The sequence below is a fragment of the Agromyces larvae genome, from assembly GCF_022811705.1.
GTDB classification, from domain to species: domain Bacteria; phylum Actinomycetota; class Actinomycetes; order Actinomycetales; family Microbacteriaceae; genus Agromyces; species Agromyces larvae.
In genome coordinates this window covers 170,739-227,842 of the sequence record NZ_CP094528.1, presented here as the reverse complement: position 1 = coordinate 227,842, position 57,104 = coordinate 170,739, and the positions used below count along the sequence as shown (strand labels likewise).

At 71.9% G+C, this 57,104-nt stretch carries 49 protein-coding genes and 1 tRNA gene (2 of these 50 cut by a window edge); 28 read left to right on the top strand and 22 right to left on the bottom strand.

Going from position 1 to position 57,104, the window contains the following annotated elements; all coding sequences use genetic code 11:
- The 8 genes from MTO99_RS00990 to MTO99_RS00955 all read left to right on the top strand — a co-directional run.
- Nucleotides 1–456: the 3' portion of a TetR/AcrR family transcriptional regulator gene (locus MTO99_RS00990; protein ID WP_243556191.1), read on the top strand. The gene continues 135 nt to the left of window position 1, outside the view; 456 of the gene's 591 nt are visible here — the last part of the coding sequence; the start codon falls outside the window, past its left edge; its stop codon occupies nucleotides 454–456.
- Nucleotides 457–547: 91 nt separating this feature from the next.
- Entirely contained in the window at nucleotides 548–1,513 is a 966-nt protein-coding gene (locus MTO99_RS00985) for an AraC-like ligand-binding domain-containing protein (RefSeq protein WP_243556189.1), read from the top strand.
- Between the two features lie 137 nt (nucleotides 1,514–1,650).
- Entirely contained in the window at nucleotides 1,651–3,060 is a 1,410-nt protein-coding gene (locus MTO99_RS00980) for an aldehyde dehydrogenase family protein (protein WP_243556187.1), read from the top strand.
- A gap of 6 nt (nucleotides 3,061–3,066) precedes the next feature.
- A complete protein-coding gene (locus MTO99_RS00975) occupies nucleotides 3,067–5,220 on the top strand; it encodes a primary-amine oxidase (protein ID WP_243556185.1) in 2,154 nt (717 codons plus the stop codon).
- A 146-nt stretch (nucleotides 5,221–5,366) separates the two neighbouring features.
- A complete protein-coding gene (locus tag MTO99_RS00970) occupies nucleotides 5,367–6,314 on the top strand; it encodes a hypothetical protein (protein ID WP_243556183.1) in 948 nt (315 codons plus the stop codon).
- Nucleotides 6,315–6,484: 170 nt separating this feature from the next.
- Nucleotides 6,485–7,435, top strand: coding sequence for an AraC-like ligand-binding domain-containing protein (locus tag MTO99_RS00965; RefSeq protein ID WP_243556181.1), 951 nt, complete (start codon nucleotides 6,485–6,487; stop codon nucleotides 7,433–7,435).
- A gap of 149 nt (nucleotides 7,436–7,584) precedes the next feature.
- On the top strand, nucleotides 7,585–8,076 hold the full coding sequence (locus MTO99_RS00960) for a cupin domain-containing protein (RefSeq protein WP_243556179.1): 492 nt from the start codon (nucleotides 7,585–7,587) through the stop codon (nucleotides 8,074–8,076).
- Nucleotides 8,073–8,441, top strand: coding sequence for a nuclear transport factor 2 family protein (locus MTO99_RS00955; protein WP_243556177.1), 369 nt, complete (start codon nucleotides 8,073–8,075; stop codon nucleotides 8,439–8,441). Before MTO99_RS00960 ends, MTO99_RS00955 begins: the two co-directional genes overlap by 4 nt.
- A 124-nt stretch (nucleotides 8,442–8,565) precedes the next feature.
- On the opposite strand, the gene MTO99_RS00950 is transcribed toward MTO99_RS00955, so the two are convergent.
- Both MTO99_RS00950 and MTO99_RS00945 read right to left on the bottom strand, forming a co-directional pair.
- Nucleotides 8,566–9,018, bottom strand: a complete 453-nt coding sequence (locus MTO99_RS00950; protein ID WP_243556175.1) for a cupin domain-containing protein — start codon at nucleotides 9,016–9,018, stop codon at nucleotides 8,566–8,568.
- Nucleotides 9,019–9,152: 134 nt separating this feature from the next.
- Nucleotides 9,153–10,127, bottom strand: a complete 975-nt coding sequence (locus MTO99_RS00945; protein WP_243556173.1) for a GNAT family N-acetyltransferase — start codon at nucleotides 10,125–10,127, stop codon at nucleotides 9,153–9,155.
- A 192-nt stretch (nucleotides 10,128–10,319) separates the two neighbouring features.
- Between MTO99_RS00945 and MTO99_RS00940 the strand changes: the two genes are divergently transcribed.
- On the top strand, nucleotides 10,320–10,721 hold the full coding sequence (locus MTO99_RS00940; RefSeq protein ID WP_243556172.1) for a nuclear transport factor 2 family protein: 402 nt from the start codon (nucleotides 10,320–10,322) through the stop codon (nucleotides 10,719–10,721).
- Nucleotides 10,718–11,920 carry a DmpA family aminopeptidase gene (locus MTO99_RS00935; protein WP_243556170.1) on the top strand — a complete coding sequence of 401 codons (1,203 nt, stop codon included), beginning with the start codon at nucleotides 10,718–10,720 and terminating at the stop codon, nucleotides 11,918–11,920. The genes MTO99_RS00940 and MTO99_RS00935 overlap by 4 nt, the downstream gene beginning before the upstream one ends.
- Before the next feature lie 4 nt (nucleotides 11,921–11,924).
- On the opposite strand, the gene MTO99_RS00930 is transcribed toward MTO99_RS00935, so the two are convergent.
- From MTO99_RS00930 to MTO99_RS00920, 3 genes are read right to left on the bottom strand one after another with little or no spacing between them, the layout of a single operon-like run.
- The gene (locus MTO99_RS00930) at nucleotides 11,925–13,505 is read right to left on the bottom strand and encodes an ABC transporter ATP-binding protein (protein WP_243556168.1); all 1,581 of its coding nucleotides are present in this window, start codon (nucleotides 13,503–13,505) and stop codon (nucleotides 11,925–11,927) included.
- Between the two features lie 2 nt (nucleotides 13,506–13,507).
- Nucleotides 13,508–14,386: an ABC transporter permease gene (locus MTO99_RS00925; RefSeq protein ID WP_243556166.1), complete on the bottom strand. Its 879-nt coding sequence runs from the start codon at nucleotides 14,384–14,386 to the stop codon at nucleotides 13,508–13,510.
- A gap of 8 nt (nucleotides 14,387–14,394) precedes the next feature.
- Nucleotides 14,395–15,408, bottom strand: a complete 1,014-nt coding sequence (locus tag MTO99_RS00920) for an ABC transporter permease (RefSeq protein WP_243556165.1) — start codon at nucleotides 15,406–15,408, stop codon at nucleotides 14,395–14,397.
- Nucleotides 15,409–15,643: 235 nt separating this feature from the next.
- On the opposite strand from MTO99_RS00920, the gene MTO99_RS00915 reads away from it, so the two are divergent.
- Together MTO99_RS00915 and MTO99_RS00910 are read left to right on the top strand one after the other, a co-directional pair.
- Entirely contained in the window at nucleotides 15,644–16,480 is an 837-nt protein-coding gene (locus MTO99_RS00915; protein ID WP_243556164.1) for a helix-turn-helix domain-containing protein, read from the top strand.
- Nucleotides 16,481–16,557: 77 nt separating this feature from the next.
- Nucleotides 16,558–17,013, top strand: a complete 456-nt coding sequence (locus MTO99_RS00910) for a hypothetical protein (RefSeq protein ID WP_243556163.1) — start codon at nucleotides 16,558–16,560, stop codon at nucleotides 17,011–17,013.
- Between the two features lie 101 nt (nucleotides 17,014–17,114).
- Here the strand turns inward: MTO99_RS00910 and MTO99_RS00905 are convergent, their stop codons facing one another.
- Nucleotides 17,115–18,653, bottom strand: coding sequence for an ABC transporter substrate-binding protein (locus MTO99_RS00905; protein WP_243556162.1), 1,539 nt, complete (start codon nucleotides 18,651–18,653; stop codon nucleotides 17,115–17,117).
- 269 nt (nucleotides 18,654–18,922) lie between these two features.
- Here MTO99_RS00905 and MTO99_RS00900 point away from each other — a divergent pair, with 269 nt between their 5' ends.
- Both MTO99_RS00900 and MTO99_RS00895 read left to right on the top strand, forming a co-directional pair.
- The gene (locus MTO99_RS00900; protein WP_243556161.1) at nucleotides 18,923–20,605 is read left to right on the top strand and encodes an amidohydrolase; all 1,683 of its coding nucleotides are present in this window, start codon (nucleotides 18,923–18,925) and stop codon (nucleotides 20,603–20,605) included.
- A gap of 90 nt (nucleotides 20,606–20,695) precedes the next feature.
- Complete coding sequence (locus MTO99_RS00895; RefSeq protein WP_243556160.1) at nucleotides 20,696–21,289, top strand: TetR/AcrR family transcriptional regulator; 594 nt, start codon at nucleotides 20,696–20,698, stop codon at nucleotides 21,287–21,289.
- A 193-nt stretch (nucleotides 21,290–21,482) separates the two neighbouring features.
- Here the strand turns inward: MTO99_RS00895 and MTO99_RS00890 are convergent, their stop codons facing one another.
- The gene (locus MTO99_RS00890) at nucleotides 21,483–22,466 is read right to left on the bottom strand and encodes an acetylserotonin O-methyltransferase (RefSeq protein WP_243556159.1); all 984 of its coding nucleotides are present in this window, start codon (nucleotides 22,464–22,466) and stop codon (nucleotides 21,483–21,485) included.
- Nucleotides 22,467–22,592: 126 nt separating this feature from the next.
- Here MTO99_RS00890 and MTO99_RS00885 point away from each other — a divergent pair, with 126 nt between their 5' ends.
- The gene (locus MTO99_RS00885) at nucleotides 22,593–23,342 is read left to right on the top strand and encodes an alpha/beta fold hydrolase (protein ID WP_243556157.1); all 750 of its coding nucleotides are present in this window, start codon (nucleotides 22,593–22,595) and stop codon (nucleotides 23,340–23,342) included.
- A 29-nt stretch (nucleotides 23,343–23,371) separates the two neighbouring features.
- Here MTO99_RS00885 and MTO99_RS00880 read toward each other — a convergent pair whose 3' ends face one another.
- Nucleotides 23,372–24,364 (bottom strand): aldo/keto reductase, encoded by a 993-nt coding sequence (locus MTO99_RS00880; protein WP_243556155.1) that lies wholly within the window; start codon nucleotides 24,362–24,364, stop codon nucleotides 23,372–23,374.
- Nucleotides 24,365–24,462: 98 nt separating this feature from the next.
- Between MTO99_RS00880 and MTO99_RS00875 the strand changes: the two genes are divergently transcribed.
- On the top strand, nucleotides 24,463–25,203 hold the full coding sequence (locus tag MTO99_RS00875) for an SDR family NAD(P)-dependent oxidoreductase (protein ID WP_243556153.1): 741 nt from the start codon (nucleotides 24,463–24,465) through the stop codon (nucleotides 25,201–25,203).
- A 66-nt stretch (nucleotides 25,204–25,269) separates the two neighbouring features.
- Here the strand turns inward: MTO99_RS00875 and MTO99_RS00870 are convergent, their stop codons facing one another.
- Entirely contained in the window at nucleotides 25,270–26,826 is a 1,557-nt protein-coding gene (locus tag MTO99_RS00870; protein WP_290428394.1) for an amidohydrolase, read from the bottom strand.
- 112 nt (nucleotides 26,827–26,938) lie between these two features.
- Between MTO99_RS00870 and MTO99_RS00865 the strand changes: the two genes are divergently transcribed.
- The 5 genes from MTO99_RS00865 (at nucleotide 26,939) to MTO99_RS00845 (ending at nucleotide 32,347) form a co-directional block, all read left to right on the top strand.
- A complete protein-coding gene (locus MTO99_RS00865) occupies nucleotides 26,939–28,048 on the top strand; it encodes a zinc-binding dehydrogenase (RefSeq protein WP_243558870.1) in 1,110 nt (369 codons plus the stop codon).
- A gap of 11 nt (nucleotides 28,049–28,059) precedes the next feature.
- Complete coding sequence (locus tag MTO99_RS00860) at nucleotides 28,060–29,025, top strand: aldo/keto reductase (protein ID WP_243556149.1); 966 nt, start codon at nucleotides 28,060–28,062, stop codon at nucleotides 29,023–29,025.
- Nucleotide 29,026: 1 nt separating this feature from the next.
- Entirely contained in the window at nucleotides 29,027–30,055 is a 1,029-nt protein-coding gene (locus tag MTO99_RS00855) for an alpha/beta hydrolase (RefSeq protein WP_243556147.1), read from the top strand.
- Nucleotides 30,052–31,056, top strand: a complete 1,005-nt coding sequence (locus MTO99_RS00850) for an alpha/beta hydrolase (protein ID WP_243556145.1) — start codon at nucleotides 30,052–30,054, stop codon at nucleotides 31,054–31,056. The genes MTO99_RS00855 and MTO99_RS00850 overlap by 4 nt, the downstream gene beginning before the upstream one ends.
- Nucleotides 31,057–31,132: 76 nt before the next feature.
- The gene (locus MTO99_RS00845) at nucleotides 31,133–32,347 is read left to right on the top strand and encodes a multidrug effflux MFS transporter (RefSeq protein WP_243556143.1); all 1,215 of its coding nucleotides are present in this window, start codon (nucleotides 31,133–31,135) and stop codon (nucleotides 32,345–32,347) included.
- A gap of 254 nt (nucleotides 32,348–32,601) precedes the next feature.
- Here the strand turns inward: MTO99_RS00845 and MTO99_RS00840 are convergent, their stop codons facing one another.
- The 4 genes from MTO99_RS00840 to MTO99_RS00825 form a co-directional block, all read right to left on the bottom strand.
- Entirely contained in the window at nucleotides 32,602–33,438 is an 837-nt protein-coding gene (locus tag MTO99_RS00840; RefSeq protein ID WP_243556141.1) for an ABC transporter ATP-binding protein, read from the bottom strand.
- Nucleotides 33,435–35,354, bottom strand: coding sequence for a dipeptide/oligopeptide/nickel ABC transporter permease/ATP-binding protein (locus MTO99_RS00835; protein WP_243556139.1), 1,920 nt, complete (start codon nucleotides 35,352–35,354; stop codon nucleotides 33,435–33,437). The genes MTO99_RS00840 and MTO99_RS00835 overlap by 4 nt, the downstream gene beginning before the upstream one ends.
- A complete protein-coding gene (locus MTO99_RS00830; protein WP_243556137.1) occupies nucleotides 35,351–36,292 on the bottom strand; it encodes an ABC transporter permease in 942 nt (313 codons plus the stop codon). Before MTO99_RS00830 ends, MTO99_RS00835 begins: the two co-directional genes overlap by 4 nt.
- Before the next feature lie 67 nt (nucleotides 36,293–36,359).
- Nucleotides 36,360–37,895, bottom strand: coding sequence for an ABC transporter substrate-binding protein (locus tag MTO99_RS00825; RefSeq protein WP_243556136.1), 1,536 nt, complete (start codon nucleotides 37,893–37,895; stop codon nucleotides 36,360–36,362).
- A gap of 351 nt (nucleotides 37,896–38,246) precedes the next feature.
- Between MTO99_RS00825 and MTO99_RS00820 the strand changes: the two genes are divergently transcribed.
- The 7 genes from MTO99_RS00820 (at nucleotide 38,247) to hpaD (ending at nucleotide 46,991) form a co-directional block, all read left to right on the top strand.
- Nucleotides 38,247–39,908, top strand: a complete 1,662-nt coding sequence (locus MTO99_RS00820) for a thiamine pyrophosphate-binding protein (RefSeq protein WP_243556134.1) — start codon at nucleotides 38,247–38,249, stop codon at nucleotides 39,906–39,908.
- A gap of 212 nt (nucleotides 39,909–40,120) precedes the next feature.
- On the top strand, nucleotides 40,121–40,906 hold the full coding sequence (gene hpaH / locus MTO99_RS00815) for a 2-oxo-hept-4-ene-1,7-dioate hydratase (RefSeq protein ID WP_243556132.1): 786 nt from the start codon (nucleotides 40,121–40,123) through the stop codon (nucleotides 40,904–40,906).
- Nucleotides 40,891–41,757, top strand: coding sequence for an aldolase/citrate lyase family protein (locus MTO99_RS00810; RefSeq protein WP_243556130.1), 867 nt, complete (start codon nucleotides 40,891–40,893; stop codon nucleotides 41,755–41,757). The genes hpaH and MTO99_RS00810 overlap by 16 nt, the downstream gene beginning before the upstream one ends.
- A gap of 28 nt (nucleotides 41,758–41,785) precedes the next feature.
- Nucleotides 41,786–43,519, top strand: a complete 1,734-nt coding sequence (locus MTO99_RS00805; RefSeq protein ID WP_243556128.1) for a fumarylacetoacetate hydrolase family protein — start codon at nucleotides 41,786–41,788, stop codon at nucleotides 43,517–43,519.
- Nucleotides 43,516–44,289, top strand: a complete 774-nt coding sequence (locus MTO99_RS00800) for a GntR family transcriptional regulator (protein WP_354002503.1) — start codon at nucleotides 43,516–43,518, stop codon at nucleotides 44,287–44,289. The genes MTO99_RS00805 and MTO99_RS00800 overlap by 4 nt, the downstream gene beginning before the upstream one ends.
- Entirely contained in the window at nucleotides 44,286–45,782 is a 1,497-nt protein-coding gene (gene hpaE, locus MTO99_RS00795) for a 5-carboxymethyl-2-hydroxymuconate semialdehyde dehydrogenase (RefSeq protein ID WP_243556126.1), read from the top strand. Before MTO99_RS00800 ends, hpaE begins: the two co-directional genes overlap by 4 nt.
- Nucleotides 45,783–45,848: 66 nt before the next feature.
- The gene (gene hpaD / locus MTO99_RS00790) at nucleotides 45,849–46,991 is read left to right on the top strand and encodes a 3,4-dihydroxyphenylacetate 2,3-dioxygenase (RefSeq protein ID WP_243556124.1); all 1,143 of its coding nucleotides are present in this window, start codon (nucleotides 45,849–45,851) and stop codon (nucleotides 46,989–46,991) included.
- A gap of 64 nt (nucleotides 46,992–47,055) precedes the next feature.
- Here the strand turns inward: hpaD and MTO99_RS00785 are convergent, their stop codons facing one another.
- The 9 genes from MTO99_RS00785 to topA form a co-directional block, all read right to left on the bottom strand.
- Nucleotides 47,056–47,577, bottom strand: a complete 522-nt coding sequence (locus MTO99_RS00785; protein WP_243556122.1) for a hypothetical protein — start codon at nucleotides 47,575–47,577, stop codon at nucleotides 47,056–47,058.
- Between the two features lie 57 nt (nucleotides 47,578–47,634).
- Complete coding sequence (locus MTO99_RS00780; protein ID WP_243556120.1) at nucleotides 47,635–48,231, bottom strand: isochorismatase family protein; 597 nt, start codon at nucleotides 48,229–48,231, stop codon at nucleotides 47,635–47,637.
- Between the two features lie 128 nt (nucleotides 48,232–48,359).
- Entirely contained in the window at nucleotides 48,360–49,979 is a 1,620-nt protein-coding gene (locus MTO99_RS00775; RefSeq protein ID WP_243556118.1) for a D-alanyl-D-alanine carboxypeptidase/D-alanyl-D-alanine-endopeptidase, read from the bottom strand.
- A 55-nt stretch (nucleotides 49,980–50,034) separates the two neighbouring features.
- The gene (locus tag MTO99_RS00770) at nucleotides 50,035–51,021 is read right to left on the bottom strand and encodes a Gfo/Idh/MocA family protein (protein WP_243556117.1); all 987 of its coding nucleotides are present in this window, start codon (nucleotides 51,019–51,021) and stop codon (nucleotides 50,035–50,037) included.
- Nucleotides 51,022–51,123: 102 nt separating this feature from the next.
- Nucleotides 51,124–51,199, bottom strand: a tRNA-Thr gene (locus tag MTO99_RS00765).
- Nucleotides 51,200–51,266: 67 nt separating this feature from the next.
- Nucleotides 51,267–52,805, bottom strand: a complete 1,539-nt coding sequence (locus tag MTO99_RS00760; protein ID WP_243556115.1) for an alpha/beta hydrolase — start codon at nucleotides 52,803–52,805, stop codon at nucleotides 51,267–51,269.
- Nucleotides 52,805–54,019 (bottom strand): DNA polymerase III subunit delta', encoded by a 1,215-nt coding sequence (locus MTO99_RS00755; RefSeq protein ID WP_243556113.1) that lies wholly within the window; start codon nucleotides 54,017–54,019, stop codon nucleotides 52,805–52,807. The genes MTO99_RS00760 and MTO99_RS00755 overlap by 1 nt, the downstream gene beginning before the upstream one ends.
- Before the next feature lie 52 nt (nucleotides 54,020–54,071).
- On the bottom strand, nucleotides 54,072–54,692 hold the full coding sequence (gene tmk, locus MTO99_RS00750; protein WP_243556111.1) for a dTMP kinase: 621 nt from the start codon (nucleotides 54,690–54,692) through the stop codon (nucleotides 54,072–54,074).
- On the bottom strand, nucleotides 54,689–57,104 hold the 3' portion of the coding sequence (gene topA, locus MTO99_RS00745; protein WP_243556109.1) for a type I DNA topoisomerase. Its footprint extends 404 nt past the window's final position; 2,416 of the gene's 2,820 nt are visible here — the last part of the coding sequence; the start codon falls outside the window, past its right edge — the gene reads right to left on this strand; it ends in the stop codon at nucleotides 54,689–54,691. The genes tmk and topA overlap by 4 nt, the downstream gene beginning before the upstream one ends.

The window sequence follows — 57,104 nt, the reverse complement described above, 5'->3', positions numbered from 1 at the left end:
CACCATTTCGGCTCGCGCGATCAGCTCATCGCGGAGGCGCTCGAGTACGCGGTCGCCGAGAGCCTCCGGGAGACGAGCATGACGGATGCCTCGGGGCGGGCGGCGACCGTCGCCGCCGACGGGTTCGCGTCGGGCATCGAATCGCTCGCCGAGCGCAGCACCGACATGCAGGCGTTCCAGTACGAGCTCCTGCTCGAGTCGCGGCGCCGGCCCGAGCTCCGCCCGCACGTCGAGCGGTACTACGAGACGTATCGGCGGGCGACGGCCGATCAGCTCGCCGCGCTCGGCATCGACGACGATGCGTTCATCGAGACGGTGTGGTTCGCGCTCGACGGGCTCGTCTTCCGCGATCTCGTGCTGGGTTCGGGGCCGGGGAGCGCACGCGTGCTGCGTCGCATCCGCGAGCTGGTGGCCGAGCGGGCGGCGCGCTCGTCGCGGTCGTCGACGACCGACTGAGCGCGACCGATCGTCCGAGCCGCGTTGACTATCCATCTGGATAGTCCTACGGTGGTCGGCAACCGTGCACCGACGCAGGGAGGTTCCGACGATGCATCCGACGCCGACGAGCCCGAGCACGAGCCCGAGCGCTCCGGCCTCGCTCGAACCGCTCGACTTCCCCGCGTTCCGCACCGCCGTGAGCGAATCGTTCGTGCCGCTCAAGGTCACGAGCGACCGGCCCGACCCGTTCTCGGGATCCATCCGCCACGCCGAGGCCGACGCGGTGCACTTCTCGATCGTCTCGGCGACCGAGCACGCCGTCGAACGCACCCCGCAGCTCATCGCCGCCGACCCCCGCCGCTACTACAAGCTCGGCCTCCAGCTCGCCGGCACCGGCCTGCTCGTGCAAGGCGGTCGCGAGACCCTGCTGCAGCCCGGCTCGATCGCGATCTACGAGACCGACCGACCGTACTCGCTCGCCTTCGACGGCGACTCCCGCACGCTCGTCGTGATGTTCCCCTCCCGGCTCGTCGACCTGCCGCAGCAGGCCGTCGCCGAACTCACCGCCACTCCGCTGGGCACGGCCGGCGGCATGGGCGGGCTCGTCGGCGCGTTCCTCGCGAACCTCGCCGACCGCTTCGACCTCGTGTCGGGGATCTCGGGCGAGCGCATCGGCCGCAACGCCGTCGACCTCGTCGTCACCATGCTCTCGAACGAGCTCGCCGCCGGGCGCGTCGAGGTGAACCCCCGGCAACGGCTGTTCGCCGAGATCACCCGGTTCATCGACGACCGGCTGCGCACGGGCGGCCTCGACCCCGTGTCGATCGCCGCCGCGCACTACATCTCCCCCCGCCACCTGCACGCGCTCTTCCACGAGAACGGCACGACCGTGTCGACGTGGGTGCGTCGCCGGCGGCTCGAGGAGTGCCGGGTGCGCCTGGCCGATCCCGCGTTCGCCGGACGGTCGATCTCGAGCATCGCCGCCGACTGGGGTTTCGCCGACGGCGCGCACTTCAGCCGCGTCTTCCGCGCCGAGTTCGGCCGCTCCCCGAGCGACGTGCGCGCCCGGCACTGAGCGACGAACGCGCGCCGCACCGACCGACCCGCCGCACGAGCCGAAGGCCCGCACGAACGGTCAACGTCCGTGCCGACGCAGACAAGACGACCCCCGTCGCGCCCGCGGAGACTGGGCGCACGACCCCAGGAGGAGACATGCACACGTACGAGAGCCTGCTCGCAGCCGTCACCACGACGTCGGGTGAGACCCGCGAGGTGCTCGACCCCGCCACCGGCGAGCGCATCGGCTCGGTACGCGTGGACGGCACCGCCGAACTCGACCGCGCCGTCGAGCGCGCGCGTGCCGCGCAGCCCGAGTGGGCGGCGCTCACCGACGACGAACGCGTCGCCGTGCTCGGCCGGGTCGCCGACGCCATCGAGGCGTCGAGCGACGCGCTCGCCGAACTGCTCTCGCGCGAGCAGGGCAAGCCGCTGAACGGGCCCAACGCGCGCTTCGAGGTCGGCGCCTGCGTGTCGTGGCTGCGCGCGACGGCCGCCACCCCGCTGCCCGTCGAGGTCGTCGTCGACGACGGCGAGAACTACGCCGAGCTGCACTACCGCCCCATCGGCACCGTCGGCGTCATCACCCCGTGGAACTGGCCCATGATGATCGCGATCTGGCAGATCGCCCCGTCGCTGCGGATGGGCAACACGGTCGTCGCCAAGCCCTCCGAGTACACGACCCTCTCGGGCCTGGCGCTCGCCGCCGTCATGAACGAGGCCCTGCCCGAGGGCGTGCTCGAGGTCGTCGCCGGCGACGGCTCGCTCGGCGCCGAACTGGTGAAGAACCCGGCGTTCGGCAAGATCATGTTCACGGGATCGACCGCGACGGGCAAGAAGATCATGGCGAGCTCGGCCGACAACCTCGCACGCCTCACGCTCGAGCTCGGCGGCAACGACGCCGGCATCGTGCTGCCCGACGTCGACCCCGCCGCGATCGCCGAAGGGCTGTTCTGGGGCGCCTTCATCAACACCGGCCAGACCTGCGCCGCCATGAAGCGCCTCTACGTGCACGACGACGTCTACGACGCGGTGTGCGAGGCGCTCGCCGAGGTCGCGTCGAAGATGCCGATGGGCCGGGGCCTCGACGAGCAGAACGTGCTCGGGCCGCTGCAGAACCGCATGCAGTGGGAGGTCGTGAACCGCCTCGTCGAAGCCGCGAAGTCGTCGGGCGCGCGGGTGCTGCTCGGCGGGCAGCCCGACTCCGAGGCATCCGGCCACTTCTACCCGACCACGCTCGTGGCCGACATCGACGACGCGAACCCGCTCGTGCAGGAGGAGCAGTTCGGGCCGGCGCTGCCGATCATCCGGTACTCCGACGTCGAGGAGGCGATCCGCATGGCGAACGCCGTCGACGTCGGCCTCGGCGCCTCGGTGTGGTCGGCCGACCGCGCCAAGGCCCGCGAGATCGCCGCGCGCCTCGAGGCCGGCACGGTCTGGATCAACTCGCACGGCGGCGTGCACCCGATGATCCCCTTCGGCGGGGTCAAGCAGTCGGGCTTCGGGCTCGAGTTCGGCGCCGAAGGGCTGAAGTCGGTCGCCGTCCCCCAGATCATCAACGGATAAGGCATCATGCACCGCCCCGACCCGACCCACACCCACGGCGCCCGCGTCACGACCCCCGGGACCGCGACGCACCCGCTCGACCCGCTGACCGCCGACGAGATCGCCGCCGCCCGCCGCATCCTCGACGAGGCCGGCCAGGTCACCGAGTCGACGCGGGTGCCGCGCATGCTGCCGGTCGACCCGTCGAAGGAGTCGCTCGCGGCGTGGCGGCCCGGCGACGCACTCGACCGGCGCATCCGGGTCACCCTGCTCGACCGGGCGACCGGGGTCGCGAGCGAGGCGATCGTCGCGGTCGGCCGCGGCGAGGTCGACGAGCTGCGGGTGCTGCCGAACGGCGAGGCGCCGTACGGGCAGCCGCAGTACCTCTTCGAGGAGTACGACGACGCGGCCGCGATCGTGAAGGCCTCGCCCGAGTGGCAGGCGGCGATGACGCGGCGCGGCCTCGCCGAGCATCTGGACCTCGCGTTCTGCTCGCCGCTCGCGCCCGGCTTCTTCGGCCGCGACGACGAGGTCGGGCGGCGCATCGTGCGCTCGCACACCTATCTGCGGTTCCACGAGGGCGACAGCCCGTGGGCGCATCCCGTCGAGGGTCTCGTCGTGCACGTCGACCTGACCGAGCGCCGGGTCATCCGCATCGACGACGAAGGCGACGTCCCCGTGCCCGAAGCGCACGGCAACTACACGCTCGACGTGCAGGGCCCGGCCCGCACCAGCCTGAAGCCGATCGAGATCACCCAGCCCGATGGCCCGAGCTTCTCGGTCGACGGCTCGCTGGTGCAGTGGGAGAACTGGCGGTTCCGGGTCGGGTTCACCCAGCAGGAGGGGCTGGTGCTGAACCAGATCACCTGGCGCGACGGCGACGAGCACCGGTCGGTCGCGCACCGCGCCAGCGTGCCCGAGATGGTGGTGCCCTACGGCGACACCTCGGTGAGCCGGTACTGGATCAGCTACTTCGACGCCGGCGAGTACCTGCTCGGCAAGAACGCGAACTCGCTCTCGCTCGGCTGCGACTGCCTCGGCGTCATCCACTACTTCGACGCGTTCGTGCCCGACGACCGGGGCAACCCCGTGAAGCTCCCGCAGGCCATCTGCATGCACGAGGAGGACTCCGGCATCCTCTGGAAGCACACCGACCTCGAGGGCCGGTCGGAGGTGCGGCGCAGCCGTCGCCTGGTGGTCAGCTACTTCGCGACGATCGGCAACTACGACTACGGCTTCTTCTGGTACTTCTACCTGGATGGCTCGATCCAGGTCGAGGCGAAGGCGACCGGCATCGTGTTCGCGGGCGCCGGGACCCCCGGCACCGAGAACCCGCACGCGCCCGAGATCGCCCCCGGCATCTTCACGCCCGTGCACCAGCACCTGTTCTGCGCCCGCATCGACGCCGCGATCGACGGCGAGGACAACACGCTGCACGAGATCGAGATCCAGGGCATCCCGACGGGGCCCGACAACCCGTACGGCAACGCGTTCACCTGGACCGACACGAAGCTCGCGACCGAGCAGCAGGCGCAGCGCATCGCGAACGGCCTCACCTCGCGCGTCTGGGAGGTGCGCTCGGCGCACCGCACGAACCACGTCGGCAAACCGACCGCGTACCGGCTGCTGCCCGAGGGCAAGGCGCTGCTCGCCGCGCAGCCGGGCTCGAGCGTGCACGGCCGGGCGGCGTTCGCGACGAAGCACCTGTGGGGCACGCGGTACGCCCCCGACGAGCTCTACCCGGCCGGCTTCTTCCCGAACGCCCACGCACCGGGTGCGGGCCTGCCCGAGTGGACCAGAGCCGATCGCTCGATCGACGGCGAAGACCTGGTGCTCTGGCATGTGTTCGGCCCCACGCACATCCCCCGCACCGAGGACTGGCCGATCATGCCCGTCGACTACTCGGGCTTCTGGTTCAAACCGCACGGGTTCCTCGACCGGAACCCCGCCATGGACCTGCCCGACGGCGCAGCCGACCACTGCGCGCCGGGCGAGGGCGCGGGGCCGGCGGGCGAGGGCGCGGGGCCGGCGGGCGAGGGCGCGGGGCCGGCGGGCGGGCATGTCGCCGGGCACGCGGGCGGCGGCGCGGGCTGCTGCGCGAGCGGCGGCTGCGGATGCTGCGCCGGCGAGTCCTGCCGATGCGGCGACCCGTCCTGCGGATGCGGGAAGCCCAAGGGCTGAGTCGGGCACTGCCCTGCGGGCCGCGGGTCTGCGCCGGAAAAGTGCCAGCGAACCCGTCGATTGTGACTCGTCTCGGCGCGGGCCGGATTCCTAGGCTCGGGGCAGCGCACGCACGGTGCGCATCCGACCTCGAGAAAGCGTGCGCCATGTCCGCGAGCCCCTACGACCCTCTCTTCGTCCGCACCATGCGCAGCTGCGCGGCCGACTTCGTCTACGAAGGCGAGCCGGCCGGGCTGCCGAACCCGGCGAACGTCGACGACCCGCTCGGCCTGATGCGCCCGGCCGACGTGCCGCAGAGCAGGATCCATCTGAGCCACACCTGGATCCACCCGGTCGAGCATCCGCAGCACTGGGTCGACGAACACCGGCACGACTACGACGAGGTGCTCATCTGGACGGGCGCCGACCCCGAGCATCCGGACGACCTCGGGGCGGAGCTCTTCTTCGAGATCGAGGGGGTCCGGCACTCGGTGACCACGTCGGGTTCGGTCTACCTGCCCGCCGGCACCAGGCACTGCCCGCTCGGCTTCACGAACGTGCGGCGCCCGTTCAACTTCAGCGCGCTCTCGCTGAGCGCCGGATACTCGTCGGGTGACCACGACGCGGTTCGCTCCGCAGCCTCCGTCGCACCGCCGTACGAGCGCCTCTTCACGCGAGAACTGCGCGTGTGCGCCGACGACATGGTCAACGAGGGCGAGGCGGCGGGCACGGCGCTGCCGCCGAACCTGAGCCAGCCGTGGGCGATCGTGCGGGCCGACGACGTGCCCGAGGCGAAGACGTACATCACGATGAGCTGGGTGCATCCGACCGATGAACCGCAGCACTGGGTCGACGAGCACGAGCACGAGTACGACGAGGTGCTGGTGTGGACCGGTTCCGACCCCGACCGCCCCCACGACCTCGGCGCGGAGGTCGTCTTCGAGATCGAGGGCGTGCGGCACACGGTGACGACGTCCGGATCGGTGTACATCCCGGCCGGCACCAAGCACTGCCCACTGGGGTTCACCCGAGTGGACCGGCCGTTCCGATTCCTGGCGATCGCGCTGAGCGGCGACGGGCACTACCTGCCCGAGCACGAACGCGGACAGCGCTGACGGACCCCGCCGTCACCGCCGGGTCGCGACAGGCCGGCTCCGGCGGCGCGACCCGGTTCGGCGTTACCGGAACGCAACACGGTCGCCGTTCGTCGGTGTCGCCGTCCGCTTACGATCGAGTGGGACGCTCCGACACCGCCGTGGAGCGCTGCCACCCGAAGGGGACCCCGATGACGATGACTCCACCCGTTCCGACCGGATCGCACCAGGCACCGCTGCTGGATTTCAGCGCGTTCTCGGCCGTCGCCTCGTCCGCGTTCGTCCCGCTCGCGATCCGCAGCGACGAGCGCCGATCCTTCCGAGGCCAGGTTCGCACGGCCGAGATCGACCGCCTCGGCTTCACCGAGCTCTCGGCCACGGCGCACCGCGTCGAGCGGACGCCGAAGCTCATCTCCGAGGGCGGCGACTGCTACATGGTCGGCTTCATGCTCGCGGGGTCGGGAATCCTCGTCCAGGACGGACGCGAGCTGGTGATGCGCGAGGGCGACATCACGATCTACGACACGGCCCGCCCGTTCTCGCTGAGCTTCGACGACGATTCGAAGAACTTCGTGGTCATGCTTCCGAAGGACATGATCGGCCTGCCGCCCGAGCTGGTCGGGGAACTCACCGCGACCCGCCTGCACGACGAGGGCCGCACGAGCGCGCTGGCGTCGCAGTTCCTGCTCCACGTGCCGCAGGCGCTGCACTCCGCCTTCCCCGAGGTGCGATACGGACTCGCCCGTACCTCCGTCGGCCTGCTCGAGGTCCTGCTCACCATGGCGCTCGGCGAGGAACGGCTCGAGCAGGATCCGCACCAGGTCCTGCTGCGCAAGATCCGCGACTACATCGAGCAGCACCTCGGCTCCCCCGACCTCACTCCGGGCGAGATCGCGCACGCCCACCACATCTCGACCCGGCACCTGCACGGGCTCTTCCGCAGCCAGGGGACGACCGTCTCGGGGTACGTGCGCACACGACGGCTCGAGCATTGCCGGCAGGACCTCGTGAACGCCGTGTACGACGACCGCCCGGTCTCGGCCATCGCGGCACGCTGGGGCTTCATCGACGCGGCGCACTTCAGCCGGGTCTTCCGGGCGCAGTACGGCGCGACGCCCCGCGAGGTCCGCGCGCAGCGTTGACCCCGCAACGGGCGACCCGGCGAAAGTCCCAGCATCGCCGACCTGGGTGCACGGCGGCCGGCCGCGCGGATTCGTACGCTGATCCCGTCGCGCCGACACGCCGGCGTCGACGGCCTCACGGCCCCAGCGATCGTGCACTGGAGGGAACCATGTCGAACACCCACGCGGGCCTGTTCGTGACGCACATGCCGAACATCGGCGAGGACTTCACGAACGAGGGCGATGCGGCCGGACTGCCCACGCCGACGAACACCGGCGAGCCGCTCGGCCTCATGCGGGCGAACGAGGTGCCGCAGAGCAGGATCCACATGAGCCACACCTGGATCTTCGAGACCGATTCGCCCCAGCACTGGGTCAACGAGCACGAGCACGACTACGACGAGATCCTGATCTGGACGGGCACCGACCCCGAGAACCCGCGCGATCTCGGCGCCGAGCTGTACTTCGACATCGAGGGCGTGCGTCACTCCGTCACCGCTTCGGGCTCGGTCTACATCCCCGCCGGCACCCGGCACTGCCCGCTCGGCTTCGTGCAGGTCACCAGGCCGTTCAACTTCAGCGCGCTGTCGCTCAGCCCGGTGTACGACTCGGACGAGAACGCGGACCTGATCCCGCAGGCGCACGCCGAGTCGGCGTCGTGACCGCGGTGGCGACAGTGGAGGACGAGGTCCGCGCGGCGGTCGAGCGCTACGTGCAGGGCGTCTCGACCAACGATCCGGCGCTGGTCATGCGCGCCTTCAGCGACGACGCGGTGATGTGGGGCTACCTCGGCCCCGAGTTCGTGACCCAGTCGGCGGCGGCGTTCGCCGAGCAGGTGGTCGCCACGGCCCCGGCACCCGACCCCGCGTACGCGTCCGAGATCCACAGCATCTCGGTCACCGGCGAGGTCGCGACCGCCGTGCTCGATGAGCGGTCGTATCTCGGCGCCGACTTCCGCAACCATTTCGGGCTGGCACGGATCGAGGGCGCCTGGCGCATCGTCAGCAAGGTGTTCACGACCCGCTGAGCGGACGCACCGCGACGGCCCCGGTTCCGATGGAACCGGGGCCGTCGTCGTCGTTCGGCCGCGTCGTCGCCGCTCGCCCGAGCGGTCGGCGGGCCCGCCGCGCGGCAGCGGGCCCGCCGAGCGGTCACCGGCGACTCGAGTAGTTCGGCGCGAGCGACAGCGCGCTGAAGCGGAAGGGGCGGTCGACCCGGTTCCAGCCGAGCGGGCAGTGCACGGTTCCGGCGGGGATGTAGACCGAGCCCGACGTCGTGATGATCTGCCGCTCCCCGTCGATCTCCATGTAGATCTCGGCGCCGAGGTCATGCGGGTCGTCGGGGTTCGATCCCGTCCAGATCAGGATCTCGTCGTAGTCGTGCACATGCGGTTTGACCCACTCGGCGGGCTCGTCGGTCTCCTTGACCCAGACGTGGGTCATGTTGATCCGGCTCTCGGGCACCGAGTCGGGGTGCATCAGCCAGAACGGCTCGCCGAGGTTCTCGGGCTCGACCATGCCGGCCGCTTCGCCCTCGTTGCTCATCTCGCCGTTCGCGATCACGGGCATGTCCCGCACGAACAGGCGGTCGTACTCGCTCGCCATACTCTCCTCCTCAACGCGACCGCCTCTGCGGTCGCCTGACTCGACGCTACGGAGGCGCCCGATCGCCGACAACGGCTCGGCGACGACCCTGCTCACGGGGTCAAGGGCCCTGCGTCGAATGGAGATGCGCGGGCTCAGCCGGCGGGCCGGCGCTGCCAGAGGTTCCACAGCGGGCGGTAGCCCATGCGGCACCAGAAGGGACCCGACCGCGGGTTCAGGGCGGCGTAGTCGAGGAGCACGCGGTCGTACCCGCGCTCCTCGAGCCGGGCGTGGGCGAACTCCACCACCGCTTCGCCGATGCGGCTGCCGCGCACCTCCGGCCGCAGGTACATCGCCTGGAGGAAGGCGATGTCCGCCCCCGGCGCCACGCGCCCGAGATGCTCCGCCCGGTCGGTCTCGAGGCTCACGTACCCGACCTGATCGTCGCCGCATTCGACGATCCAGGTCCACTCCGGGTCGCGGTGCAGTCGCGCCTCGATGCCCGCGCGCAGGCTCGCACCCGCCTGCGGCCTTCTCGTGATGCTCCCGTGCTGGGCGTCGTGCGCGAAGAGCTCGGTATCGAGCTCGGTCAGCAGCGCGAGGTCGTCGAGTCGGGCCGGGCGGAGCCGCACACCCGCCGCCGACAGTCGCCGCTGCGCCGCCTCGCCGTCCGCGCCGCGGGAGCCGACCCGGATGCCCTCGACCCCGACGACGGCGAAGCCGCGTGCCAGCAAGGGCTTCACCGCGGCAGAGTCGCGTGCCGGCACGCGGAGCGAGCACGAGGTCTCCCAGTCGGTCGTGGCGTCGGCGCCGGCCCGTCGCATCCGTTCGGCCGCCTCCGCGAGCCAGGCGTCGAGCAGCTCCCCCATGGCACCGGCATCGCCCGACCAGCCGAGTTCGAGCTCCGCGCGATGCAGGGCGCCCCAGATCGCGGCCGGCTGGTCCTGGGCCAGGTGTGCGACCGAGACGCGGCCGACCGCGCGCACGGCGTCGCCGTCGAGCGCGGCGAGGATCGGGTCGTCGTCGTCGAACGCCCGGTCCGGCAACTGCGGATCGAGGGCGCGGCTGCGGTCGTTCATCGCCGCGAGGGCGGGCCGGATGCGCGCTCCGGTCGTCGTGGTGATCGTCATGCGCCTCGCGGCCCCTTCCGGTCGGATGCTCCGGGCCCCGTCGGGACCCGAGCCCGACGTTATCCGGCCGGCCCTCCCCCTCGATTGACGCTGCGGGAAGACCTGTTGCGCCCGTCGGCACAGTTCGGCGGAGGCGCCCGGTCCTGGCCGAGACTGGGTGGACGACGCCCGACCCCGAGGGAGAGACCGGCCGTGAGGACGAACCGAGAGATCATCGCAGCCCACTACGACGCCGCGGCGCACGGCGACCTGGCCGGGATGACGGCCGACTTCGCACCCGAGATCCGATGGATCGAGGCCGAGGGCTTCCCCACCGCGGGCCGCTACACCGGCGCGGACGAGATCGGCGCCTCGGTCTTCGCCGCGATCGCCACGGATTGGGACGGCTTCGGCATGCACGCCGACGAACTGCTCGAGAGCGGCGACACGGTCGTCGCGCTCGGCCGCTACCGGGGCATCCATCGCCGAACCGGGCGCGCGCTCGACGCTCGCGCGGTGCACGTCTGGCGACTCGCCGACGGCGCGATCACCGGGTTCGAGCAGATCGCCGACACGAGGCTCGTCGCCGACGCCGCCGAGGCGGTCGGCGCATGAGCGCGGCCGAGCTCGCCGACGGCTTCGCGGGCACGCGTTCGGGTCGCAAGGCCCGCGACCTCGGGCTCAGGATGGGCGATCTGCCGAACGGGCCGCGGAACGCGATCACCGACGTCGACGGCGTCCGCGTCGGTCACACGACGCTCATCTCGGGCGACGGGCCGCTGGTGCGCGGCGAGGGCCCGGTGCGCACCGGCGTGACCGTGGTCATCCCGCGCGAGGCGCCTTGGCACCACCCCCTCTACGCGGCGCCGCACCGGCTGAACGGCAACGGCGAGATGACGGGGCTCGAATGGATCCGCGAGTCGGGCCAGCTCACCAGCTACATCGGGCTCACCAACACGCACAGCGTCGGCGTCGTGCGCGATGCCCTCGTCGCCCACGAGGGCACGACGCGCCCGCCCGGCGAGGAGTACTGGTCGTTGCCGGTGGTCGCCGAGACCTGGGACGGCGCGCTCAACGACCTGAACGGCTTCCACGTCCGCGCCGAGCACGTGTTCCAGGCGATCGAGCAGGCGCACGGCGGTCACGTCGCCGAGGGCAGCGTCGGCGGCGGCACCGGGATGATCGCGCACGGATTCAAGGGCGGCATCGGCACCGCGTCGCGCGTCGTCGCCCCGGCCGACGGCGGCTACACCGTGGGAGTGCTCGTGCAGGCGAACCACGGCCGCCGCGACCGGCTCATGATCGAGGGCCGACCCGTGGGTCGCGCCATCCGGCTGCCCGGCGACGACGGCAGCGGGCACGAGGCGCCCGACGCGCGGTTCAGCTCGTCGCTTCCCGAGGGCAGCGGTTCGATCATCGTGATCGTCGCGACCGACGCGCCGCTGCTGCCCCACCAGTGCGCGCGGCTCGCGCAGCGGTCGACGCTCGGCATCGGCCGACTCGGCGGCGCGGGCGAGAACGGCAGCGGCGACCTGACGCTCTGCTTCTCGACCGGCAGCGGCGAGATCCCCGCCGGATTCGGCGGCCCCGGGAGCCCGCTCACGTACACACCCGTCGCGCTCGGCAACGACCGGATCGACCCGCTGTTCTACGCCGCGATCGAGGCGACCGAGGAGGCCATCGTCAACGCCATGCTCGCTGCGGACACCATGGTCGGCATCGACGGCGCGACCCGGTACGGGCTTCCCCACGACCAACTGCTGCGCGTGGTCGGGCTCGGGCCGGATGAGCGCGGCGAGCGCGGCGAGCGCTGATCGGCTACGCCGCCGGCAGGTCGAGCGTGTTCGCGAGCAGGCCCCGCGTGTAGGCGTCCTGCGGACGGTCCAGCACCTCGTCGACGCCGCCGTGCTCGACGACGGTGCCCCGATTCACCACCACCACCCGGTCGGCGATGTTGCGGACGACGGCGAGGTTGTGGGTGACGAAGATCATGCCGAGGCCGTCTCGCAGCAGGCCGCGCAGCAGATCGATGACGGCCGACTGCACGAGCACGTCCAGCGCCGAGGTGACCTCGTCGCAGATGAGCAGTTCGGGCGACGCGAGCAGCGCACGCGCGATGGCGACGCGCTGGCGCTGACCGCCCGACAGTTCCGACGGGTACCTCGCCGCCATCCGCGCCGGCATCTCGACGCGTTCGAGTGCGTCGACGACGCGACGCCGCGCCTCGGCGCCGGTGACGCCCTCGAACAGCGCCAGGGGCGTCGAGAGGATGGCGCCGACGTCCTGTCTGGGGTTCAGCGAACCGTACGGGTTCTGGAAGATGTACTGCATGGCCCGCCGCTCGGCAGTGCCGCGGTCGGCGGCCGACTTCGCGAGGGGCCGCCCGTCGAGGGCGACGGTGCCGTGCCAGTCGTCGTGCAGGCCGATCAGGCATCGCGACAGCGTGCTCTTGCCCGAGCCCGACTCCCCCACGATCGCCACGCACTCGCCCGGCGAGACGGTGAGGTCCACGTCGTGGAGCACCTCGAGGTGGCCGTACGACGCGGTCAGCGATTCGACCCGCAGCAGCGGTGCGGCGGCAGGCGAGGGCGAGGGCTCTGCGGCGGGGGCGTCGCCCTCCCAGGGGGTTCGGATCTTGGTCGAGGGCGTCGCGGCGATCAGGGCCTTCGAGTACGGATGCTGCGGTCGGAGCAGCACCTCGTGCGCTGGCCCCGTCTCGACCACGTGCCCGTCTTTCATGACCATGGTCGCGTCGGCCACCTCCGCGACGACGGCGAGATCGTGGGTGACGTAGATCGCCGCGATCCGGTACTCGGCGCAGAGTCGCTTCACGAGTTCGAGCACCCGCATCTGCGTCGAGACGTCGAGACCGGTGGTCGGCTCGTCGAGCACGATCAGCCGAGGCTGCGCGACGACCGCCATCGCGATCGCGATGCGCTGCTGCTGCCCTCCCGACAGTTCGCGGGCACGGCGCTTGATGAAGGCGTCGTCGTTCGGCAGACCGACGGCGGAGAGCACCTCGCGCACGCGCGCGATCGCCTGATCACGAGGCCCGTCGAGGGCCTCCAGGAGCTGGGTGGACAGGCGCATCGAGGGGTTCAGCGCGGTCGCCGGGTCCTGGGCGACGTAGCTGACCAGGCCGCGGCGGGCTCGGCGGAGGCCGTCGGCGTCGAGTTGCAGGATGTCGGTGCCCTCGATCTCGACCGATCCGCCGGTGATGCGCCCGCCGGGTCTGGCGTACCCGAGCATCGCCAGCGACAGCGTGCTCTTGCCCGAGCCGGATTCGCCGACGATGCCGAGCACCTCGCCCGCCTCCAGCGACAGCGAGACGTCGTCGATGATGGGCGCGCCGGTCGCCTCGAGCGCGACGGTGAGACCTGAGACGGAGACCGCAGGCATGCTTACTTCCCTTCCGTGCGGGCGATGACGCGGGCGCCGCCCTCGGCGATGAGGTTGCCCCCGACGGTGAAGAGCACGATCATGACGATCGGGGCGAGGACGGCCAGCGGCTGGGTCGCCAGACCGGTGCGGTTCTCGCTGACCATGAGACCCCAGTCGGGTGTCGGGGGCTGGATCCCGTAGCCGATGAAGCTGATCGAGGCGAGGATCCCGACCGCCCACATCAGTCGGACCCCGAACTCGACGAGCAGGGGCGAGGTCACGTTCGGGAGGATCTCGCGGACGATCATGGTGCGGCCGGGGATGCCGACCGACCGCCCCCACTGCACGAACTCGCGGTCGCAGATCGGCAGGGCTGCGCCGCGGATGACGCGCGCGACGCCCGGGATGAGCGCGAGCACGACGAGCGTGACGAGCAGGGCGGGGCTCGGGCCGAGCATCGACACGAACAGGAGCGCCATCAGCAGCCCGGGGAACGCGAGCAGCACGTCCATGAGCCGCATCAGGATCGTCTCGGTCGCCCCGCGGTAGTACGCGGCGGCCATGCCGACGATCGCCCCGATCACCACGCTGAGCACGGCGCTGAGCGGCGCCATCCAGGCCAGGTGCACGCCGCCGTGCAGCACCCGCGACAGCACGTCGCGCCCGATCTGGTCCGACCCGAGCAGGAGCCCGTCGCCGGGGGGCGCGTACGGCGTGGTGATCGGCTCGGTCGGCGGATACGGGGCGAAGAAGCCCCCGAAGTAGGCCAGCAGGGTGGTGAGGATGACGAGGCCGATGCCCCAGCGCACCTGGTTCGAGGCGAGGAACCTCGCGAGCACCCGCGACCTCGCACGAGGTTCGACGGCGGGGGTGGTCGTCGTGTCGTTCGGTTGAGACATGGTCCGGCTCATCCCTTCCGGCTCGCGGAGCCTGCGTCCGACAGGAGGTCGGCGATGAAGTTGAAGACGAAGTACGCCGACGCGATGATCAGCACGACCGCCTGGATGAGCGGCAGGTCGCGGTTGTTGACCGCTTCGACGAGCGTGAGCCCGATGCCGGGGTAGGAGAAGAGGTACTCGACGACCACGGTGCCGCCGATGAGGAAGGCGGCGACGAGGGAGGCCGCGGGGATGATCGGGGCGAGCGCGTTGGGCAGAGCGTGCCGGTACAGGATGCGCCGTGTGCTCAGCCCCTTGAGTCGGGCGGTCTGGATGTACTCGCTGTTCATCACATCGATGAAGGAGACCCGCACGAGCCGCGACAGGTAGGCGACGCCGCCGATCACGAGCGTCGTCACGGGAAGCACCATCTCCATCGGATGCCACCACGGCATGTCGGCCGGCGGGATCAGCGCCACCGGCGGGAACAGGTGGAACACGGTCGTGCCGAACAGCGCGATCAGCACGGTGCCGAGCACGAACTCGGGCACGGCGTTGACCGTCATGGAGCTGCCCATGAAGATCGAGTCGAAGACCCGGTCCTTCCGCTGCGCCGCGACGACGCCGACGACGAGCGAGATCGGGAGCATGATCACGAGCGCCATCGCACCGAGCGCGACCGAGTTCCGCAGCCGGATCGACAGCGTGTCGGCGACCGGCACGCCGTTGGTGAGCGAGACGCCCCAGTCGCCGTGCAGGATCCCGCCGAGCCAGCTCAGGTACTGCTGCCAGATCGGCTGGTCGAGCCCGAGCTGCTGTCGAACGGTCGCGATGCGCTCTGGCGTCGCGTTCACGCCGAGGATCACCTTCGCGACATCACCCGGCATGAGCTGCGTCGCGAAGAAGATCAGCACGGAGACCAGCAGCAGGGTCAGGACGCCCTGCAGCACCTTGCCCGCCCACATCCGGAGCGTCCGACGCCGCCGTGCCCGACGCGCCGGATGCGTGCTGCGTTCGCTCGTGAGCGCGATCGACTCGGTCATACGCGGCCTCCTCCCGCCGTCTCGGTGCACCCATCGTGAGCGCGCCGCAGGGGCGGCACAACGCCGCGGATCGAAGTCTGCTCAGCCGGTCAAACGGCGTGCTCCCGTCGACAAACCGGCCCGGCGGGCCGCGACGACACTGGGAAGTCCAAGCAGCATGCGCCGGCGCGGCCGATCGCGCCGGCCGGGATCGGTGGTGGCGAACGTGCGGACGGCTCCGCGGTCGGCTCTGCCGGTGCACGACCTCACCCTCGACCCGGGATCGGCGACGCCCGTGCTGGTGCAGACGATCGACGACGAGGCCGCGTTCCGCACCCCGCACCGTCACGCGTTCGCCCAGCTCCTGGTGATCGAGGCCGGATCGGGCGTCCACGACATCGACTTCGCGCCGGTGCCCGTGCGCGTCGGCGAGCTGCACCTGCTCGCCCCCGGCCAGGTGCACTCGTGGCACACCGATCCCGGCCTCCGCTGCACCGCCGTCATGTTCGCGCCGGACGCCCTCGACCCGATCGGCGGGGTGCCCGAGCGGGTCCGCGAGCTCGTGCTCTTCGGTGCGGCGCCGATCGTCCCGGCGCCGGCCGCCGCCGCCCGCCAGCGTCGACTGCTCGACGCCATCGCCGATGCGGGTTCGCCCGCGGTCACGACGCACCTGCTCGCGGCGCTGCTGCTCGAGTGCGGCGACGCCGCTGACGCGCGCGCCGGCAGCGTCGCGCACTCCCCGCTGACCCGCTCGTTCATCCGCGACGTGATGCGACATGCCGACGCCCGCCTGACCGTGACGCGCTGCGCGGCACGGCTGGGCGTGACCGCGGGGCATCTCGCCGAGCAGGTCATGGCCGACACCGGGTCGACGCCCAGCCGGATCATCCGCGCCGCCGTGACCCGCGAGGCCCGCCGCCTGCTGAGCGGCACCGACCTCAGCGCGGCGCAGATCTCGCGCTGCCTCGGGTTCAGCGAGGCCTCGTACTTCTCGCGGTTCTTCCGACGCGAGACGGGCTGCACGCCGACCGAATACCGGGAACTCGGCGCCCGTGGCGACCACGGCACGCCGGCGGAGCGTCACGCCGGCTGACGTCGCATCCGATGACGCGATGTCGCATCCGATGACGCGACCGAGCTGAAGACACCACCGAGAGGAAAGGAACCGCAATGTCACGCTACGACCGGCTCTTCGTCACCCGCATGCCGAACTGCATGGCCGAGATGGTCAGGGAGGACTCCGACGAGGTGCTCGAGTACCCGCTGCCGAACCTCGGCGAGGGGCTCTGGCTCATGAACAGCGACCTCGTGCCCGAGGCGCGGATCAACATGACCCACATCTGGATCCACCCGTCCGACGAGCCGCAGCTGTGGGTGAACCCGCACCGCCACGACTACGACGAGGTGCTGATCTGGACGGGCGGCGACCCCGATGATCCGACCGACCTCGGTGCGGAGATCTTCTTCGACATCGAGGGCGAGCGGCACACCATCACGACCTCGGGGTCGGTGTACATTCCCGCCGGCACCCTGCACTGCCCGCTCGGCTTCACCCGGGTGGATCGGCCGTTCCGCTTCAGCGCGCTCTCGCTCGCGCCGAGCTACCGCGCCGGCGACGGGGACTGACCGCGGCGCCGACCAGCACGCCGAAGGGGCGGAGGTGGATGCCACCTCCGCCCCTTCGGCGATCGGCCCGCCGACCCGGCCCGGTCGGCCGGGTCAGCCGATCACTCCACCGTCACGTTCGTCAGCCGGAACGCCGTGCGACCGTACAGGTCGGGCTCCAGCCCGGACACGTTGGAGCGGTGCACCGTGATGTCGTTGCCGAACACCGGCACCAGGTACGGGCCGCGCTCGTACTCGATCGTCTGCAGCTGCGTGATGATCTCGCACTGCGCGTCGGGGTCGGTGGTGCGGTAGAGCTCGCCCGCGAGCCGGTTGTACTCCTCGTCGTCGAACCAGGTCGCGTTCTCCGAACCGCCGGGCATGAAGTGCGCCTTCGCGGTGACCTCGTACGGGCTCGACGTGAAGCTGATGAAGAACGGCCACTCGGTCCACCGGTCGAGGAACGCACCGACCTCGAGCTGCTGCACAGAGGCCTTCAGTCCGATCTCGTTGAGGTCTTCGATGATCAGCGCGGCCATCTCCATCATGCCGGGGAACGCGCCGTCGGTGACGAGCTCGACCTCGGCGCCCTGGGCGCCGGCCTCGGCGAGGAGCTGCTTCGCGAGCTCGAGATCCTGCTCGCGCTGCGGCACGTCGGGGGCCGGGCACGCGGTGTTCATGCCGATGAAGTCGTTCGCGACGCTCGCGAAGCCGCCGAACGCGTTCGACACGATCAGGTCGCGGTCGACCGCGTAGCGCACGGCCTGCCGCACCTCGAGCTGATCGAACGGCGGCTGCTGGAGGTTCATCGCCACGATCGGGTAGGCGGCGGTGTCGCTGACGACGAGTTCGAGGTTCGGGTCGCTCTCCAGCGCCGGGACCTCGGGGAACGGGATGCCGCGGGCGACGTCGATCTGCCCGCCGCGGATCGCGTTGGTCACGGCGTTCTGTTCGGTGAAGAACGCGAACTTCAGGGAGCTGATCTTCGGAGCCTCACCCCAGTAGTCGTCGAAGCGGGAGAATCGCGCCTCCTGGCCGGCCGTGAACGAGTCGACGGTGAACGGCCCCGTGCCGGCGGGCTCCTCGACCGTCGCGCCCCCGCGGATGCTGCGCATGTAGGCGCGCTCGAAGGCGAGCATCTCGGGCACCAGGCCGAACGGCTCGTCCAGGTCGAGCACGACCGTCAGGTCGTCGACCTCACGGATCTGGTCGGGCGAGGAGATGAAGTCGAGCTGCGAGGCGAACGCCCAGGCGTTGGCCGGGTCGATCATCCATCTGAGGCTCTCGACGACGTCCTCCGCGGCGAACTGCTCGCCGGTGTGCAGCTTCACGTCGTCGCGGAGGGTGATCGTCCACTCGTCGCCGGTCTCGTTCGGCTCGATCGACTCCGCGAGCACCAGGGTGAGGGCGCCGTCGGCATCGCGCGTCACGAGTCGTTCGAACACCTGGTCGAAGACCGCACCGCTCGAGTTCGAGCCTTGCTGCTGGTACGGGTTCAGCGTGTCGCCGCTGCTGCCCACCATGCCGACGGTGAGCGACATCGCGCCCGCGACCCCGTCGCCGTCCGAGGGGGGCGCGCAGCCCACGAGTGCGAGCGAGCAGGCCAGCGCAGCGACGGCGGCGGCCTTCACTCCGCTCCGGCTGCGAATTCGGTTCGTCATGGTCGGGTTCCTCCTCGTGACAGGTACGGCACTCTCGCGCCCATGCTGAGCAGCCCTCACACGTGCGAGCAAGCGACGCCGGCGCGATGTACCCGCCCGAACAACTCCCTTGCCGGGAACGACAACTCGCTTCGGCCCGCCGACACCGCCTCGCGCTCTCCGACAATCTGTCGTCGCCCAGCGCCAACCGCCGCACCGGGCGACCGGGTCAGAGTGGGAGCACCGAACCGGCGGACCGCGCCGCGGCCCCCGGCCGACGATCCTGGAGCATGATGACCGATACCGACGAAGCCCGCCCGACCCCCGTCGCCGACCTCGTCCTCACGGGCGGCCGCATCGCGACCGCCGAGCCCGGCGCACCGTGGGCGCAGGCCCTCGCGATCGGCGGCGGTCGCCTCCTCGCGGTCGGTACGGATGCTTCGGCGCTCGCCTTCGCGGCCGACGCCACCGTCGTCCGCGAACTCGACGGCGCCTTCGTCATGCCGGGCCTCGTCGACGTGCACAACCATCACGCGCTCGCGGGCCGCACCGAGCTCTTCGAGCTGTCGATCCCGATCGGGGCGGGCCTCGACGAGATCATCGAGGGGGTGCGCGAGCACGCGACCGGGCTGCCGGCCGACGCGTGGATCACCGGCGGGCCGTGGGGCAGCACGCTCCGGGCGCAGCTCTCGACGACCGACGCGCTGGCGCGGCTCGATGCGGCCTCGGGCGGACGCCCGGTCGTGCTCGTGGAGGACTCGCGCCACAACCGGTGGGCGAACAGCCGTGCGATGGAGCTCGCGGGCATCACCGCCGACGCGGATCCCGGCGAGGGCGGCGTCATCGAGCTCGACGCGGCGAGCGGGCGGCCGACCGGTGTCCTGCTCGAGTCGGCGGGGCTGCCGGTCGAGCATGCGATGGCGCGCACGGGTTCGCTCACGGCCGAGCAGCACCGCGCCGCCTCCCGGCGCGGCGTCGAACTGCTGAACTCCTACGGCGTCACGTGCTTCCAGGATGCGGCGGTCTCGCTCGAGATCCTCGAGGCGCTGCGCTCCCTCGACGAGGCGGGCGAGCTCGACGCGTGGGTGGTCTCGTCGCTCACGGTCAACGACCAGATCTTCGGCTACGACCCGATCGGCGAGGGGCTGGTCTGGCAGGGAGACCGGTTCCGCACCGCCCACCACCGGCCGGATTTCGTGAAGATCTTCCTCGACGGGGTGCCGCCCGCCCGCACGGGCGCGTTCCTCGAGCCGTACCTGCCCGACGAGGCGCACGGCGCGGAGTTCCACGGCGAGACGGTGCTCGCACCCGACGAGCTCGAGGGGTGGTTGCGTCGCACCGCCGAGCGCGGCCTGTCGGCGAAGATCCACTGCACGGGCGACGCGTCGGTGCGGCTCGTCCTGGACACGGTCGAGCAGTTGCGCGCCGAGGGCTTCACCGCGACGCGCTACCAGATCGCGCACGGCCAGTTCGTCGCCGAGTCCGACCTGCCGCGTTTCGCGGAGCTCGGTGTGGTGGCCGACATGTCGCCGTTCGTCTGGTTCCCGGGCGAGATCCCGCTCGCCATCGCCGAGGTGCTGCCGCCCGAGCGCGCGTCGCACCTGCAGCCGAACCGGTCGCTGCTCGACCTCGGCGCACGCATCGCGGGCGGTTCGGACTGGCCGGTGTCGCCGTCGCCGAACCCGTGGGAGGGCATCCACGGGCTGGTCACGCGCACCGATCCGTCGGGCCGGTTCCCGGGCACGCTCTGGCCCGAGCAGGCGATCACGCTCGACGAGGCGATCACCGCGTTCACGAGCGGCGCCGCCGAGGCGATGGGGCTCGGCCACGAGACCGGTTCGCTCGCGCCGGGCAAGTCGGCCGACTTCGTCGTGCTCGATCGCGACCCGTACGCGCACCCGGCCGGCGAGCTCGCCCGCACGGGCGTCCTCGAGACGTGGTTCGCCGGGCGCCGGGTGTTCGCGCGCGCCTGAGCGCCCGGCGAACCGGTTCGCCTACACTGGTTGACACGAGTTCGCCGTCATCCGCCGGCGCGCCGACCGCGTCGAGGAGAGCCATCCCGCATGCCGAAGGTCATCGATCACGACCAACGCCGCCGCGACATCATCGACGTCACCTGGGGGCTGATCGTCAAGGGCGGCATCGAGGCCGCCACGATGCGCGAGATCGCGGCGGAGGCGGGCTTCGCGAACGGGGCGTTGAAGCACTACTTCCCCGGCAAGGACGAGATCATCGAGGGCGCGTACGAGCGCTCGCTGAACCGTCTCGGCGAGATCCTGAACGAGGCGATGGTGGGCAAGCGCGGCATCGAGGGGCTGCGCACCATGATGACGGTGACGATGCCGATCGACGAGGAGGACGTCACCGCGGGCAAGGTGCTGCTGTCGTTCTGGGAGCGCGCCGCCTTCAACGACTCGCTGCACACGACCTATCGCAAGCATCTGAAGGTGTGGCGCGACGGCATCGCCCACTACCTGCGCGAGGGGCGCGAACTCGGCGAGATCGTCACCGGCATCCCCGACGAGCAGCTCATCGACGAGATCGTGCTGGTGAACGCCGGGGCGACGATCATGCGGGTCATCGCGCCCGAGGTGACGACCGCAGACCTGCTGCGTCGACACGTCGACACGTTCATCGAGCGGATCAGCCGGCCGTAGCCGGCATCGCGCCAGCGCCCGCACCCGCCGCCCGCGCCCGCACCCGCCGCCCGCACCCGCCGCCCGCGCCCGCCGCCCGCGCCCGCGCCCGCGCATCGTCTCGGACGGGCTCCTCATCGGACCCGGGTGCGACCGGGCCCGGAACCGCGGATGGGGCCGGCGAAGGCATCCGCGGCGCCGGGCCCGGTCACGTTCAGACCGCCGTCGCGACGAGGACGCGCGGGCTGCCGGGCAGTTCGACGGCGCCCTCGGCCCGCCATCCGGCGGCCTCGAGCCACTCGTTCACCTCGGACTCGGGGTACACGACGGTGCCGTCGATGTTGTAGTACTCGCCCGCGTGCAGCGCGTCGATCTTGCGCTGCGCCTCGGCGTCGTCGAGGTAGAAGTCGAGCAGCAGCAGCTTCGCGCCGTCGGCCGCGGCGCCGCGGGCGTTCGCGAGGATGCCGCGGTTCTCCTCGGCGCTGAACCGGTGCAGCACGTGGTTGACCATGACGAGGTCGTGCTCGCCGCCGGGCTGCACGGTCGCGGTGTCGCCGCCCTCGACGGTCGAGCGGTCGCCGACGCCGGCCGCGTCGACGGCCTGGCGCACGCTGTCGGTGAAGTCGGGGGCGAAGACGAACCGGGTCGTGAGGTCGGGGTTCTGCCGCATCGCGCCGATCGCGAACGCGGGGCTGAGCCCGCCGAGGTCGAGTGCCGAGCGGTACGGCGAGAAGTCGAAGTTCTCGGAGAGCTGCTCGCCGTGCAGCACGTTGTAGGTCATGACCCCGGCCATGAAGCGGCCCCAGCCTGCCTCGTCGAGTTCGAGGGTGCCGGGCTCGTCGGTGTCGACGGTCGCGTCGTAGTCGAGCCACTGCTTGTAGCTGATGTCGTTGAGGAAGGCGAGGAACGGGGTGAGGTCGACCTCGCCCGTGCCCGCGAGGTAGGCGGCGGCGTCGGCGGCCAGCGTGTACCGCCCGTCGGCCCGCTCGAGCAGGCCCTGGGCGGCCATGCTGTCGGCGAGGATGCGCACCTGGCGGGGCGCGCGGCCGGTGGCCTCGGCGAGCTCGTCGACGGACTTGCCGCCGTCGGCGAGCGCCGCGAACAGGCCGATGCGGCTGGCGGCGAAGAGCTGCTTCGCGCCCATGAAGCCGATCGCGATGTCGAGGATGCGTTCGGGGGTGGCGGTGGACTCGGTCATGGATGGCCTTTTCTGTCGCTGCCGCCGCGGAACACGGACGGCGATGTCGTGAGGGTCGGTGATAGTCTACGAACGTTGAAAAACAATGTCCAGCCGAATCCGATGAACCGCCGAACGAGGGATGAGATGCCGCTTTCGACCACCGTGACCCCCGCCGTGCACCGCCCGGCCGCCACCGCCGGCGGCACGGACGCACCGCCCGTCGTGCTGCTGCACGGCTTCGCCTCCTCGGCCGAGACCGACTTCGGCGCCACCGGCTTGGCCGCTGCGATCGCCGCAGCCGGCCGCACCGCGATCGCCGTCGACCTCCCCGGCCACGGCCGCAACGAGCCGATCGCCGACGCCTCGGCCGCCACGACCTCGTCGGTCGTCGCCGCGATCGCGGCGGCCGTCGCCGACGCCGCGCCCGAGGCATCCGTCGTCGACGTCCTCGGCTACTCGCTCGGCGCGCGCCTCGCCTGGGAACTGCCCGACGCGACCGGCGGCCGCGTGCGCCGCCTGGTGCTCGGCGGCATCAGCCCCTTCGAGCCGTTCGCGGCGATCGATCCGGCCGAGCTCGACGCGGTGCTCGGCGGCGCCGAGGCGTCGAACCCGCTCACCGGGATGATGGCCGGCATGATCCAGGCGCCGGGGCTCGACACCGCGTCGCTCGCGAAGCTCATCGTCGGCCTCGCCTCGCAGCCGTTCGATCCCGCCGCGGGCGCCCCCCGGGTGCCCGCGCTCTTCCTCGCGGGCACCGAGGACCCGATGTCGCAGGGGGTCGAGGCGCTCGTCTCGGCCGTCGACGGCGCCCGACTCGAGCGGGTGCCCGGGGACCATCACGGGGCGCTCGCGTCGCCCGAGTTCCGCGCGGCCGCGCTCGCGTTCCTCTCCTGAGGCCGGGTCGGTCGGTTCCCGCGTCGAGCTCACTCGGCCGGCGCGGGAACCGGCGCCCAGGTGCCGTCGGCGTTCACCGCGCGGTCCAGCCAGAGCTCGGCGGTCGCCTCGCGGAGCGCGTCGGCCCCGACCCGGTCGAGCAGTTCCAGGGCGCCCAGGTCGTCGTCGAGTTGCTCCACGGAGGATGCGCCGAACAGCACGTTCGCCGTCGCAGGGTTGGCGAGGCAGAAGGCGATGCCGAGCTGAGCGGGCGTCGCGTCGAACGAGGCCGCGATCTCGGCCACGCGCGGGTACGCGGCGACGATCTGCTCGCGGATGCCGCCGACGTCCGCACCGATCTTGCGGGCCGGTGAGGTCTTGCCCACCAGGATGCCGCCCTCGAACGCGTCGGACGCCTGCAACGCCAGCCGGCCCTCGGCGAACCAGCGGCCGTAGTACTCCCCCTCGGCCATCGTGCGCCGCACGAGTCCGTACTTGAGCTGCGCGAACGTCGGCGGGGTGAGCCCCTCGGCCTCGGCGTAATCCAGCGCGAGCTCGAGGTCGGCCGCCGCCCAGTTGTTGACCCCCCAGCTGTCGAACCGGCCGGCGTCGATCTCGGCCTGCACGTCGCGCACGACCCGGCGGATGTCGATCTCGCCGAAGTAATCGCCGACGACGACGGTGTCGGCCTGCTCGATGCCGATGCGCTCGAGCGAGGTCTGCATCTGCTCGGCGAATCCGGTCTGCGGGTACTCCCACAGCCAGAGCTTGCCGCAGACCAGGTACTCGTCGCGGCCGAGCCCGGCCTCGCGCACCGCGTCGCCGAAGTAGAGGTCGGTGCGGCTCGCCTCGGCGTGCGGGCCCATGTTGTAGGAGGCGACGTCGAAGAACGCGGCGCCGACCTCCGCGGCGCGACGGATGAGGGCCACGCGCGCGTCGGGTTCCATGCGGTCCCAGATGTTCCAGGAGCCGAGCGCGAAGACGGGCACCTCGGGCCCGCCCGGGCCGAGCCGGCGGGTGGGAACGGTTCCGGTGAAGCTCACGGGCGCCTCCTTGCGACGTCGCTTTATTTTCTACGTTTGTATAATATAACCCGCGCCGCATCTCACGCGAACACCCGCATCCCGACGAAGGAGTCCCCATGACCGAATCACGCACCGTCCTCGTCACCGGCGGCGCCGGCGGCATCGGCCGCGGCATCGCCGCAGCCTTCCTCGACGCGGGCGACCGCGTCGTGCTCGCCGACATCGACGCCGACGCGGTCGCAACGGCGGCGGCGGAGCTCGGCACCGGCTCGGTCGCGGTCGATATCACGGATGCCTCGTCGGTCGCCCGCGCGATCGCGCAGGTCGAGCAGGAGCACGGCCCGATCGACGTGCTCGTGAACAACGCCGGCATCCTCTCGGTGCACGGCTCGGTCACCGAGCTCGCCGCGGACGACTACCGCTCGATCGTCGACGTCAACATCATCGGCACGTTCACCATGACGCAGGCCGTCGCGAAGCGGTTCATCGCGCACGGAAATCCGGGGGCGATCGTGAACATCTCCTCCATCGGCGGGCGCCAGCCCACCCCCGGCATGGGCGCCTACGAGTCGAGCAAGGCCGCGGTCGACTCGATCACCCGCTGGGCCGCGATCGAGCTCGCCGGCCACGGCGTCCGGGTGAACGCGGTGGCACCCGGCCCGGTGCTCACCCCCATGCTCGCGATGGGCATGCCCGAGGGGTCGCCCGCCCGTGCCGCCTGGACGAGCCGCATCCCGCTCGGCAAGCTCGCCGAGGTCGGCGACATCGCCCCCGCCGTGGTGTTCCTCGCCGGCCCGAGCGCCGCGCACATCACGGGTGTCAGCCTCGCGGTCGACGGCGGGCAACTGCTCGTCTGACCGGGGTCGCACCGCAAGAGGCGGGGGTCGCGCACGCGGCCCCCGCCTCCTCGTCGGGTGCGCCGGCTACTCGGCCGCCGCCCCCGCGGGCACGCGCTCGTACACGATGTCGCCGTCGACGACCGTGAGCTCGACGGCGACGGCGGGCAGTTCGGCCGGCGTCACCTCGAACGGGTCGGTCTCGAGCACGGCGAGGTCGGCGACCATGCCGGGAGCCAGCGTTCCCTTCCACGCTTCGGCGCGGTCCTGCCGCGCGGGCGCGACGGTGCAGGCGCGCAGCAGCGCCCCCATGCGTGCGGCGCGCTCCGCGTCATCCGCGGGCGCGCCCATCCAGGCATCGGCCGCGGCGATGCCCTGCCGCCAGTCGGGGCCGAGGATCGGCGCGTCCGACGAGAGCGACAGCACCCCGGCGCGCAGCGCCGCATCGATGGGCCACGCCGCGCGGGCGACCTCCTCCCCGAGCACCCCTGCCAGCCACCCCGAGGTGGCGCCCGCGATGCCGGCCTGCACGTTGATGCCCATGCCGAGCCGCGCGAGACGCTCGATCGAGGCGGGGGCGGCGAGGTCGCCGTGGATCACGTAGTGCCGCAGGTCCGCCGGCCGGTCGCCGACCGCGCGGGCGACCTCGTCGATGACGGTGTCGATCGTTCGGTCGCCGGTGGCGTGCACGCCGACCTGCAATCCGGCATCGTGCGCGAGCCGGATCATCGCGCGCAGGTTCCGCTCGCGGTCGGCGAGGTCGGCGCCGTCGACGAGCAGCCCGCCGTGCGAGCCGTCGGGGTAGGGGTGCCGGGTCCAGGCCTGCAGCATCGGCGGGATCCCGTCGCCGAAGACCTTCACCCCGGCCACGCGCAGCCGGTCGGGCCGGGACGTCTCTCGATCGAGGCCGCGCAGCCCGGCGGCGAACGCCTCCAGGCTCGAGGCGCCGTCGAGCAGGCCGAAGAGCGCGAGCACGTTCACGCGGGCGCGCAGCGCCCCTTCGGCCTCGAGCTCGACGTAGGCGTCGAAGACGTCCTGCCCGAAGCATCCGGTCTGCCCGTCGTCCTCGCCGGGCCCGATGCCCGGCTCGGTGTAGCTCGTGATGCCGAGCGAGGCGAGGAGCTCGCCCGCCCGCAGGATCGCGGCGCGCCGCTCCGCCCGGCTCGTCACGAGCGGTGCGGCTTCCGCGGTGTGCGGGTCGCCCGCATGGCCGGATGCCTCGGATACCACGTGCCCGGATGCCTCGGGGCCGGATGCCTCGGGGCCGGATGCCTCGGGGCCGGATGCCTCGGACGCCCCGGATGCCCCGGATGCCCCGGATGCCTCGGGGCCGGCCCCGAACCCGCCGCCCGCCGCGGGGGCGTCGCCGAAGAAGGTGCTGGGCCAGATCGCGCCGAGCCAGCAGGCGTGCAGATGCGAGTCGTTGACGCCGGGGATGACCGCCCGCCCCGCGAGGTCGACGACGCGCGTGCCGGCCCCGATCAGCCGGTCGATGTCGGCGTCGTCGCCGACCGCCGCGACCCGCCCGGCGCGCACCGCGAGGGCGGTGCCGCGGGTGTCGGCGCCGTCGAGCACGAGGACCGTGCCGCCGCGCAGGACGAGGTCGGCGGACGCGTCGCCCTCGGATCGTTCGGCGTGCTGCACGTGTCCTCCTCGAACGCTGGCAATTTTGGTCAACATCTGTAGAATAACCCACACCCGGCGGCCCCGTCGACAACGTCGCGACGCAGCGGTTCCGCCACGAACGGAGCAATCGATGACGATCCCCCTCTCTACCCGCGCCGCCGTCCTCACCGCGCACGGCGCACCGCTCGACCTGCAGGAACTGCCGCTGCCCGAGGCGATCGAGCCGGGCGCCGCGCTCGTGCGCATCACGTGCTCGACCCTGTGCGGCACCGACATCGAGATCTGGGAGGGCAGGATGTCCTTCCCCGGCATGCTGCCGATGGTGCTCGGCCACGAGATGGTCGGCGAGGTCGTCGCCGCAGGCGAAGGCACCCGCGACGCCGTCGGCCGCGAGATCCAGGTCGGCGACCGCATCGGCTGGTCGGAGTCGACCTGCGGCGAGTGCTTCGGATGCACCGTGCTGCGCCAGCCCGTCGCGTGCTCGCGGCGCGGGTACGGGTTCCTCCAGCGGTCCGACGTGCCGCCGTTCGCGACCGCGGGGCTCGCCGAGTACGCCTACGTCGTCCCGGGCGCCGCGAAGCTCCTGCTGCCCGACGAGGTGAAGGACACCTGGGCCTCGATGGCCGGATGCGCCGCGAAGACCGTGCTGCGCGCCTTCGAGCGCGCCGGCGGCGTGCAACCCGGTTCGCGCGTCGTCGTGCAGGGGTCGGGCGCCCTCGGCATCTTCGCCACCGCCGTCGCCCACCTCTCGGGCGCCGGCCAGGTCATCACGGTCGGCGCGCCGGCGGCCCGGCTCGCCGTCGCCGAACGCTTCGGCGCCGACGCGGTCGTCGACATCGCCGGCGGCTCCGAAGCGACCGTCGCCCGGGTGCTCGAGCTCACCGACGGTCGGGGTGCCGACCTCGTCCTCGACTTCGCGGGCGCCCCCTCGGTCGGCCCCGAGGCCATCGGCATGGCCGCCCAGCGCGGCACCGTCGTGATCGTCGGCTCGACCGGGCCCGCCGGGGAGCCGATCACGCTCTCGGCGATCATGGGCAAGGAGCTCACCGTCGTCGGCTCGCTCAACGGCGACATCGCCGACTACTACCGGGCGATCGAGTTCTTCCGCGCCTTCGCCGGCCGATTCGCATGGGACGACCTGTTCTCCGAGCCCTGCGGTCTCGCCGAGGCATCCGAGCGCATCGCCGCCATGTCGAAGCTCGGCGAGATCAAGGCCGTCATCGACCCCCGTCTGAACTGAGAGGGCCTGCCATGACCAGCACCGCCACCGTCCCCCGCCGCGCGATCGGCACCTCCGAACTGCGCGCCTCGCGCCTCTCCCTCGGCTCGTGGCACACCTACGACCGGATGCACTTCGAAGACGCGGTCGAGCTCGTCCGCACCGCCGTCGACCGCGGCATCAACCTGTTCGACGTCGGCGTCTACGCCTTCCCGGGCGGGCCGCCCGCGTTCACCGACGTGCTGTTCTCGGCCATCATCCGCGCCGCCGGCGTCGCCCGCGAAGACTACCTGCTGAGCGAGAAGCTCTGGCTCGAGGGCTTCGGCCCCGGCGGGTTCCGCCCGCAGCTCGAGCGCGCGCTCTTCCGCGTCGGCACCGACTACTCCGACCTCGTCATCCTCGGCGACGTGCGCGAGAACGTCATCGACTTCCGCGACCTCGTGCTCGACCTCGCGGCACTGCGCGACGCCGGGCTGATCCGGGCGTGGGGCGTCAACAACTGGTCCGCGACGAACGTCCAGGCGCTCATCGACGTCGCGGCCGCCGAAGGCGTGCCCGGCCCCGCCATCGCGCAGCTGAAGTACAGCGTCGCGCGCCGCTCGATCCCCGACGGCGCCCCCTTCGCGGCGCTCTGGCAGCAGGGCGTCACGATGCAGGCCTCCGACGTGATGGAGGGCGGCATCCTGGCCGGCAACGTCTCCCCCGCCCGCGAGGTCGGGCGCGATCCCGGCGGCATCCGCGAGCAGATCATCGCCTCGGTGCCCGACTTCACCGCGGTCGCCGCGGACCTCGACACCACCCCCGCCCAACTCGCCGTCGCGTTCAGCCTCACGCACCCCGCCGCGACGACGACGCTCTTCGGCGCCACGAAGCTCGCCCAGCTCGAGTCCAACCTGGGCGCACTCGACCTCGTCGAGCGCGTCGGCGCCGCCCGCATCCGCGAACTGGTCGACCCGTTCCAGGCCGACCGCGACCTCGTCGACCCCGAAGGACCCTGACATGACCGACACCGCCACCCGACCCGCACCCGTGCCGTTCGACCCCGAGATCGCGCCGATCCTCGACGCGATGGCCGCCCAGCCCCAGCCGGCGATGACCGAGGACACGCTGCCGCTCATGCGCGGCACCGGCGACGCGTTCCCCGGCGCCGACGGCGAGCGCGTCGCCCGCGAGCGCGGCATCGAGGCCGAGGAGCGCTCGATCCCCGGCCCCGCCGGCGCCCCCGAGCTGGAGCTCACCGTCTTCCGGCCCGCCGGGCACCGCCCCGCGAACGGCGGAGCCGCCGTGCCGGCCGTCGTCAACATCCACGGCGGCGGCATGGTCGTCGGGCACCGCTCGTGGGAGCACGGCCGCGTCGCCGACCTCGTCGCCGAACTCGGCATCGTCGGCGTCAACGTCGAGTACCGGCTCGCGCCCGAGCACCCGTACCCGGCGGGTGTCGAAGACAACTACGCGGCCGTCGCGTGGGTCGCCGCCAACGCCGCCGAGCTCGGCGTCGACCCGGCGCGCCTCGTCGTCATGGGCGGCAGCGCGGGCGGCGGGTTCTCGGCCGCGGTCGCCCTCATGGCCCGCGACCGCGGCGGCCCCGCCCTCGCCGGGCAGCTGCTGCTGTGCCCGATGCTCGACAACACGAACTCGACCGTCGCGAGCCGCCAGTACGACGGCATCGGCACCTGGCAGCGCGAAGCGAACCTGTTCGCCTGGCGCTGCGTGCTCGGCGAGGAGCTCGCCTACTCGACCGAGGCGCCCGCCTACGCCGCGCCGACGCGCGCGACCGACCTCTCGGGGCTGCCGCCCGCGTTCATCGAGGTGGGCGCCGCCGAGATGTTCCGCGACGAGGACGTCGACTACGCCACGCGCATCTGGGCGACGGGCGGGCAGGCCGAACTGCACGTCTGGCAGGGCGGGTTCCACGGGTTCGACATGTACGCGCCCGACGCCGAGATCACGAGGGCCGCGCTCGCGACGCGCACCTCGTGGCTGCGCCGGGTGCTCGGGCTGCCGGCGACCGCGGGCGGTGCCGCATGAGCGTCGCCGCGCCGCGCCCGGTGCCGTACGACCCCGAGCTCGAGCCGGGGCTCGCGTTCTTCCTCGACCTCGTCGAACGGATCCCGCTGCGCGCCGAGACGATCCTCGCCAACCGCGAGCACTTCGCGACGATCATCCAGCCGATCGACGAGCAGGTCGGCGACCTGCCGGTCGAGTGGGAGCACCGCCTGATCCCCGGGCCGGCCGGGGCACCCGACGTCGAGATCACGATCGTCCGCCCCGCCCGTGTGCCGGGCGCGAGCGAGCACGCCGACGCCCCGCTCGCCCCCGGCGTGCTCGGCATCCACGGCGGCGGCTACGTGCTCGGCACCCGCTTCTTCGGCACCGGCGAGCTCATCGACCTCGCGCTCCGGTACGGCACGGTCGGCGTCGCGGTCGAGTACCGGCTCGCCCCGGAGCATCCGGCACCCGCCCAGGTCGAGGACTGCTACGCCGCCCTCGAGTGGTTCGCCGCGAACGCCGCCGAGCTGGGCGTCGATCCCGAGCGCATCATCGTCTCGGGCGCGAGCGCCGGCGGCGGGCTCGCCGCGGCCGTGGCCCTCGTCGCACGCGACCGCTCGGGGCCGCGGCTCGCGGGCCAGCTGCTCAACTGCCCGATGATCGACGACCGCAACGACACCGTCTCGTCGTACCAGTACGACGGCATCGGCGCCTGGGACCGCAACAACAACGACACTGGGTGGAACGCCATGCTCGGCCCCGACCGCGGCACCGACCGGGTCTCCCCGCACGCAGCGCCCGCCCGTGCGACCGACCTCGGCGGGCTCCCGCCCGCGTACATCGAGGTCGGTTCGGCCGAGGTCTTCCGCGACGAGTCCGTCGACTACGCCCTGCGCATCTGGGCGGCCGGCGGCCAGGCCGAGCTGCACGTCTGGTCGGGCGCGTACCACGGCTTCTCCGGGTTCTCGCCCGACGCGATCGTGTCGCGCGCCGCCGTCGCGGCCCGCGACAGCTGGCTGCGACGCGTGCTCTCGGCCTGAACCGCCACCACCCCGATGGATGCCTCGGCGCCCGCGCCGAGGCATCCATCGCCTTGATCCGACCGGAAGAGACCGCATGACGACCGCGAAGCCCGTGATGAGCGTGCGCCGATCCATCCTGGTGCTGGGTCTGCTGGAGGCGTTCGGGCCGCTCTCGATGGATCTCTACATGCCGCAGCTGCCGCAGCTGGCGGCCTCCCTCGGCACGAGCGACGCGCTCGCCCAGGCGACGATGTCGGTCTGCATGATCGGCCTCGGTGTCGGCCAGCTCATCGCCGGCCCGCTCTCGGATCGCTTCGGCCGCCGCCGCCCGCTGCTCATCGGCGTCGCACTCTTCGCCCTCTTCTCGCTCGCCTGCGTGTTCGCACCCACGATCGAGGTGCTCATCGCGGCGCGACTCGCGCAAGGCCTCGCCGGCTCGGCGGGCATCGTCATCTGCCTCGCCGTCGCCCGCGACCTCTACCAGGGAGCCGAACTCAGCCGGATGCTGTCGCTGCTCGCCCTCGTCTCGGCGAGCGCGCCGATCGTCGCACCCGTCATCGGCGGGCAGCTCGCGCTCATCATGGACTGGCGCGGCATCTTCGGCGTGCTCACCGGCATCGGGGCGCTGCTGTTCGTGCTCGCGGCCACCTCGCTGCGCGAGACGCTGCCGCCCGAGCGCCGCCATTCCGGTGGGATGCTCCGCACCACGGGCCGGCACCTCCGCGAACTCGCCCGCGACCGGGTCTTCGTCACCCTGCTCGTCGCCGCCGCCGCGGGCGGCGTCGCGTTCTTCACCTATCTCTCGCAGTCGAGCTTCGTGCTGCAGAACGAGTACGGGCTGAGCCCGCAGCTGTTCAGCCTGGTGTTCGCCGCGAACGCGCTCGCGAACATGATCGGCTCGCAGGTGTCGCGCGTCGCCGTGCGCCGGCTCGGCCCCGTGCGGATGTACCTCTCCGGCCAGACCGCGACCGCGGCGGCCGCGTCGCTGTTCGTGGTCGCCGCCCTCGCCGGGCTGCCGGTCGCGGCGGTCGTCGGCGCGCTCGCGTTCTTCCTGTTCTCGATCGGCGTCGGCGGCCCGAACGGGACGACCCTCGCGCTCGGCGCGCACGCCGAGCGGGCCGGCACCGCGTCGGCCGCCCTCGGCACCCTCCAGTTCACCGTGGGCCCCATCGTGGCGCCGCTCGCCGCCCTCGGCGGCTCGAACGCGATCGCCATGTCGCTGACCATGGCCGCCGGCGCCTGCCTCGCGGCGGCGCTGGCCTGGCTCGTCGTCCGCCCCCTCGTCGCCCGCGCCGGCCTCGCCCCCTAGGAAGCGGCATCCCCCTGCACGCAATGCGCTGCACGCAACTGCGCTGCACGCAACTGCGCTGTACGCAATTGCGCTGTACGCAACTGCGCTGTACGCAATTCAGGTTCGCACTCGGCGTGTCGCGAAGCGGCTCGGCGTGTCGACCCCGCGACACGCCTCCCGCCCTGAATTGCGTGCCGGGGGCGCCGGCGCAGCGCGGAGCCCCGCGCCCGCCGGTGGGCGGGGGCGGGGCTCCGTCGGCGCGGGCGACGCGCTTAGGCGGCCCGGTCCTCGCGCAGCGCGAGCCACGCTCGACGACGCTCGGCCTGCAGCTGCGGATCGGCGACGGGCGAGGCCATGAGCAGCCGCTTGCTGTAGGCGTGCTGCGGGTCGCTCGTGATCACGTCGCCGTCGCCGGTCTCGACCAGCTCGCCCCGGTACATCACCGCGACGCGGTGGCACACCCGGCGCACCACGCCGAGATCGTGCGACACGAAGAGGTACGAGACGCCGGTGTCGCGCTGCAGCTCGATCAGCAGGTCGAGGATGGTCGCCTGCGTGGTGAGGTCGAGCGCGCTCACGGGCTCGTCGCAGATGATCAGGCGCGGCCGGCGCACGAGCGCGCGTGCGATCGCGATGCGCTGGCGCTGACCCCCCGAGAACTCGCTGGGGTACCGGTCGATCACGTGCTTCGGCAGTCGAACCCGGTCGAGCATCTCGCCGACGACGGCCTTCGCCTCGGCCTTGCTCGCGCCCGCCGTGGCGAGCGGTTCGGCGAGGATGTCTCCCACGGTCATCAGCGGGTCGAGCGAGCCGTACGGATCCTGGAAGACGACCTGGATGTCGGCGGCGAGGGCCCGGCGGTCGCGGCCTTTCGCGTGCGTGATGTCGCGACCGTCGAAGCCGATGGTGCCCGACGCGACGGGCACGAGTCCGAGGATCGCCTTGCCGAGGGTCGACTTGCCCGACCCCGACTCGCCGACCAGGCCGACGCACTCGCCCGCTCCGACCTCGAGCGAGACGCCGTGCAGCACCGGCACCGGCTTGCGCTTGGTGCCGTAGGCCACGACGAGGTCGGAGACCTCGAGCAGCGGTGCGTCGTTCGTGCTCATGCCCGGACCTCCTCGGTCTGCGCCTCGGTCGAGGCATCCGTCTGCGCCGCCGAAGCCGATGCCGGCCCGGCCGCGCCCCCATCGATCGCGCCCCCATCGATCGCGTCGCCGACCGCCGGTCGCAGACCGGCGCGATCGAGTTCGCGTCGGCTCTCGGCTCCGTCGAGCGATGCGGCGATGAGCTCGCGCGTGTACTCGCTCTCGGGCGCGGAGAAGAGCCGCGACACCTCGCCGATCTCCTCGATCGAACCCGAGCGCATGACGACGACCCGGTCGCAGATGTCGGCCACGACGCCGAAGTTGTGGGTGACGATGACCAGCGCCATCCGGTACTCCTGCTGCAGTTCGCGGAGCAGCTCGAGCACCTCGGCCTGCACCGTCACGTCGAGCGCCGTCGTCGGTTCGTCGGCGACCAGCACCGACGGCTTGCCGGCGATCGCCCCCGCGATGAGCACGCGCTGCGCCATGCCGCCCGAGAGCTCGTGGGGGTACGAGCGCATCACGCGGGCGGGGTCGGCGATGCCGACGCGTTCGAGCATCGCGAGCGCACGGGCCTTGGCGTCGGCGCGGCTGAGCCCGTGCACGGCGCGCAGCGGTTCCGTCAGCTGGTGGCCGATCGTGAACGAGGGGTCGAGGTTCGTCATCGGCTCCTGCGGCACGTAGCCGATGCGGTGGCCGAGCAGCTTCGCGCGAGCGGATCGCGGGAGCCGGGTCACGTCTTCGCCGCCGATCCAGATCGCGTCCGCCGTGCAGTAGCCCGAGCTCGGCAGCAGGTCGAGCATCGAGAACACGGTCTGCGATTTGCCCGAACCGGACTCGCCAACGATGCCGAGCACCTCGCCGGGCGCGACGTCGAGCGTGATGCCGTGCACCACTTCGACGGCGCCGTTGGTGGTCTCGTACTTCACCCGCAGGTTCTCGAGGCGCACCGCTGAGTCGGCGGCGGCGTGCGAGACCGAACCGGTGACCGTCTCGACCGCGTCGGCGGGCAGGGCTGCGGCGTTCTTCTGCGCGATCCTGCGACGCTGCCGCTTGGTCAGCATCGGCGTCTTCACGCTGATGACGTCGGCGAGCGTCGAACCGAGCACGGCGAGCGCTGCGATCGAGATGCCGAGCGCGAGCGAGGGCCAGAGCAGCAGCAGCGGGTCGGTGCGCATGACCCGGAAGCCCTCGTTCATCGCGGCACCCCACCCGGGGGTCGTGCCGCCGCCGATGCCGAGGAACTGCAGGCCGGCCTGCATGCCCATCGCCATGCCGGCGGTGAGCGCCGACTGGATCACGATCGGTGCGACCACGGGCCGGATCACGTGCCGGCCCATGATGCGCGCGTTCGAGAGCCCCGATACGCGGGCGGCGTCGACGTACGCTTCGTTCCGTACCGCGAGCACGGTCGAGCGGGTGAGGCGGAAGTAGCCGGGTGCCATGAACACGCCGACGGTCACCATCAGGATGTCGAAGTTGTTGCCGGTGTTCGAGCCCACGATGAGCAGGATGATCATGCCGGGCACCGACTGCACGGCGTCCGAGATCCAGGTGCCGATGCGGTCGGTCTTGCCGCCGAAGTATCCGGCCGCCAGGCCCGAGGGCACGCCGATCACGATCGAGGTGGCGACCGCGACGAACGCGCCCCAGAGGGTGATCCGCGTGCCGAAGATCAGCCGGCTGAGGACGTCGCGACCGGTCGTGTCGCCGCCGAGGGGGTGCTCGGCGCTGGGCGGCGCCCGGGTGATCGTGAGATCGACGAAGTTCGGGTCGTATGGGGCGAGCAGCGGCGCGAACACGGCCACCAGCACGATGAGCAGGAGCACCGCGAGCGAGATCGCACCCGCGGGCCGCTTCAGCAGACGGACGAAGGTCGAACCGCGCCCGCGCTCGCGCTCGCGCGAGTCGATGCGGTCGGTGAGCGGAGCGGTCATTTCACACGCACCTTCGGGTTGATCCAGCCGAGGAGGACGTCGAGGAGGAAGTTGATGATCACGACGAAGATCACCGTGATGACGGTGATGCCGAGCAGCATCGGGATGTCGCCGTTCTGCGACGAGGACTGCGTCAGCGGCCCGATGCCCGGCAACGCGAAGATCTGCTCGACGATGATCGCCCCCGAGAGCAGGCCCACGAACATGAGGGCGAGGATCGTGAGCGAGGGCGGGGCGGAGTTGCGCAGCAGGTGCGTCACGAGCCGCGGCTGCGAGAGACCGCGGCTGCGCAGGGTCCGCATGTAGTCCTGACCGTCGGCCTGGATGATCGCGTTGCGGAGCTGCTCGGCGATCATCACCACCGCGCCGAGGGCGAGCGAGATCGCCGGCAGGGTGATCGACCTCAGCCAGTCGGGCAGCGATACGGTCGGCTGCACGTAGCCGACCGCGGGAAACCACTGGAGCTGCACGGCGAACGTCATGACGAGCACGAGCGCGACCCAGAACCCGGGCAGCGCGAACAGGATCACGGCGCCGGCCTTGACCACCCGGTCGATCCAGGTGTTCGGGCGCAGTCCGGCGAGCACGCCGAGCACGCCGCCGAGCACGGCGGACAGGAGGATGGAGAGCGTCACCACCGAGAGGGTGACGGGCAGCTTGACGGCGATCTGCGCGCTGACGGGCTGGAAGTTCTTCCACGAGGTGCCGAGGTCGCCCTGAACCAGCCCGCCGAGCCATTCGAAGTACTGCACGAGCACCGGTCGATCGGTGCCGATCCGCTCGGCGAGCGCGGCCTGCGCATCGGGCGTCGCGGCGCTGCCGAGCAGGCCCAGGGTGGGGTCGGGGATCGCCGTGTAGGCGAGGAAGAACGTCGCCGTCGACACGACGAACAGCAGGATCACGCCGGATGCGAGCCGTTTGAGCGTGAAGGTGAGCATCGGGACTCCTGGTCGGTGGGGGTGGACCGGTGGGGCGGGGCCGTCGCCGGCCCCGCCCCTGGGATGGTCAGCCGACGACCGCGATCTGGCGGAGGGTCGGGAACATCATGCCGGTGATCGGCGTGACCTCGAAGTCGGCGGTCGTGATGTAGGTGTTCGTCGACTGGCTCCAGATCGAGAAGAACGCCTGCTCGGTCACGAGCTGGTTGAGCTTCTCGACCTCGGCGATCTGGGCGTCGCCGCGCTCGGCGGTGAGCACGACGTCGAGCTGCGCCTGCACCTCGGGGAACGCTTCGATGCCCGGGGTCGGGTTGTACCACTGCGGTTCGGCGATCTGTCGCTGCACGGTCGCGATCGGGTTCGAGTCCATCGCGATGACCGCGAGGAACATCGGGTAGTCGGGCGCGACCGACATGTACGACATGAAGTCGGTCTCCTTCCAGGTGACCCGGATGCCGAGTTCGCCGAAGGTCTGCTCGACGATCGCCTGCCAGGCCTGGAACTGCGGCGCCATCGGCATCGTGATCTCGAAGCCGTCGGCGTAGCCGGCCTCGGCGAGCAGCGACTTCGCCGTGTCGAGGTCGTACGCGTACATGTCGGTGATCGAGTCGACGTAGCCGGGCGTGCCGACGGGGAACAGCTGGTTCGTCGCCTCGCCGACGCCCTGGCCGATGGTCTCGACCAGCTCGGGCCCGTTGAAGGCGTAGTTCAGCGCCTGGCGCACCTTCAGCTCGCCGAGCGGCTTGCCCATCTCGGTCGCGCCGGCGCGGTCGCTGAACTGCAGGCCGACCCAGGTCGCGAGGCCGCTCGCCACGTTCCAGCCCATGTCCGGCGCCATGTCGGTGCCGGCCTTGTCGCCGTAGATCAGCTGGAACTGGCCGCTCTGCATGCCGTTCAGCATCGCGGTCGCGTCGCTCAGCGGCGTGATCGTCAGCGGGTCGAACGGGAACTCATCGGCGGCCCAGTGGTCGGCGACCTTGTCGAAGTGGTACTCGGCGCCGGGCACCGAGCTCGCGCCCAGCGTGTACGGGCCGGAGCCGACGGGGGCTTCGGCGAGGGTGCCGGCGTCGATCGCGTTCGGCGACATCATGTAGCTGCGGCCGAGGCCCATGTAGTACAGGATCGTGTCGTCGCGCTGGGTGAGGTGGATGGCGATGGTGTCCTCGTCGACGGCCTCGAAGCTCTCGACGTTGCGGTACGCCTCCTGCGAGCGGACGCCCGCCTTGAGGTAGTCGAGGCTCTTCACGGCCGCGTCGGCGTCGAACGCGGCGCCGTCCGAGAAGGTCGTGTCGGTGCGGAGGTCCATCGTGATGGTGAGGAAGTCGTCCGAGGTCTCCCAGTCGGTCGCGAGGGCGGGCTGCGGCTCGCCATCGGCGTCGATCGCGAGCAGCGGGTCGTAGACCGCGGACAGGTAGGGGCCGTCGAAGCCGATGTCGGCGAGCGACGGGTCCCAGCTGGTCACGTCCAGGAAGTTGCCGATGCTGAGCGGCTTGGCGGCGATGTCGCCGCCTTCCGCGGCGGGCGGTTCTGAGCCGGAGCTGCACGCCGTCAGCGCGAGCGCCGCAGCAGCGGTGAGCGAGATAGCCGCCAGTGCCTTCTTCATGTCTTCTTCTCTCGTAGCCGGTGCAGGGATGAGGACGTGCGCTGTGGTTTCGTCGGCCGGTTCCTCGGTTCGCGCGTGGAGCGCAGGTCCCGGAATGCCCGTCAGAGGGACGACTCGAGCGGTCACTCCGGTGTGCCGTGCGGTTAGTCTACAACTGTTGACAAGAAACACAACTCGCACCGCTCAGCCGGTTCGAGCCGTCGTATACTCGACCACGTCCAGGCGTTGCGCGATCTCCCGATCGCCGCGCCGGTGCTCGAAAAATGGGCACGAAGCCCGGCCGGCAACGCCGCCGGCCGCGCGAGACACATACGGAACGAAGCATCCGTCACCGTCTCGAAAGGCTTCCGCATGCCCGCCGTCTCCACCCACGTCGCCCGCACCCTCGCCGCCCATGTCGGCCACGTCTTCGGCCTGATGGGCAACGGCAACGCCTGGTTCCTCGACGCCCTCGACCACGACACCGACGTGGTGTTCACCGCGGTGCGGCACGAAGCGGGCGGCGTGGTCGCCGCCGACGCCTACTTCCGCGCGTCGGGCCGGCTGGCCGCCGCGACCGCCACCTACGGAGCCGGCTTCACGAACACGCTGACCGCGCTCGCCGAAGCGGTGCAGGCCGAGGTGCCGCTCGTGCTCGTCGTCGGCGACCAGCCCACCGCCGGCCGCCGCGCTTGGGACGTCGACCAGATCGCGCTCGCTTCCGCGGTCGGCGCACGCACCTACACGGTCGGGCGAACGGATGCCGCGGCCACCGTCGTCCTCGCCATCGAGCACGCACTGGCGCGTCGGCAACCGGTCGTCCTCGCGCTGCCGTACGACGTCGCCGCGCTCGACGCGGGCGAGGTTCCGCCGGCGCCGGCCCTGCGGCATCCGGTTCCGCTCACCCCCGCCAGCCCCTATGCGACCGGCGTGATCGCCGAGCTCGCCCATGCGCTCGCCCGCTCTCGCCGGCCCTTCCTGCTCGCCGGCCGCGGGGCGTGGCTGGCCGGGGCGAGCGAGCCGCTCGGCGAGCTCGCCGCGGCGACCGGGGCGATCACGGCCGGCACGGCGCTCGGGCGCGGGGTGTTCCCCGACACCCGCTACGACCTGGGCGTCACCGGCGGGTTCGGTACCGAGGGTGCGATGGCGCTCGTGCGCGAGGCCGACGTCGCGGTCGTGTTCGGCGCGTCGATGAACCAGTTCACGATGCGGTTCGGCGAGCTGTTCGCGCCGCGCACGCGGGTGTTCCAGGTGGATGTCTCGCCGGCGGCGACGCACCCGCACGTCGGGGGGTTCGTGCGCGGGGATGCCGCCGTCGTGGCCCGTGCGCTCGTCGCGGAACTGGCGAAGCTGGATGCGACGCCGTCGGGGTGGCGCGAATCGATCGACCTCGAGCCGCTGCGGGTCTACCCGAGGCCCGACCGCGCCGACGGCCTCGCCGACGACGGCCGCCTCGACCCCCGCGCGGTCGCGCAGCGCGTCGCCGAACTGCTGCCCGAGGACCGCGTCGTCGTCTCCGACGGCGGGCACTTCATCGGCTGGGCGAACATGTACTGGCCGATCGCGTCGCCCGACCGCATGGTCATGGTCGGCACGGCGTACCAGTCGATCGGGCTCGGGTTCCCGAGCGTCGCGGGCGCCGCAGCGGCCAAGCCTTCGTCGACGATCGTGCTGACCACCGGTGACGGCGGCGGACTGATGGCACTGGCCGACCTCGAGACCGCCGTGCGCACCGCCGGCGGCCGGGGCCTGGCCGTGGTCTGGAACGACGCCGCCTACGGCGCCGAGGTGCACCTCTACGGTCGCAAGGGCCTCGCGCAGGCGCCGATGCGGATTCCCGAGGTCGACTTCGCCGCCCTCGCTGCGGCAGTCGGCGCCGAGGGCGTCGTCGTGCGCGAGCTCGCCGACCTCGACCGGCTCGGTACCTGGGCCGGCGAGGCATCCGATCGGCGACGCTTCCTGCTGCTCGACTGCCGCATATCCCCGACCGTGATGGCGCCCTACCAGCACGAGATCATCCGTGTGAACGCCTAGCGCGACCCTCCCCGCCTCACCCAAGTCCACGCCCCGCGAACCTCGTTCACGCGGATCAGGAGGAATCGCGCGACTCGCCGCTGATCGGGTTCGCATGCCCGGCGTGTTGCGTTGAAATTCCGGATCCGCGAAACGGCCGAGCCGGCTGGCGACTTGCGCGACCACGCGGATCGTATACAATTTCGGATATCACCCCGACGACGTGGAGAACCATGCTCGATGACGCCACCCGCGACGCGATCGCCGACGAACTCGTCGCCGCCGACCGCGACCGCACCACCGTGCCGCTGCTCACCGCCCGGCACCCCGACATGACGATCGACGACGCCTACGCGGTGCAGCGCCGCTGGGCCGACCGCCGCGCCGCCGCCGGCGCCCGGCTCGTCGGGCGCAAGATCGGCCTCACCTCGAAGGTGATGCAGGTCGCGACCGGCATCACCGAGCCCGACTACGGCGTCATCTTCGACGACATGGTCATCGAGTCGGGCTCCACGGTCGAGTTCGACCGGTTCTCGAACGTGCGCATCGAGGTCGAGCTCGCGTTCGTGCTCGCCGACCGGCTCGAGGGCCCGCACACCACGATCTTCGACGTGCTGGATGCCACGGCCTACGTCGTGCCCGCGCTCGAGATCCTGAACTCGCACATCGAGCTGCAGGGCCGCACCATCGTCGACACCATCAGCGACAACGCCGCGATGGGCGCGATGGTGCTCGGCGGCCGCCCGGTGAAGGTCGACGAGGTCGATCTGCGCTGGGTGTCGGCGCTGCTCTCGCGCAACCAGACCATCGAGGAGTCGGGCGTCGCCGCCGCCGTGCTCGGCCACCCGGCGATGGGCGTCGCGTGGCTCGCGAACAAGCTCGCCCAGCACGGGCAGGCGCTGGGGGCCGGCGAGATCATCCTCGCGGGCTCGTTCACCCGCCCGATGTGGGTCGAGCGCGGCGACACCGTGCACGCCGACTACCGAGACCTGGGAGCCGTGACATGCCGATTCGAATGAACCTCCCCGACACGTTCGCGGCGCGCCTCGCCGCGGCCGACCGCCCGCAGATCGGCCTGTGGGTGTGCTCGGCCAGCCCGCTCGTGGCCGAGGTGGTCGCGGGCAGCGGCGTCGACTGGGTGCTCATCGACGCCGAGCACTCCCCCAACGACCTGCAGACGATCCTGCACCAGCTCTACGCCGTGTCGGGGTACCCGGTCGCGCCGGTCGTGCGCCCGCCGATCGGCGACACGGTCGTCGTGAAGCAGTACCTCGACCTCGGCGTGCAGAACCTGCTCGTGCCGATGGTCGACTCGGCCGAGCACGCGCGCGAACTGGTGCGCGCGGTGCGGTATCCGGGCGCAGGCTCGGCTCCGGGCGCTGCCGGGGTGCGCGGCGTGGGTGCGTCGCTCGCGCGGTCGTCGCGTTGGAACCGGGTCGAGGGCTATCTTGCGGATGCCTCGTCGACGGTGAGCCTCACCGTGCAGATCGAGTCGGCCGCTGCGGTGGCGAACGTCGAGGAGATCCTCGCGGTCGACGGCGTCGACGCGATCTTCGTCGGCCCGGCCGACCTCGCCGGATCCATGGGGCTGCTCGGGCAGCCGAGCCACCCCGATGTCGTCGAGGCGGCGCTCACCGCGATCCGCGCCGCGCGGGCGGCGGGCAAGCCGGCCGGCATCAACGCGTTCGTGCCCGACGAGGCCGAGCGCTACCTCGCCGCGGGTGCGTCGTTCGCGGCGGTCGGCGCCGACGTCGCGCTGCTCGCGCGCGCGACCGAGTCGCTCGCGGATCGCTTCGTCGGGTCGCGGCCGAGCGCGCCGGATGCGACGGGCGAACCGGATGCCTCGAGCTCATCCCGCACGAGCTACTGACCCTTCCACCCACGAGACGAGGACGCCCATGACCTCCGCCATCGCCACGCCCGGCAAGATCATCGCCGTGCACCTGAGCTACGCGTCGCGCGCTGCGCAGCGCGGCCGCACGCCCGCCCATCCGAGCTACTTCCTGAAGCCGTCGTCGTCGCTGGCGGCGACCGGCGGCACCGTCGAGCGCCCCGCCGGCACCGAGCTGCTCGCGTTCGAGGGCGAGATCGCCCTCGTGATCGGCGAGCCCGCGCGCCGCGTCGCACCCGAGGACGGCTGGACGCACGTCGCCCAGGTCACGGCGGCGAACGACTTCGGTGTGTACGACCTGCGCACCGCCGACAAGGGGTCGAACCTGCGCAACAAGGGCGGCGACGGGTTCACGCCGATCGGGCCGGTCGCGATCCCGGCCGACGTCGCCGGCGAGGGCGGGTGGCGCGTGCGCACCTGGGTGAACGGCGAGCTCGTGCAGGAGGACACCTCCGACGCGATGATCTTCGGCTTCGGCCGCATCATCGCCGACCTGTCGCAGCACCTGACCCTCGAGACGGGCGACGTGATCCTGACCGGCACGCCTGCCGGGTCGAGCGTCGTGCTGCCCGGCGACGTGGTCGAGGTCGAGGTCGACGCGCCGAACGCCCCCGGCGCGCCGAGCACCGGGCGGCTCGTCACCTCCGTCGTCCAGGGCGAGGTGCCGTTCGGCGACTTCGGCGACACCCCGTCGGTCGACGACGCGCAGCGCCTGGAGGCCTGGGGCTCGGCCGAAGCGCTGGCGGCCGCGGTCGCGGCGGGCCGAGCCGCTCCGCTCGCTAAGCCCGTCGCGCTCGCTGAGCCCGTCGAAGCGACCCCAACCGACACTCCGCTCGCTGAGCCCGTCGAAGCGACCCCAACCGGCGGCCTCCCTTCGACGGGCTCAGGGAGCACTCGGTTCGAGCTCACCGACGACCTGCGCGCCCAGCTCTCCAGCGTCGCGGTCGCGACCCTCTCGGTCGCCCTGCGCAAGCGCGGCTACCACGACGTGTTCATCGAGGGCGTGCACGCGAACCTGCCCGGTGCCCGCATCGTGGGCCGTGCGCGCACGCTGCGGTTCATCCCGGCTCGCCCCGATCTGTTCCAGTCCCACGGCGGCGGCTACAACGCGCAGAAACGCGCGTTCGACTCGGTCGGCCCTGGCGAGGTGCTCGTCGTCGACGCCCGCGGCGAGCGCGGCACCGGCACCGTCGGCGACGTGCTCGCGCTCCGCGCGAAGGTGCGGGGCGCCGCGGGCATCGTGACCGACGGCGGGGTGCGCGACTTCGACGCGGTCGCCGAGATCGGCATCCCGGTGTTCTCGCAGGGACCGCACCCGAGCGTGCTCGGCCGCCGGCACGTGCCGTGGGAGACCGACGTGACGATCGCCTGCGGCGGCGCGGCCGTGCAGCCGGGCGACGTGATCGTGGGCGACGGCGACGGCGTGATCGTGATTCCGCCGCACCTCGTCGCCGAGGTCGCCGCCGAGGCTGCCGAGCAGGACGCGGCCGACGCGTGGGTCGCCGAGCGGGTCGCCGAGGGCGAGGCGGTCGACGGGCTGTTCCCGATGAACGCCGAGTGGCGTGCCCGCTACGAGCGCGACCGGCTCGCCGAGTCCAGCAACACGCTCGCCGAACCCGGCAACACGCTCGCCGAACCCGGCAACACGCTCGCCGAACCCGGCAACACGCTCGCTGAGCCTGTCGAAGCGACCCCGACCCGAGACCCCTCCCTCCGACCGGCTCAGGGAGCGACGCCTTGACCGGCGAGAGCAAGTCCCAGCGCGCGTACCGGTTCATCCGCGAGCGCATCGAGGACGGCCGCTACGTGCCGGGCTACCGGCTCGTGCTCGGCACCATCGCGCGCGAGCTGGATGTCTCGGTGGTGCCCGTGCGCGAGGCGATCCGCCTGCTCGAGGCCGAGGGGCTCGTCACGTTCGAGCGCAATGTGGGCGCGCAGGTCGCGCTCATCCACGAGGCCGAGTACCTCTACACGATGCAGACGCTGTCGCTCGTCGAGGGCGCGGCCACCGCGCTCGCGGCGCCCGCGATCACGCCCGAGCGCATCGAGCAGGCGCGCGCGATCAACGCGCGGATGCGCGAGGTGCTCGCCGCGTTCGACCCGCACCGGTTCACCGAGCTGAACCTCGAGTTCCACACCGTGCTGTTCGAGCTCTGCCCGAACCCGCACGTGCTCGATCTCGTGCACCGCGGCTGGAACCGGCTGAAGGTGCTGCGCGACACGTCGTTCGGGTTCGTGCCGGGCCGTGCGCATGCCTCGGTCGAGGAGCACGATGCGCTGCTCGACCTGATCGAGCGGCACGCCGACCCGCTCGAGATCGAGCTCGCCGCCCGGCGCCACCGCACGAACACGCTCGACGCCGTGCTCGCGCAGCAGGCCGAGCACCGGCCTGATCGCTCCCTGAGCCTGTCGCAGGGCACCGATCTCACGCGCGAACCGCGCCGTCCCCTTCGACCGGCTCAGGGAGCTCCGACGACCTCCGACTCCGCAACGAAAGCGAGCATCGCATGACCGACGTCTTCACCCCCGAGGGTCTGCCCGACCGGATCCGCCACTACATCGACGGCGAGTCCGTCGACTCGCTCGACGGCGACACGTTCGAGGTGCTGAACCCCGTCACGAACGAGACCTACGTGCACGCCGCTGCCGGCAAGCGGGCCGACATCGACCGCGCGGTCGCGGCCGCGCGCCGCGCCTTCACCGAGGGTCCGTGGCCGCGCATGCTCCCCCGCGAGCGGAGCCGGGTGCTGCACAGGATCGCCGACCTCGTCGAGTCGCGCGACCAGCGCCTCGCCGAGCTCGAGTCGTTCGACTCGGGCCTGCCGATCACGCAGGCGCTGGGCCAGGCGCGGCGCGCGGCCGAGAACTTCCGCTTCTTCGCCGACCTGATCGTCGCGCAGGCCGATGACGCCTTCAAGGTGCCGGGCCGGCAGATGAACTACGTGAACCGCAAGCCGATCGGCGTCGCGGGCCTCATCACTCCCTGGAACACCCCGTTCATGCTCGAGTCGTGGAAGCTGGGTCCCGCGCTCGCGACCGGCAACACGGTCGTGCTGAAGCCGGCCGAGTTCACGCCGCTGTCGGCGTCGCTGTGGGCCGGCATCTTCGAGGAGGCCGGGCTGCCGGCGGGCGTGTTCAACCTCGTGAACGGTCTCGGCGAGGAGGCGGGCGACGCGCTGGTGAAGCATCCCGACGTGCCGTTGATCTCGTTCACCGGCGAGAGCCGCACGGGCCAGATCATCTTCGGCAACGCCGCGCCGTACCTGAAAGGGCTCTCGATGGAGCTCGGCGGCAAGAGCCCCGCGGTCGTGTTCGCCGACGCCGACCTCGACGTCGCAATCGACGCGTGCATCTTCGGCGTGTTCTCGCTGAACGGCGAGCGCTGCACCGCGGGCAGCCGCATCCTGGTGCAGCGCGAGGTGTACGACGAGTTCGTCGAGCGCTACGCGGCGCAGGCGAAGCGCGTGAAGGTCGGGCATCCGCACGACCCGGCGACCGAGGTCGGCGCGCTCGTGCATCCCGAGCACTACGAGAAGGTGATGAGCTACGTCGAGCTGGGCAAGCGCGAGGGCCGGCTCGTCGCCGGCGGCGGCCGGCCCGAGGGTTTTGCGACCGGCAACTACGTCGCACCGACGGTGTTCGCGGATGTCGCGCCCGACGCCCGCATCTTCCAGGAGGAGATCTTCGGCCCGGTCGTGGCGATCACCCCGTTCGACACCGAGGAGGAGGCGCTCGCGCTCGCGAACGACACGAAGTACGGGCTCGCCGCCTACATCTGGACGAACGACCTGAGGCGCGCGCACAACTTCGCGCAGTCGGTCGAGGCGGGCATGGTGTGGCTGAACTCGAACAACGTGCGCGACCTGCGCACCCCGTTCGGCGGCGTCAAGGCGTCGGGCCTCGGCCACGAGGGCGGCTACCGCTCGATCGACTTCTACACCGACCAGCAGAGCGTGCACATCACGCTCGGCGCACCCCACAACCCCACCTTCGGCAAGCGCTGACCCCGATCGATCGGCCCCTGAGCCTGTCGAAGGGAACGACCGCCCCACCAACGCAAGGACGCTGACATGCCCCACCGTGACCACCTCACCCCCACCTCCTCCGGCTTCTTCGTTTCGCAGGAGGCCCCCATCCACACCGATCACCCGATCCCGACGCCCACGGCGCCGGCGCCCGACATCCTGCGCTGCGCGTACATGGAGCTCGTCGTCACCGACCTGCAGCGGTCGCGCGACTTCTACGTCGACATCCTCGGCCTGACCGTGACCGAGGAGGACGAGCAGACCGTCTATCTGCGCAGCCTCGAGGAGTTCATCCACCACAACCTCGTGCTCCGCGAAGGGCCGGTCGCCGCGGTCGCGGCGTTCTCGTACCGGGTCCGCACGCCCGAGGATCTCGACAAGGCGGTCGCCTTCTACACCGAGCTCGGATGCCGCGTCGAGCGCCGCGCGGACGGGTTCACGAAGGGCATCGGCGACTCGGTGCGGGTGACCGACCCGCTGGGGTTCCCGTACGAGTTCTTCCACGACGTCGAGCATGTGGAGCGGCTCGCGTGGCGGTACGACCTGTACACGCCGGGCGCGCTCGTGCGCCTGGACCACTTCAACCAGGTCACGCCCGACGTGCCGCGGGCCGTGAAGTTCATGCAGGATCTCGGGTTCCGCGTCACCGAGGACATCCAGGACGAGGAGGGCACGGTCTACGCGGCGTGGATGCGTCGCAAGCCCACCGTGCACGACACCGCGATGACCGGCGGCGACGGCCCCCGCATGCACCACGTCGCGTTCTCGACGCACGAGAAGCACAACATCCTCGCGATCTGCGACAAGCTCGGCGCGCTGCGTCGGTCGGACTGCATCGAGCGCGGCCCCGGGCGCCACGGCGTCTCGAACGCGTTCTACCTCTATCTGCGCGACCCCGACGGGCACCGCGTCGAGATCTACACCCAGGACTACTACACCGGCGACCCCGACAACCCCGTGGTCACGTGGGACGTGCACGACAACCAGCGCCGCGACTTCTGGGGCAACCCCGTGGTGCCGTCCTGGTACACCGACGCGTCGCTCGTGCTCGACCTCGACGGCAACCCGCAGCCGCTCGTCGCGCGCGAGGAGGAGAGCGAACTGGAGGCGACCATCGGAGCCGACGGCTTCTCGTACACCCGCCGCGGCGACGAGGAGCACGGGTTCAAGCTCGGCAACACGCTGTGACACGCGCGAGGGGCGGGCGACGGATCCCCGTCGCCCGCCCCTCGCCTGCGTGCGGTCGCTGCGGTTACGCGGCGCAGACCTCGCCGATGGCGCCGAACGACTCGGTCATCGCCGTCACCTTCTCGAGGTAGGCGGTCATGTCGAGGTTCGCGGGGTCGGCGACCCCGCCCTCGAGTGCGCCGATGACGTCGGCGAGCTTCGCGCTCGCGTCGGCGCCGACCGCCTTGACGTCGGCGTCGGAGAGGTCGGCGACCGCGGCGTCGAACGTGCCCTGGAAGTCCTTCAGCGTCGCCACGGCGGCCGCCGGATCGGTGGAGTACTCGCTCATGCCCTCCTGCAGCGCGGTGGCGGAGTCGGTCAGCGCACTCTGGAAGGCGAGGCAGTCCTCCTCGGTCGTCGCGGCGTCGGTCGCGTCGTCGGCCGACTCCTTCTCGGCCGTCGCGTCCTTCGACGAGGGCTTCTCGGCGGACGACGCACCGGCGGAGGTCGATTCGGCGTCGGCCGGGCCGGCGCAGCCGGTGAACAGCAGCGAGCCGAGGGCGAGACCGGCGAAGACGAGCGTGGTGGCGGCGCGGCGCGAAGGCATGAAGGGCGGGCTCCTCTGGATGCGGGTGGGAACGACGCCGACGGCGCCTCCGCCACGCTACCCCACTTCGGGTGCGGTGCCCGGGCTCTGTGCGATCACCGCTCCGGCGTGCGCGAGCTCGGCGAGCACCTCGGCCGACCGCTCGTGATGCACCCCTTCGACGAGGTCGGTGAACACCCGCACGTGCTGCCCGTGCTCCACCGCGTCGAGCGCGGTCTGGCGGACGCAGTAGTCGGTCGCGAGGCCCACCACGTCGACCTCGGTGATGCCGTGCTCGGCGAGCACCTCGGTGATGCGGCGGCCGTCGTCGGCGTGGCCCTCGTACACCGAGTACGCGGGCTCCCCCATGCCTTTGCGCACGTGCACGTCGACGGTGCTCGTGTCGAACGACGGGTGGTACTCGGCGCCCGGCGTGCCGGCGACGCAGTGCGGCGGCCAGGTGTCGACGAAGTCGGGTTCGGCGGCGAAGTGGCCGCCGTTGTCGTTGTCGGCGTCGTGCCAGTCGCGGGAGGCGACGACGAGGTCGTAGTCGTCGGCGTGCCCGGCGAGGTACGCCGAGATGCGCTCGGCGACGGCGGCGCCGCCCTGCACGCCCAGCGCGCCGCCTTCGGTGAAGTCGTTCTGCACGTCGACGACGAGGATGGCACGGGTCATGGTTCGTCCTCCGCTTCCTGCGGCCGTGGGTTGCGGCCGGGCCCGGGTCGGGGCATCCGTACCCATTGTCGCGCAGGTCCGCCGGAGCCGGGCCGGTCCGCGGGCGGCCCGACCGGGCTCAGCGGTGCTCAGTCGTTCGCGAGGCCGTCGCCGCAGAGGAAGAAGCCGGTGGCGAGCGTGTCGATCGCCTGCTTCGCGTCGTCGCTCACGTCGCCGAGCGCGTAGATCGCGAAGGTGAGGGTCGTGCCGTCCTGCGCATGGATGATGCCCGACAGCGTGTACCCGGTCTCGATCCAGCCGGTCTTCGCGAACACCGCGCCGTCGGCCACCGCATTGTCGCCGGTGAAGCGATCGCTGTACGACAGCGACCCGCGCGGACCGCCCGCGATCGGCAGCCCGTCCATGAGCACGCCGAGGTTGCCCTCACGCGCGTTGATCTTGACGAACAGCCGGGTGAGGTACGACGGCGGCACCGCGTTGAAGTCGCTGAGGCCCGACCCATCGACGATCGAGATGCCCGCAGTGTCGACCCCGTAGCCCGACAGGCCCTGCAGCACGCCCGCGTTGATCGCCTCGAACGTGTTGCCCGCGCCCGTCTGGATCGCGACCAGCCGGGCGAGCATCTCGGCGGCGTTGTTGTCGGACACGATCAGCGCCTTGTCGACGAGCTGCGCCACCGTCGGCGAGAGCACCTGCCCGAGCTGCTGCGTGCCGCCCGGCGCCGTGCCCCGCTCGATCGCCTGGATGCCGCCGAGCGCCGACGCGAACGCGTCGCCCGCGCGCGCGACCGGGTCCTCGCTGCGCCAGGACGTGTTCGACGAGGGGTCGTCGCGGTCGCCGTCGACCATGAGTGCCGTGACCGGCGCCATGTAGCCGTCCTCGCGCTCGACCGGGTCCCAGCTGTCGTGCCACGCGGCGCCGCCGAAGTAGCTCGCGTCGAGGATCAGCTTCGTCAACGGCGGGTTCGACGGGTCGGCGTTCCACGCGGCCCGCACCTGCGCGGCGAGGTCGTCGAGGTGCGCCGCGCCCGGATACACGGTCTCGGTGCCGCTCGGCGTGCGCGACAGGGTGGCGTCGCCGCCGCCGACGAGGACGACCGAGCCGGGTTCGGCGCCCTTCACGACGGTGGTCGGGGTGCGGTAGTCGGGCCCCAGCACCGACAGCGCGGCGGCGGTGGTGAGCACCTTCATGACGCTCGCGGTGCGCGACGGCGTGCTGCCGCCGCGATCGAAGAGCACCTCGCCGGTCGCCGCGTTCACGACCTGCGCCTGCAGGTTCGCGAGCCGCGGATCTCCCGCACGGTCGGCGACCGAGCAGGTGCGGATGCGGATCTGCGCCGGCGCCACCGCGATCGCCGAGGTCGGGCGCGGCGTCGCGGTCGGGGTCGGCCCGGCGGTCTCCGCCGCTGCGACCGGTTCGACGTCGGGTCGGGCGATGGCCGCGCCGAGCGCGACGGCACCGGCGCCGAGCAGCGCGAACGCGAGCACGCCGGTCGCGATCGCGAGCGGGGTGCGATGGCGGCGGGCGAAAGCGGTGATGCGGGTGAGCGCTCCGGCGGGCGCGGATGCTTCGGAGTCGGGAGCCGCGGATGCCTCGGGCGGAACCGGCTCGGATGCCTCGGGCGGAACCGGCTCGGATGCCTCGGGCGTCGCCGCCGGTGCGGCCGGAATCGCCTCGGTCGCCTCGCCGTCCGCCGGGCGTTCGGGGTCGTCGAACGACTCGTCCGGAGCATCCGTCTCGTCGCGCATCCCGGCAGTCTACGAACGCGACCCGAAAGAATCCCGAGGAACTCTCGGCTCGCCGCTACTCGCCCGGGTAGCGCAACCCGATCTGCTCGCGCACCGTGTCGAGCGTGCCCATGATCGCCACCGACTCGGCCGTCGACAGGATCGACCCGCCGCCGAGCTCGCCCGCAGCGACGAGCTGCTCGGCCGCCGCCGCCTGGAAGTGCATACCGCGACCCCTCACCTCGGAGACGTACTCCTCGAGCACCGTGCCGTCGGCGTCGACCACCCGGAACGAGGTCGGCGTGTACCACACCCCATCGATGTCGATGCGGGCGAGCGTGCCGAGGACGGTCGCCGTGTTCGGCCCCTTCGCGTCGCTCGCCGACAGCGTGGTCGCGATGCGACCGCCGTCGTAGCCGAACACGGTGGCGATCTGCGCGTCGGCACCGGTCGACTTGAACGTCGCGGTCGACTGGATGGTCACCGGTTCGCCGAACAGGTCCCACGAGAACGAGATCGGGTAGATGCCGAGGTCGAGCAGGGCCCCGCCGCCGAGTTCGAGCGCGTTGATGCGGTGGGCGGGGTCGTCGGACAGTTTCTGCGTGTGGTCGGCGATGAGGGTGCGCAGCTCGCCGAGCGTGCCGGCCGCGATGATCTCGCGGATGCGCGCCATGTGCGGCAGGTACCTCGTCCACATCGCCTCGAGCGCGAGCACGCCGTGCTCGGCGGCGAGGTCGGCGATGCGCTGCGCCTCGACGGCGTTCAGCGCGAACGGCTTCTCGATGAGCACGTGCTTGCCGGCGCGGACCGCGAGTTCGGCGTTCGCCGCATGCAGCGGATGCGGCGTGGACACGTAGACGACGTCGACCTCGGGGTCGGCCACGAGCGCTTCGTAGCCGCCGTGCACGTTCGGGATGCCGAACTCGGCCGCGAACGCCTGCGCCGACTCGACCCGGCGGGACCCCACCGCCCGCACGTCGAAGCCGTTGAGCTTCAGGTCGCTCGTGAACATGTGCGCGATGCCGCCCGTGGCGAGGATGCCCCAGCGAAGTCCGTCGGTCATGGGGTCAGCCTATCGGCGTGGGAGCGCTCTCCGATCCGTCGGCCCATGCTCCTCGCGCCCGGCACGGCGAAGGGCCCCGACCGTGGTCGGGGCCCTTCGGAATGGAGCCGCCTGAGGGAATCGAACCCTCGACCTATTCATTACGAGTGAATCGCTCTGCCGACTGAGCTAAGGCGGCGTGGCACCCGTTGCCGGATGGCACGATCACCAATCATAGCGGGTTTCGCGGGCGCCTCAGAACGCGCTCAGCACTGCGGATCCTCCGCGGGGACGACGCCGTCGATGAAGAACCGCTCGACCGCCTCGTTCACGCAGCTGTTCGACTTGTTGTACGCGGTGTGCCCCTCGCCGTCGTAGCTGACGAGCACGCCGCTTTCGAGCTGGTCGGCCAGCGAGACCGCCCACTCGTACGGGGTGGCCGGATCGCCGGTCGTGCCGATCACGAGGATGGGTGCGGCGCCCTCGGCGTGGATCGGCCGGCGTACCGCCTCGCTCGGCACCGGCCAGTCGATGCAGCTCAGGTCGCCGAATCCGAAGTACGGGCCGATCACGGGTGCCGCCGCGGCGACCTCGGCGGCACGCTCGCGCATGACGGCGACGTCGTCCTGGTACTCGTAGTCGAGGCAGTTGATGGAGGTGAACGCCTCCGTCGAGTTGTCGAGGTACGTGCCGTCGGGGTTGCGGCCGTTGTATCCGTCGGCGAGTTGCAGCGCATAGTCGGCCTCGCCGAACATCACCGACTCGAACAGCGAGTCGAGCGCGAACCACGAGTCGGGCGAGTACAGCGGGTAGATGATCGCGGTGATGAACGTATCGGCGCCGACGAGCCGCCCGTCGCTGCCCTGCAGCGGGCTGCGATCGAGCGAGGCGATGAGTCGCCCGACCTCGCCCATCGCCGAATCCACACTGCCGTCGAAGGGGCAGTCCGCGGAGGCGAGGCAACTGTCGAGGTACGCGCCCAGCGCTTGTTCGAACCCGATCGCCTGGCCGATCGTCACCTCGTTCTCGCTGAGCGACGGGTCGATGGCGCCGTCGAGCACGAGGCGGCCGGCCCGATCGGGGTACAGGTCGGCGTAGGTCGCGCCGAGGAAGGTGCCGTACGAGTACCCGAGATAGTTGAGCTCCTCGTCGCCGAGCACGGCGCGCAGCAGGTCGAGGTCGCGGGCCGCGCTCACCGTGTCGACCTCGGCGAGCAGCGCCCCGGTCTGCTGTTCGCACGCGGCTCCGAACTCGGTCTGCGACGCGCGGACCTCGGCGATCCACTCGTCGCTGCCGCGCTCGGCCGACGTGATGCCGTAGAGGTACTCGTCCATGGCGGCCGGGTCGAGGCACGCCACCGCCGACGACCGCCCGACGCCGCGAGGATCGAACCCGACGATGTCGAACCGCTCCTGCAGGGGCTGGCCGACCGCGTAGTCGAGCGAGTCCTTGATGAAGTCGTAGCCCGACCCGCCGGGGCCGCCCGGGTTCACCAGCAGCGACCCGATGCGGTCGCCGGTGGCGACGTGGCGGACGAGTGCGAGCTCGACCTCGCCGGCCTCGGGGTCGTCCCAGTCGAGCGGCGCGATGGCGGTCGTGCACCCCATGCGGTCGCCGCACTGCTCCCAGGTGAGGGTCTGGTGGTAGAACCGCTCGAGCGACGGGTCGACCTGCTCGTTCGTGGGCGTCGAGGTGTGCGGGGCCTCGGGCGCGAACGGATTCACGCACCCGGTGAGCATGAGCGCGGCGGCGATGAGCGTCGCGCACGCTGCGGCGATGCGGACGGGGCGGCGGCGGTCGCGCATCAGGCGGCTCCTCGGTCGGCGGTTCGGCGGATGGCGGCGACGAGCATCGCCTCGAGCGCGAGCGTCGGCTGCACGTTGCCCTCGATGCGCTCGCGGGCGACCTGGATCGCGTCCAGGGTCGCCAGGGTGCGTGCCGGTGAAGCGGATGCCGCGGCGGCATCGATCTCGTCGCGCAGCTCGAGGTTGACGAGCTCGACGCCGGCGCCGAGCTGCACGACGAGCACGTCGCGGTACAGCGAGGCGAGGTCGACGAGGATGCGGTCGATGCCGTCGCGCAGGCTCCGGGTGGCCCGGCGCTTCTGGTCGTCCTCGAGCGCCTTCAGCTGGGCGCGCAGCGCGGGCGGCACCGTCTGCCCCGGCGCCAGCCCCAGCGAGCGCAGCGCGTGCTCGCGCTCTTCGGCGTCGCGCAGTTCGGTGATCGCCTTCGCGTCGTCGCCGGCGATCTCGATGAGCCGGGCCGCGGTCGTGACCGCCGACGGCGTCGAGCGCACCGCCAGGGCGAGGCGCAGCGTCTCGTCGCGGCGGGCGCGCGCCTCGGGGCTCGTCGCGAGCCGGTGCGCCATGCCGATGTGGCTCTGCGCCTCGCGTGCGGCGCGCTCGGCGATGACCGGGTCGACGCCGTCGCGGCGCACGAGCAGCTCGGCGACGTCGGCGACCCCGGGCACCTGCAGGCGCACGGTGCGCACCCGCGACCGGATCGTGGGGATCAGGTCGGCCTCGCTCGGCGCGCACAGGATCCACACGGTGCGCTCGGGCGGCTCCTCGAGCTCTTTCAGCAGGAAGTTCGAGGTCTGCTCGGTCATGCGGTCGGCGTCTTCGACGATGATGACGCGGTGCGCCCCGACCGACGGCGCGTAGTGCGAGCGTTTGACGATCTCGCGCACGTCGTCGCGCTTGATGATGACGCCCTCGGTCGCGAGCACGTGCAGATCGGGATGGCTGCGCGCCTCGACCTGGATGCGGGTGGGCTCGTCGCCGTCGGGCTGCCCCGAGATGAGCGCCGTGGCGAACGCGTACGCCAGGTTCGACCGACCCGACCCGGGCGGGCCGGTGATCAGCCACGAGTGCGTCATCCGCTGCGCGGACCCGGCCGGCGAAGCATCCGCCCCGTCGTCGTCGAGCGCAGCGCCGCCCGGCGCGGCCGAGGCGACCGCCGCCTCGCGCAGCACCGAGATCGCCGCCGACTGACCGGTCAGCTCGCTCCACACGCTCACGCGATCACGCTACCCGCTGCCGCCGACGGTCGCCTGCGCCGGCCCGGCCGGCTCAGAGCAGCGCCTCGACGCGCTCGCGCACCGCAGCCGCGATCTCGTCGACCGGTCGGGTCGCGTCCACGACGAGGAAGCGGTCGGGCTCGGCCGCGGCCAGCGCGAGGTACGCGTCGCGCACCCGCGCATGGAAGTCGGATGCCTCGGCCTCGAGCCGATCGAACCGGCGCGGCGCGGCATCGAGCCGGGCACGGGCGGCGTCCTCGTCGAGATCGAGCAGCACGGTCAGGTCGGGCGCGAGCCCCTCCGTCGCCCACTCCGAGACGCGGCGCACCTCGTCGGGGTCGAGCACCCGCCCGGCGCCCTGGTACGCGACCGACGAGTCGATGTACCGGTCCTGCACGACGACCTCGCCGCGGGCGAGCGCGGGCCGCACGAGGGTGGCGATGTGGTGCGCGCGATCGGCGGCGTAGAGCAGCGCCTCGGCGCGCGGGGCGATCTCGCCGCGGTGGTGCAGCACCAGTTCGCGCACCTCGAGGCCGACGTCGGTGCCCCCGGGCTCGCGGGTGCGCACGACCGTGCGGCCGAGACCCTGCAGCCACGCTTCGAGCAGGCCGGCCTGCGTCGTCTTGCCCGAGCCGTCGCCGCCCTCGAGGGTGATGAACAGCCCGCGGCTCACGTGGTGCTCTTCTTGGCGGGCGCCTTCTTCGCCGGAGCCTTCTTCGCCGTGGTCGTGCGCTTGGCGCGCGGTTTGGCGGGCCCCTTGTCGCGCTTGAGCTGCAGCAGTTCGACGGCGCGCTCGAAGGTGATGTCCTCGACCGACTCGGCCCGCGGGATGGTCGCGTTCGTCTCGCCGTCGGTGACGTACGGGCCGAACCGGCCGTCCTTCACCTTGATCGGCTTACCGCTGACCGGGTCGGCGTCGAACTCCTTCAGGGCGCTGGACGCTCGGCGGGCACCGTACTTCGGCTGGGCGAACAGTTCCTGCGCGCCCGCCAGGTCGATCTCGAAGATCGCGTCCTCGCTCGGCAGCGTGCGCGTGTCGGTGCCCTTCTTCAGGTACGGCCCGTACCGGCCGTTCTGCGCGGTGATCTCGGCGCCGGACTCGGCGTCGACGCCGACGACGCGCGGCAGGTCGAGCAGCTTCAGCGCGGTCTCGAAGTCGACCGTCTCGACCTGCATGCTCTTGAAGAGCGACGCGGTGCGGGGCTTCTCGGCTGGCGCCTTCTTCGCGGCCTTCTTGGCCTTGGCAGGCGGTTCCTGAGCCTGTCGAAGGGCGATCACCTCGCCGGTGGCCGGGTCGACGGATGCCTCGGCCGAGCCTGCTTCGGGCGCGGATGCCTCGGGCTCGACCTCGGTGACGTACGGCCCGAACCGGCCGTCCTTCACGACGACCTGCTTGCCGTTCGCGGGGTTGAGGCCGAGCACCCGGTCGCCGACGACGGGCGCGTCGACGAGTTCGCGCGCCTTCTCGGCCGTGAGCTCGTCGGGCGCGAGCCCCTCGGGCAGGTTCACGCGGCGCGGCGCGGCGTCGGTCGCGGCCTCGGGGTCGACCGCCTCGAGGTAGGGCCCGTACTTGCCGATGCGCAGCGTGATGTCGGGCGCCACCTGCACCGAGTTGATCTCGCGCGCGTCGATGTCGCCGAGGTTGTCGACGACCTGGCGCAGGCCCCGGTGCTTGTCGCCGCCGAAGTAGAACTGGTTCAGCCAGTCGACCCGGTCGGCCTCGCCCGAGGCGATGCGGTCGAGGTCGTCCTCCATCTCGGCGGTGAAGTCGTACTCGACCAGATCGCCGAAGTGCTCCTCGAGCAGCCGCACGACCGAGAACGCGACGAAGCTCGGCACGAGGGCCTGGCCGCGCAGGGTGACGTACCCGCGGTCGAGGATGGTCGAGATGATCGACGCGAACGTCGACGGGCGGCCGATGCCGAGCTCTTCGAGACGCTTCACGAGGCTCGCCTCGGTGAACCGCGGCGGCGGCGTCGTCTCGTGGCCCTTCGCCTCGAGTTCGGCCAGGCCCACGGCCTGCCCCTCGGCGAGCGCGGGCAGCCGGGCGTCGCCCGGGGCGTCCTCGGCGTTGCGCTCCTCGTCGTGTCCCTCTTCATAGGCGGCGAGGAACCCGCGGAACGTGATCACGGTGCCGCTCGCCGTGAACTCGGCGAGCGCGCCGCCGACCTTCGCGGTCGGCTCGGCGGGTGCCGGGGCGTCCGCCGCCGTCGGTCCGACCTCGAGGGTGACGGTCGCGGTGTGGCCCGTGGCATCCGCCATCTGCGAGGCGATGGTGCGCTTCCAGATCAGGTCGTAGAGCCGGAACTCGCTGCCGCGCAGCTGGCCCTCCACCTCGGCCGGGGTGCGGAAGACCTCGCCCGACGGGCGGATCGCCTCGTGCGCCTCCTGCGCGTTCTTCGAGCGGCTCGCGTAGCTGCGGGGCTTGTCGGGCACCGTGTCGGGCCCGTACAGCTTCGAGGCCTGCGTCCGCGCCGCGGCGATCGCCTGCTTCGACAGCGAGTTCGAGTCGGTGCGCATATAGGTGATGTAGCCGTTCTCGTAGAGCGACTGCGCCACGCGCATGGTGTCCTTGGCGCTCAGGCGCAGCTTGCGGGCGGCCTCCTGCTGCAGCGTCGAGGTGGTGAACGGCGCGGCCGGGCTGCGCCGGTACGGCTTCTGCTCGAGCTTCGAGACGCGCTTGGCGACGGTGTCGTCGCGCAGTGCCGCGGCCAGCGCGGTCGCGGTCGCCTCGTCGAGCACGGCGGCACGGCTCTTCAGCCGCCCGCGGTCGTCGAAGTCGCGGCCGGTCGCGACCCGGTCGCCGTCGAGGCGCACGAGCTTCGCCTGGAACGAGGCATCCGTGCTCGTGAAGGTGCCGACCAGATCCCAATAGGATGCCGCGACGAACGCGAGCCGCTCGCGCTCGCGGTCGACGACGAGTCGAGTCGCGGCCGACTGCACGCGGCCCGCCGAGAGGCCGGGGCCGACCTTGCGCCAGAGCACCGGCGAGACCTCGTAGCCGTAGAGACGGTCGAGGATGCGGCGGGTCTCCTGCGCGTCGACGAGCGAGGTGTCGAGCTCGCGGGTGTGGTCCTTCGCGGCG

Bases quoted from the DNA above. Each gene is read 5' to 3' on its own strand.
- MTO99_RS00985 (WP_243556189.1), top strand. From the start codon at position 548: ATGCATCCGACGCCGACGAGCCCGAGCACGAGCCCGAGCGCTCCGGCC.
- MTO99_RS00980 (WP_243556187.1), top strand. From the start codon at position 1,651: ATGCACACGTACGAGAGCCTGCTCGCAGCCGTCACCACGACGTCGGGT.
- MTO99_RS00975 (WP_243556185.1), top strand. From the start codon at position 3,067: ATGCACCGCCCCGACCCGACCCACACCCACGGCGCCCGCGTCACGACC.
- MTO99_RS00970 (WP_243556183.1), top strand. From the start codon at position 5,367: ATGTCCGCGAGCCCCTACGACCCTCTCTTCGTCCGCACCATGCGCAGC.
- MTO99_RS00965 (WP_243556181.1), top strand. From the start codon at position 6,485: ATGACGATGACTCCACCCGTTCCGACCGGATCGCACCAGGCACCGCTG.
- MTO99_RS00960 (WP_243556179.1), top strand. From the start codon at position 7,585: ATGTCGAACACCCACGCGGGCCTGTTCGTGACGCACATGCCGAACATC.
- MTO99_RS00950 (WP_243556175.1), bottom strand. From the start codon at position 9,018: ATGGCGAGCGAGTACGACCGCCTGTTCGTGCGGGACATGCCCGTGATC.
- MTO99_RS00945 (WP_243556173.1), bottom strand. From the start codon at position 10,127: ATGACGATCACCACGACGACCGGAGCGCGCATCCGGCCCGCCCTCGCG.
- MTO99_RS00935 (WP_243556170.1), top strand. From the start codon at position 10,718: ATGAGCGCGGCCGAGCTCGCCGACGGCTTCGCGGGCACGCGTTCGGGT.
- MTO99_RS00930 (WP_243556168.1), bottom strand. From the start codon at position 13,505: ATGCCTGCGGTCTCCGTCTCAGGTCTCACCGTCGCGCTCGAGGCGACC.
- MTO99_RS00925 (WP_243556166.1), bottom strand. From the start codon at position 14,386: ATGTCTCAACCGAACGACACGACGACCACCCCCGCCGTCGAACCTCGT.
- MTO99_RS00920 (WP_243556165.1), bottom strand. From the start codon at position 15,408: ATGACCGAGTCGATCGCGCTCACGAGCGAACGCAGCACGCATCCGGCG.
- MTO99_RS00910 (WP_243556163.1), top strand. From the start codon at position 16,558: ATGTCACGCTACGACCGGCTCTTCGTCACCCGCATGCCGAACTGCATG.
- MTO99_RS00905 (WP_243556162.1), bottom strand. From the start codon at position 18,653: ATGACGAACCGAATTCGCAGCCGGAGCGGAGTGAAGGCCGCCGCCGTC.
- MTO99_RS00900 (WP_243556161.1), top strand. From the start codon at position 18,923: ATGATGACCGATACCGACGAAGCCCGCCCGACCCCCGTCGCCGACCTC.
- MTO99_RS00895 (WP_243556160.1), top strand. From the start codon at position 20,696: ATGCCGAAGGTCATCGATCACGACCAACGCCGCCGCGACATCATCGAC.
- MTO99_RS00890 (WP_243556159.1), bottom strand. From the start codon at position 22,466: ATGACCGAGTCCACCGCCACCCCCGAACGCATCCTCGACATCGCGATC.
- MTO99_RS00885 (WP_243556157.1), top strand. From the start codon at position 22,593: ATGCCGCTTTCGACCACCGTGACCCCCGCCGTGCACCGCCCGGCCGCC.
- MTO99_RS00875 (WP_243556153.1), top strand. From the start codon at position 24,463: ATGACCGAATCACGCACCGTCCTCGTCACCGGCGGCGCCGGCGGCATC.
- MTO99_RS00865 (WP_243558870.1), top strand. From the start codon at position 26,939: ATGACGATCCCCCTCTCTACCCGCGCCGCCGTCCTCACCGCGCACGGC.
- MTO99_RS00860 (WP_243556149.1), top strand. From the start codon at position 28,060: ATGACCAGCACCGCCACCGTCCCCCGCCGCGCGATCGGCACCTCCGAA.
- MTO99_RS00855 (WP_243556147.1), top strand. From the start codon at position 29,027: ATGACCGACACCGCCACCCGACCCGCACCCGTGCCGTTCGACCCCGAG.
- MTO99_RS00850 (WP_243556145.1), top strand. From the start codon at position 30,052: ATGAGCGTCGCCGCGCCGCGCCCGGTGCCGTACGACCCCGAGCTCGAG.
- MTO99_RS00845 (WP_243556143.1), top strand. From the start codon at position 31,133: ATGACGACCGCGAAGCCCGTGATGAGCGTGCGCCGATCCATCCTGGTG.
- MTO99_RS00840 (WP_243556141.1), bottom strand. From the start codon at position 33,438: ATGAGCACGAACGACGCACCGCTGCTCGAGGTCTCCGACCTCGTCGTG.
- MTO99_RS00835 (WP_243556139.1), bottom strand. From the start codon at position 35,354: ATGACCGCTCCGCTCACCGACCGCATCGACTCGCGCGAGCGCGAGCGC.
- MTO99_RS00830 (WP_243556137.1), bottom strand. From the start codon at position 36,292: ATGCTCACCTTCACGCTCAAACGGCTCGCATCCGGCGTGATCCTGCTG.
- MTO99_RS00825 (WP_243556136.1), bottom strand. From the start codon at position 37,895: ATGAAGAAGGCACTGGCGGCTATCTCGCTCACCGCTGCTGCGGCGCTC.
- MTO99_RS00820 (WP_243556134.1), top strand. From the start codon at position 38,247: ATGCCCGCCGTCTCCACCCACGTCGCCCGCACCCTCGCCGCCCATGTC.
- hpaH (WP_243556132.1), top strand. From the start codon at position 40,121: ATGCTCGATGACGCCACCCGCGACGCGATCGCCGACGAACTCGTCGCC.
- MTO99_RS00810 (WP_243556130.1), top strand. From the start codon at position 40,891: ATGCCGATTCGAATGAACCTCCCCGACACGTTCGCGGCGCGCCTCGCC.
- MTO99_RS00805 (WP_243556128.1), top strand. From the start codon at position 41,786: ATGACCTCCGCCATCGCCACGCCCGGCAAGATCATCGCCGTGCACCTG.
- hpaE (WP_243556126.1), top strand. From the start codon at position 44,286: ATGACCGACGTCTTCACCCCCGAGGGTCTGCCCGACCGGATCCGCCAC.
- hpaD (WP_243556124.1), top strand. From the start codon at position 45,849: ATGCCCCACCGTGACCACCTCACCCCCACCTCCTCCGGCTTCTTCGTT.
- MTO99_RS00785 (WP_243556122.1), bottom strand. From the start codon at position 47,577: ATGCCTTCGCGCCGCGCCGCCACCACGCTCGTCTTCGCCGGTCTCGCC.
- MTO99_RS00780 (WP_243556120.1), bottom strand. From the start codon at position 48,231: ATGACCCGTGCCATCCTCGTCGTCGACGTGCAGAACGACTTCACCGAA.
- MTO99_RS00775 (WP_243556118.1), bottom strand. From the start codon at position 49,979: ATGCGCGACGAGACGGATGCTCCGGACGAGTCGTTCGACGACCCCGAA.
- MTO99_RS00770 (WP_243556117.1), bottom strand. From the start codon at position 51,021: ATGACCGACGGACTTCGCTGGGGCATCCTCGCCACGGGCGGCATCGCG.
- MTO99_RS00760 (WP_243556115.1), bottom strand. From the start codon at position 52,805: ATGCGCGACCGCCGCCGCCCCGTCCGCATCGCCGCAGCGTGCGCGACG.